The sequence below is a fragment of the Collinsella sp. CM84Y_54 genome (assembly GCF_036317945.1).
GTDB lineage: Bacteria > Actinomycetota > Coriobacteriia > Coriobacteriales > Coriobacteriaceae > Collinsella.
The window spans coordinates 173,015-230,685 of record NZ_JAWQCX010000003.1 but is presented as its reverse complement, the minus strand read 5'-3'; the positions used below and the strand labels follow the sequence as shown (position 1 = coordinate 230,685).

The window sequence follows — 57,671 nt, the reverse complement described above, 5'->3', positions numbered from 1 at the left end:
AAAGAGCGGTAAAGCACAGACCGACAAGGATGGAGATGGCGTACTGCAGACCGTGTGCGGCCCAAAGGGGCAGCCAGTCCCACGAGAGCATCGAGATGATGCCGCCGTCGAAGATACCCACGACGCCAAGGAGGTTTTGAGCCATGCAGCCGAGCGCTCCGAGCACGCAGTGGACGACGAACAGGCCGGGCGCGATGAACAGGAAGGTGAAGTCAAGCGGCTCGGTAATACCACAAAGCATAGCGGTAAGGGTGACCGGGATCAGCAGAGCCTTGACGCGCTGCTTGCGCTCGGGTTTGGCGGTCATATAAAACGCAATGGCGACGCCAAGCGAGCCGAAGACTTTAGTCCAACCAGGGCAGGTATAGGCAGCCCAGGGTGCGGCATCCTTAAGAGCAATGCTCGGATCGGCAGCCAGTTGGGGCAGGATGTTGGCCCAAGCAGCAAAGATGCCGCCGTTGACCGCCGCGTTGTCATAATAGAACGGCGTATAGATAAAGTGGTGCAGGCCCGTAGGAATCAGCACGCGCTCGAAGAAAGCAAAGACGCCCACGCCAAACGTACCGGCGGAAAGGATGAATCCCTGGAAGGCGGCGATAGCAGCCTGAACATGCGGCCATACCAGGCAGGCGATAAGAGCGACCGGAACCATAACGAAGAAACCGATCATATAGATGAACACGGAGCCCGAGAACACGCCCAGCCACTCAGGAAGTTCGGTGTCGAAGTACTTGTTGTGAAGCATCGTGGCGATACCCGAAATGATAAGCGCGCCCATGATGCCCATATCAAGCGTTTTGATGCTTGCGATAGTGGCAAGACCAGTACCGCTGCCCGCCTCGACAGAGTAGTCGACCCCAAAGACAGGGCCCCACTGCCCCAAGATTGTGCTTACAAAGTAGTTGAAGGTAAGGTAGATGGCCAAAGCCTCCATGCAGCAGCGAGCATTCTGCTTGTTCGCGAGCGAGATTGGCAACGCTACGCAAAACAGCAACGGCATCTGGTTAAAGAGCGTCCAACCACCCTGGAGCAGCACATTCCAGCAATCAAACCAAAGATGACCCGCAGTGGCCATCTCGCCAAAGATCGCCTCGGTGGTAAACAACGTACCCAGGCCGACGACGATTCCGGAAAATGCGAAAAGAATTGCAGGCGTGTACATTGCACCGCCGAAACGTTGTATCTTTTGCATCATGACGGGGAATCCCCCTCTCTTCATTCGGAGCGGCTGCGGTTTTGGCTTCACTCGAGACCGCAGACGCGCCGTTTGCGTGTACCTCGTGCAATAGGACGGGTGGGCCCGCTTCCCCGACTTCTTGCGCTTCTTTTTTATCATATCACTTATCTAGACAAGTTAATACGGTTTCTATGTTCGGTCAGCGATCGATAATTGGCCGTAAACGGTATAAGTTCAGTATTTTGCCTGCTAAATCTGACATAGCTGATGGCTGCAATTAATATTTCTATTCGACTTGTCTAGATGTGCTTGTCTATACCTGTAGACATGCCTATACTTCATTACAATATTCACCGCCACGTTAAGGAGTCACCATGAAAAGCGCGGTCTTCTATGGAAAGCACGACCTCAGAGTCGAGGAATCGGCAAAGCCGGCCGTGGGCAAGCGCGACGTTCTGATCAACGTCAAAGCTTGCGGCGTCTGCGGTACCGACGTTCATATCTATGAAGGCGACAAGGGTGCAGCCGACGTTACCCCGCCCACGATCCTTGGCCATGAGTTTGCGGGCGTTGTCGAGGCCGTGGGCAGCGACGTCGCTGGCTTTAAACCGGGCGATCGCGTGTGCATCGACCCAAACCATCCCTGCGGCTGCTGCGAACCCTGCCGCGACGGAATCAACCACTACTGCGAGCATATGACCGGTTACGGCACCACCGTCAACGGCGGCTTTGCCGAGTACTGCTCCGTCGATATGCAGCAAGTCTACAAGTTGGGCGATCACACCAGCTTTGAGCAGGGTGCTATGACCGAGCCCGTCGCCTGCTGCCTGCACGGCATCGATATGTGCAACATCAAGCCCGGCAGCACAGTTGTCGTTATCGGCGGCGGCATGATCGGTCTGCTCATGATGCAGCTTGCAAAAAACGCCGGCGCCACCAAGGTTGTCTTGCTCGAGCCTGTCGAAGGCAAGCGCGAGGTTGCGCTCAAACTCGGCGCCGACCTGGCAATTGATTCCATCCACGAGGACGTCCCGGCCTGCCTGAAGCAGGAGGGCGTCGGCAACGTCGATGTCGTTATCGAGTGTGTTGGCAAGCCCGTCACCATCGAGCAGGCCATCCAGATCGCCGGCCACAAGGCTACGGTCATGATGTTCGGCCTCACCAAGCCCGATGAGACAATCACCGTCAAGCCCTTCGAGGTCTTCCAGAAGGAGCTTGTGCTTACCTCGTCCTACATCAACCCTTATACGCAGCGTCGCGCGCTCGAGCTCATCGACTCAGGCAGGATCGACGTATCCTCGATGGTCGCCAAGGTGGCTTCCCTCGACGAACTCGGCGCCATCCTGTCAGACCCAGCTCTGCGCGCCATGGGTAAATATATAATCGACCCCAGCAAGTAAATCGATCGACACCTGCGCGAGCAGTCCTCATCCACCGCTCGCGCACTCAGCTCTAGGAGACCGTCATGGCGCGAGCCATCTTCCAAACCATTTATGACAACGTGAAGCAGTCGATTGACGACGGCACATACGCCTATCTAAGCTATCTGCCTTCGGAGACTGAACTCACTCAGCTGTTTGGCTGTTCGCGCATGACGGTCCGTCGCGCCATCTCGATGCTTGCGGCAGATGGCTACGTGCTCCCCCAGCAAGGCAAAGGCATGCGCGTCATTCGCAACATCAGTGACGAGACGAATCGTGGCGGCGGCGGACTCGAGACCTTTAAGGAAATCGCAGCCAGCCGAGGCTTTGAGCTCAAAACGGTTACCACTGTCTTTGAGCTCCTCGTCTGTAACAAGGCGATCTCCAAGATTACCGGGTTTCCTGAAGGCTGTGAGCTCACGCGTGCCAAACGCATCCGTTATGCAGACGGACGGGCCGTGTGCTCCGACGACTCCTATTACCTAAGCTCACAGGTACCGGGGTTGACACCCGAGATTGTCAACGACTCGATCTATCGTTACCTCGAAGAAGACCTTGGCATTAAGATTGCCACGGGCAAACGCGATGTAACAATTGAGCATCCCACGCCCGAAGATGCGCGCGTGCTCGATCTCGACGACTTTAACGCACTCGCCGTTATACGCGGGCAGACCTACAACGCCGACGGCATCCTTATGGAATACACCGAGACCAAACAGGTCCCCGGGTTCTTTTTGCTCCATGAAACCGTGACGCGCAACGGTACCGGTCGAACCGGCCACCAAAGCAGCATGAACTAACCATTTATTAGTTGCGGTGGGACAGTTCCTAGAATGGCCAGCTTAAGGGCAAAACAGGAACTATTCCACCGCAACTTTTTTGGCCGGCGGGGCAGTATCTGTCCCACCGGCCATCATTTACGCTCTTTTAGCTAGTCCGCGAGCTTCTCCACCTGATCGAGCATCTTGTCGAGCTTGGCCTTTGCCTCAGCCTTGACCTTCTCAGCTTCTTCGTGAGCCTTGGCCTTCTGAGCAGCCTTTTCCTCGGCTTCGGGGTCGACGACGACCAGATTGGACGCGTCGTGCTCAACAAGCTTGAGCGCATGCTCGGGACACACCTTGACACAGGCGCCGCAGCCCAAACAATACGTGGACTCCAACGCAAAGCGACCGCTTCCCACCAAATCGCAGGCAAACGTGGGGCACACGTTGACGCACTCGCCGCACGACGTGCACTTGTCAAAATCGCATTCCGGCGTGCTCACCTGCATGTTCTGGGCAAGCTCGGGGTGGTTTTGCAACGTCGAGAGCACCAGTTGGCGCCCGTGCGTAAGCGTACGGCGACGCTTGGTCGTCGTGGTGCCGCACATGGTGTTGAGCGTGCGCTCGAGCTGGGTAATCTGATGGCGATGGGCCTTGAGCTTTTGCGTCACCGAGGCCAGCGCCGCCGTCGCCGGATTGAGCTTGGTCACCGTCAGGCCTGTGGTGCGGGCAATCTTTTCCATGTACTCCTTGCGCTCGTACTCGCGACGCTTATGGCATTTGAGGCTCTTGGGGTCGACCTCCAGGCCCATACCCGTGCCGGACCACTCCTCGGCCTTCGCAATCGCCTCGCCCAGAATGTCCTCACCGCCGGTGTTGCGGCATTTATCGCACACGCCCAACGGCAGGTACACACTCACGTTGGGATAGTCCGCCAGTACCGAGAACCAGGTCTCAGCCGTAATATCGCCCACGCAGGCAACGACGACCTCGTTTTCGCGCGGCATGCGCTTGAGGGCGCGCGTGCAGGTGACGTAGGCGGTCTCGTGGCTCGTAGCCGCCGAGACAATATCGTCATACAGGTTTTTGGGCGCCAGGCGCGGCGAGATGATCGCCTCGGTCGGACAGACAGCGGCGCACAGGCCGCACTTGCGACAGGAGTCGAGGATCTCGATGGAGTCTTCCTCGACCTCGATAGCGTTGACCGGGCACACATCCATGCACGCGGTGCAGCCGCTCTTTTCGTTTTTGCAGGTCAGACACGGAATGGTGTTGCCGCGCGGGCGCTCCTTGTAGTCGGCAGGATTCCACTGCGGCGCCGATGGATCGAGTGCATCGGTCACACCGCCAAGCGGGTTTTTAAGAAAGTCGAAACCCTTGCTGATCTCGATAATGTCATCAAACAGATCGTGTTCCTGCGCCATGCGCGGCCCCTCCCTGAGCAGTGCAAACAAGCAAGAGATAATGATACGCCATCGGCCCACGCCTCGGGCAAATTACACGCGGCGCATCTTTGCGGCAAATAGCCCATGGCCTATCGCCGCCCCGATTGCACAAGGTCGATCAAGCGTCAAGCTATGCCTCGCACATGAGCTGCACGAGCTTTTGTTCGGTCACCTTGACCTGCTCGTTGGCCATATTACGCTCGTTTCTAAAGACCGCATTTGCAACACCCTGCAGGTCGCCATCGGAAATCGCGCTACACGGACCGTCATAAATCTTAAAGAACGGCTCGCTGAGACCTTCGCCCAGAAATCCATCGACGATCTGCTTGCACAGTCGATCCTCGGTGCCTTGGTCAAACAGGACATAGGCGGAGCACCCCAACCATGACAGATACCTGCCCTGACGCGAAGGTTCGCCCGGCCCCTGAACATACCGGCCGGGACCGCCATAAACCATGGGAAGCGCCATGCGAGAATCCGCCCTTCATCAAACAACGATTGGTGCAAAGTAACCTGCCCCCCTGCACCAACTTGTGCATTGGGGACAGGTCCCTTTGCACCATAGCAAAAGGGGCAAAGCCATCTGTCGGCTTTGCCCCTTCCTTACCTTAGTTTACTCATCCATAAGGTAATAATGACCCAGTGCGTCGGCACCCAGGATGGCGTTGGCGACCATCTCGGGCGTCACCTCAAACGGCATGTTGCACATGGTATCATCGGGCGCGCAGGCGGCCTCGGCAACAATCATGGCCTGCTCGCGCGTAAGCTCGGCAACGCCAAGTTCCTTCATCGTGACCGGCAGGCCCAGCTCAATGCAGAAGCCCAAGACTTCCTCGAGCTTCTCGGTCGGAGCATCCTCGAGTACCAGCTGGACGATGGTGCCAAAGGCGACCTTCTCGCCGTGATACATGCCGTGGCACTCGGGCAGCATCGTCAGGCCATTGTGGATGGCATGAGCAGCAGCAAGGCCCGAGCTCTCAAAGCCAATACCGGAGAGCAGCGTATTGGCCTCGATGATATGCTCGACGGCAGGCGTAAGCGCACCCTTCTCCAGCGCAACCTTGGCCTTGACGCCATCGGCCATAAGCGTCTCGTAGCAGAGCTTGGCGAGCGCCAGGCCGGCCATTCCGCCCTTACCGCCGGCGCAAGTGCCGCCGTCGGCATCGTGCGTCGCTTGGGCCTCAAAGTAGGTTGCGAGCGCATCGCCCATACCGGAAACCGTCAGGCGCACCGGGCTCGCTGCGATAACCGTCGTATCCATAAGGACGATATTGGGGTTTGCCTTAAGGAAGAGATATTTATCGAACTGGCCGTCGTCGGTGTAGAGCACCGAAAGTGCCGAGCACGGTGCATCGGTCGAGGCGATGGTGGGGCAAATGATAACCGGGGACTCCAGGTAATAGGCGACGGCCTTAGCGGTATCGAGGATCTTGCCGCCACCGACGCCTACGATGATGTCGCAACCGTTGTCGCGAGCGAGCGCAACCAGGCGATCGACCTCGCCCTTGGAGCACTCGCCGTTAAAGTCCTCAAACAGCAGCTCGGCCTTAGCCTCGGCAAAGCCGCCCTCGATCTTGGCACCGACGCGCTTCTTGCCCGAAGGCGTCACGATAACGAGGGCCTTAGCGCCGAGCGGCTCGACATAGGAGCCGAGCTTGGCCAGCTCGTCCGGGCCCTGGATGTACTTGCTGGGGCTATTGAAGATTGCAGCCATAACTATCCCATTCTCTAATAATTAAAAAGAAAGGGGCTCCGTACGGATACGTGCGGAGCCCCTCATTACGATAACAAGAGTCGATTAGAAATCGATGTCGGTGTCGTAGTAGCAGGCCTTGAGGATCTTCTCGAAGTCGGCAGCCTTGGTCTCACGCGGGTTCTCGGGCGTGCAGGCGTCCTGCTCGGCGTTCGCGGCGATCTCGGGCAGCTTGGCGAGGAACTCCTCCTCGGAAACCATCTGCGGGTTCTCGGCGTCGACCTTCACGCCACCATTCGCGTAATCCTTGATGGACTGCGGAATGTTGAGCTGATCGTTGAGGTCGCGAATCTTCTGGACGAGCGCGGCGATGAGCTCCTCGTTGGTCTCGCCGGGAAGGTGCAGAATCTCCTTGGCCACGTAAGCGTAACGCTCGGCAGCACGGGGATCCTTGGAGTTCCACTGGATGACCTTGCCCAGGTACATAGCGTTAGCAGCACCATGGATGATGTGGCCGTTCTCGAAGGCAGCACCGGTCTTGTGAGCCATGGAGTGAACGATGCCGAGCAGGCCCGAGGAGAAGGCGATACCGGCGATGCACTGAGCCTCGTGCATGTGCTGACGGGCCTCATGGTCGCCAGCATAGGATTTGGGCAGCCACTCGACGATCTCGCGGATGCCGTGCAGAGCGTTGGCGTCGGTGAACATGGAAGCGCAGGTGGAAACGTAAGCCTCCATGCAGTGGGTCAGAGCGTCCATGCCGGTATGAGCGCACAGCTTGGAGGGCATGGTGTAGGTGAGCTCGGGGTCGACGATGGCGACATCAGGGGTGATGTTGAAGTCGGCCAGCGGGTACTTGATGCCCTTGGCGTAGTCGGTAATGACGGAGAAGGCAGTGACCTCGGTAGCGGTACCGGAGGTAGAGGAGATGGCGCAGAAGTGAGCCTTCTGACGCAGCTCAGGGAAGCTGAACGGCTGGATGATGTTATCGAAGGACTCCTCGGGATACTCGTAGAAGACCCACATGGCCTTAGCGGCATCGATGGGCGAGCCGCCGCCGATGGCGATAATCCAGTCGGGCTCGAACTCGCGCATGGCCTCGGCGCCCTTCATGACCGTCTCGATGGACGGATCGGACTCGACGCCCTCGAACAGCTTGACCTCGAAGCCGCCCTCTTTGAGGTCAGCCTCAACGTCCTGCAGGAACCCGCCGCGGCGCATAGAGCTGCCGCCAGAAACGATGATGGCCTTCTTGCCCTTGAGGTTCTTCACCTCGTGGCGAGCGCCCTCACCAAAGTACAGATCGCGAGGATTGGTAAAACGTCCCATACTGTGCCTCCTAAACAAGCCCCTCTTAGACTTGCGTATATAACGGAGCACCCGATTGGCTCCGTTAGGACCGTTTTGCGCGTTGCCGGCGATGACAATGCGCGATGTCTAAACGTCTCAATGCTCAGACAAACACTATTTTACCGTTCTGGTTGGTCAGTTATTCACCTAAAGCCAACAATGATGAAACGTTTTTTCTATCCCTGAAGACCCTTATGGGGCATTCATACTCCCAAGCTGGGCAAACGTTTTATCAAGGTTGACCACATATCCCGGGCAGGACGGTGCCCCTCCAAAATGTGCCCCGTTCGCCGCCAAAAATCGACCGTTTGCGGCACCGTGATACCACTCGGCCGTCCAAGGTGCCGACATTTGTGCGACATCCGTCTGACATCCGTCTTCGTGGTGCAAAGGTGCATGTCCAAGTGCGGCACCCCCGGTGTGCCACATGCGGGTAAACTAGAACCTTATATAGAGAGATTTGAACCCTAACCGCAGCAAAGGAGGCCCCATGGCATTCGATCCCATTCAAGAGGATTGCCATCGCCTCGTTCTTGAGGCCTTGCGCCGCGACAATATCCCGCTCACCGACGGTGCCGCCGTAGAGCGTCTGATGGAACAATTCACCCGCAACCCCGCACCGCTCATCGTGCACGACCGCGACCGCGCCGGGCACCTCATTGCCAAGGTGGTCGAGGCTGTCGACTACCGCATTCCCTTTATCCCTGACGATACCCAGGCAGAGCAGGAAGAGGCAGCTGCCGAGAACATGCTCCGCGAGGCTGCCGCACTCGATCCGACCAACTGGGATGCCCAGCGTATGCTGACGGCGCTCACCGCCGAATCCAACGAGGAATACGTACAGTACTTGGTATCCAAGCGCGATGAAGTCGAGCACGACTTGGCGCTCAAGATCGCCTCGGCGCAGGACCCCTACGAGCGCGAGGCCGCGGGCGACCTTATGCGCCGCCCCTACCTGCGCTGGCTTGCCGCCCTTGCGTCGCGCGCCCTCATTAGCGGCCGCTACCGTATGTCACTCGAAGCCGCAAACCGCAGCCTGGACTTTGCCCCCAACGATCCGGCTGGTGTCCGCCACACCGCGATGCTCGCCATGGCAAAGCTCGAATACCCCGCCGAGGAACTCAAGCGCTTTCGCTCTGCCCACTCCGTACCCTATCTCGCCAACACGCCACTGCGCCGTCGTCCCAAGGACGCGGAGCGCGACTTGGACCCGTGGACGCTCATCGCGCTGATGAGCGCTGCCTGGCGCGAGCTGGACTACGAGGGCGCCGAGCACTACTTGCGCATCCTTGCACGCTCGTGCCCGCACGCAGCCGAGGCGCTCTACTTCCAAACCGAGTTTCCCGATGGCGTCTATGCCCGCGTCAACGTGGGTGCAGGCTCCACCGACGAGCTCGTCCTTGCACTGTCCGAAGCGACGCCGGTACTGCAGGAGGGCCTGGGCGCTCCCGACAACGCCAGCTTTGCCGCCTGGGTCGCCACCAACGACATCGTGCGTTCCCAGATCGACGAGCGCATCCTGCGCGCAGCCGAGCAGGGGCTTCCATTTAAGGGAGGGGACCTCTAATGGATCCGAGCGTCTACATCCCCGCCTACTTGGAGCGCACCTATCTGGCATCGCACCCCGAGCTCACCGATGCAGCACGCGAGCTTGTCCATAACGACATTAGTACGAATCCCCAAAAGTATGCGCAGTCCGAGCATGCCCAGGCGCTGCTGTCCTATGCCGGTGTTCATCGCCACCTGCTCGACGAGCTCCATCGCATCGAGGACATGGGCAGTGACGAGGAGTTCGAGCAGACGCGCAATCGCCTGTTCGACGACATGCGCGATGAGCTGCTCAAGATTGTCCGCGTCGATGCACTGGCCGTCGACGCGCAGCTGCTCGCCATCATCCTGGCCGACACGCCCGTTGACGCCTGCCTGGGCGACCTGATGAAGCTCGAGGCAACCACGGCCGATTACCTGCAGCAAAGCGTGCCCGGGTTCGATATGGAGGCCCCACACTACTGGGCCAACAAAGTTTTGACGGACGGCGTGACGGCGGCAGAGCTCACCGTAAGCGAGCCGGCGCTTATCGGGTGGCTTCACACGCTCGAGGCCATCTCGCAGCTGTGCATGGCGAGCGCCCGCTACCGCGCTGCCGCCAACTACGCCCGCCGCGTCCTTAAGGCAGAAGGCTATCCCACCCGTGCCGCCGGCACCGTGCTGCTTGCCCTCGCACGCCTGGAAGACCAGGACGGCTTTTTTGCCCTTGCTCACCAGCTCGAGGAACAGGTGGGAGCCGATGCACTCGAGAACTCCCCTTGGTACCTGCTCGCCCGCACAATCCTATTGTTCAAAACGAACAAGATGCGTCCGGCGGTGCGCGCGCTGCGTGAGTTCGCTAACCGCTGCGAGGGCGGCGCGTTCTTCTTGCTGAATCCCATGTACCAGACGCCGTACCTTCCCTGCCGGCCCGAGCCACGCGATCCCTGGGATCTTTCGCACCAGGCCGTTTGGGAAGCGGACGGCATTATCTCGGACACTCCCGACTTTGCCCCCTGGGCCAATGCCTGCGAAGACGTGTCGCAGCTTGCCCAGGAATTTGCGCGCCGCTACGGATTTTAGTGACGCACTCGACCCGACCATGTCGTTTACGTTAGGAACGGTTTCATGAACCTCCGCTCATCTCTTGCCTGCACCTCGAGCGATATCGCTCGCTGGGGGCTGCGCTCCGTCCTCAAGCGCCAGGGCGGCGTGCTTCCCGGCCGCATCGCCATGAAGATCAACCCCTATCTGCTGAGCGACCTGGCAAGTCTTGTCGACCGCAGCGTGGTGATTACCGGCACCAACGGTAAGACCACCACCTCCAACCTCATCGCCGACGCCGTTGCCGCCAGCGGCGCCACCGTGGTATGCAACCGCGCCGGCAACAACATGGAGCCGGGCGTGGTGGGCGCACTACTCGAGGCGCGCAGCGGCCTCAAGCAAGCCGGCGGCGGCAAGCGCGTGGGCGTTTTTGAATGCGATGAGCTCTACACCGTGCGCGTCCTGCCCAAGCTCAAGCCGACGTACTTCGTGCTGCTCAACCTGTTCCGTGACCAGCTGGATCGCTATGGCGAGATCGATCACACCCAGGAGGTCATCGCCCACGCGTTGGAGCTTTCGCCGGCAACGACGCTCATCTACAACGCCGACGACCCGCTGTGCGCCTCGATTGCCGCGCGCGTTCCCAACGCGAGTATTGCCTTTGGCATCGATGGCGCCACCAACACCGAGTCTGACCGCATCAGCGACTCGCGTTTTTGCTCGCAGTGCAACGCCCCGTTGGAGTACGACTACGTACAGTATGGTCAACTCGGCGCCTACCATTGCCCCTCGTGCGGTTGGGCACGCCCCGCACTGGTCCGCCGCGTAACGAATGTGGAGCTCAGTCGCGATGGCTATGTTTTTGACCTGGTGTTTGGATCTGATTCCAGCGCGCCAGCCGCGCACATCGCCACGCGCTACAACGGCTTATATATGGTCTATAACGTTGCCGCCGCATTCTTTGCCGCACATGAGTTGGGCGTGGATACGGCGCACCTGCAGCCCACGCTCGATGCCTACGTGCCCGCCGGCGGACGCATGGGCCGCTGGGATATTGCCGGTCGCACTGTCGAGGCAAACCTGGCCAAGAATCCCGTGGGCTTCGATCGACAGATCCAGTCCATTAAGACGGCGGGCGGCAGACTCTGCGCTTTCTTCCTTAACGACAACGACGCTGACGGCCACGATGTCTCCTGGATCTACGACGTCGACTTCGAGCGCATCGCCGATACCCCAGGGCTTGTCGCCTTTGCCGGCGGCACGCGTGCACACGATATGCAGGTGCGCCTCAAGTACGCCGGCATCGACGCCGCCATCATCTCGGACGTCGCGCAGGCAATTGGCGCCGTGGCGGATGAGGCCGCCGGCGACACTTTCTACGCCGTCGCCAACTACACGGCCTTCCCGCCGCTGGTCAAGGAGCTCGACGAGCTTAATGGCACCACCGCCGACGTTGTTGCCGGGCGCGCCGTGGCCCGCGCCGATGGCAACGCCATCCCTTCCGCCGTCGCGCCGGTCGAGCTTTCACGCCCGTTGCGTATCGTCTACCTGTATCCCGATGCGCTCAACCTCTACGGCGACGGCGGCAACGTTATCGCGCTCGAGCGCCGCTGCGCCTGGCGCGGCATTCCCGTGCGCGTGGACGAGGTCCACATGGGCGAGGTGCTCGACCTGACCGACGCCGATATTGTCATGATGGGCGGCGGCTCCGACCGCGACCAACTGGCGGTTGCACATGAACTGCTCGCTCAAAAAGACAAGGTCGCGGCCTATGTTGAGGATAGCGGCTCGCTGCTCGCTATCTGCGGCAGCTATCAGCTGCTCGGCCGTTCGTACTATATGGGCGAGGATCGCATCGAGGGCCTGGGCGTCATTGCCGCCGAGACCGTACGCGGCTCCGACCGCCTGATCGGCAACGTCGCCGTCAAGACCGACCTGGCGCCCGAGCCCTTTGTGGGATTCGAGAACCACGGCGGCCGCACGCTTTTGGACGCCGATGCCACGCCGCTCGGAACGTCCGTCGTCGTGGGCACCGGCAACAACGGCGACGATGGCTTTGAGGGTCTCATCTACAAGGGCGTCATCGGCACGTACCTGCATGGCCCGGCGCTGCCCAAGAACCCCGAGCTCGCCGACTGGCTGATCGCGCACGCCCTCGAGCGCCGCGGCGATGCACAGGCCAACGCTCTGCTGCCGCTCAAGCCCCTCGACGACACCTACGAGCACGCCGCCCACGACGCCGCCATGAAGCTCCTCCCCTAGCACCTCACCACCACAAAGGGGACAGGCACCTTTGTGGTGGTTTTGACCCGTCCCAGCGGTTTGTCTCAATCTGTAACATCTAGACCGATAAAAGTCGTCTTACTGTTACAGAATGAGATGTTCGTCCCGACGTCTGCCTTTTGTCTCGATCTGTAACAGGTAGAGCCGATTTGCCTGCCCAGATGTTACAGATTGAGATATTTGAAGATCGGAATAGAAGCCTACTCCTGTGTGGTGGTTTTCCAGTTTGCCAACGATATACGCGCCGGCAAAAAAGTCTGCTATACTCTTTCCCGCTGTCCCCATCGTCTAGCGGCCAAGGACGCCACCCTTTCAAGGTGGATATCGCGGGTTCGAATCCCGCTGGGGGCACCACAGCATTTGAGCAGGTCAAGGCGTGTTTTTCGTCTTGACCTGTTTTCGTTTTTAGGGGCTTGCCGCAAAATGCGCCGCAAAATCGCCGCAAAACTTCGCCGCAAACGTGCCGCCAAATCTCGGGCGGTATCGCCTCGGCACTACGCCGAATCTCCTTTTTAGGGCTTCGCATTGTTCGCATTGAACGCCCCGCCCCGCTCTTTTTTGGGGCGTGACATTCTTGACATTGAACGCACCGCCCCGCCTTTTTTTAGGCTTATGAAAGTTATGATTAACGGCATGAAAAGGCCCCGCCGTGGCGGGGCCTGCTGTTGTCTAGGGGACGGGAACCTCTTTAGCCTCCCCCATTTCAAGCTCGATAGCAGACGGTCTCTCGCCTCTAAGGAAAAATGGAATCGGGAAGAAGTCGATCCTCCCCGTTTCTTTGTCGATAGCATACGGAGTGTCGCCCGGGGCCATCTTTCCATCGAAACCGAACCCGACGAACCAATGGTATTTGCCCTCGTATGCGCACACCGGGTCGTATCCGTCTACGGCCCCCTCTTCCAGAATCGGCTTTATGGCCTCTTCCAATGTGAGCATAACCGCCAACCTCCCCAATCGCCCGCACTCGGCACGGCACGCCCGAAACGTCCCGCAGGTAGTGAACGGAGAACCTGCGGAGAGACGTGCCGCCTCGGGAACGGGCGCAATTGAGCGCCCAAACCCCTATTCCTCTGGTAGGGCTTTGAGGTTCACGCCCCTCACGGGTTCGTACACCTCCACCAGCGTACCCATGAACATTATACCGCCCTCGCCTGCCCGCTTCTTTCCTAGGGGCCTCAAATCGTCTTTATAGGCCCTATTGTCGTGCGTTAGCAGTACTCGCCCGCCATCAACGTCAACCGCCCTAATTCGGGCTAATTGTTGCGTCCTCGGGCCATATGGCGGCGACCTGTAAAGCCCTATCTCCCCGACCTCGGGTATGCGAGGAACCCAAACGCCCATCATCCCCGCCCGTAGCGTCGGCTCCATGCAGTCGCCCGTGAGCCACGTTGAGAACGCCCCCGCGCCCTCGTCGTGCGGGGATAGATCGCCCTGAGCACCCCCCCCCGCATCGTTCGGCGTTTCCCGTTCTCGTCCATGTCGGCCTCTTTCCTCTCGTGGGCTTGTCTCCGTTTCGCCCGTATCGAGGTTAGAGCAGGGAACGCGCCCGTTCCCCCTCCCCGCCGGGAACGCCCGAACCTACCGAACCCCTGCATATGCCGCGCCGCGCGGGTTGATACACCGCCCCCCGTTGTTGATCGAGACGAAAAGCGGGGCGCACCCGTTCCCACAGTGCGCCCCGCCTCACATCTCGGGCATTTTCCAATCGTCGAGCTTTTCCAGCTCACCCGTAAAATCGAACTCGCCCATAGCGGCCTCACCTCCTAGCTTTCCTCTGCCTCGTGGCCTGAGCCTCGCCCAATAGGTCGTTGACCCGCTCCATGCCCTCACGCGCCTCGGCTATGAGGCGTTGACGCTTTCCCGTGGCCTCGGCCTCCGCCGCCTCGATCTCTTTGAGGGTGTGCGTAGCGCTCCACCGTGAACGGCTTAGGGCATCGGGCACCCATTCGGCATGGATAGCGGCTCTAGCCCTCTCCATGCTCCCCGCTTTCCCTGAGCACGTATGAGCTTCGACCGTTCTCCCTCACGGCCTCCAGACCTGATGGTGGCAGGCCGACGGTTTTCATGCCGTGCCTGCCGCAGCTCGAAACGATTAGCCCGCTGCCGTCTATCCATGCCTTCACCGCCTCATGGCATACGGGGCACGGGGCATGAAAGAACGTCTCGCCCGTCTCGAAAACGCCGGGGCCTCGCTCATAGTCGGTAGCCTCCTCGCTACTAGCCATTGGGCTTATAGGCCCATGGCTAGTAGCGGATAGGTCATAGCTAGTAGGTAGTAGTTTATAGCTATGCTGTGCGCACACCCCGTCTGACACGGGGTCTGACACGGAGTGTGATACCCCCTCTCCAGCTGGGGGAACGTTGCCGTTCCCGCCCTCCAGCCACCCGGTGAGGTCTATGTCCCGCAGCATGTTGGCCTTTCGCCACGAGTCCTCGCGGGCGTCGCTGAGGCGGTCGGCGTTTGCGTCGAAATAGGCGCGGGGCACGCCGTCCAGATGATCGGGGCACACGCCCGTGAACCAATAGTCGATGAGCGCGGCAAGGTAGGCGCACCGCTCGCCCTCGTCCTCTATCCTGAGCGACGCGAGGTAGTCCCGCAGTTGGATCTTGTCGTATGCGCACGGGGGCTTGCCGCTCGCAATGCCCCGGTCCTTCCTCATGCGCCTGAGCGCCGCCGCCCGCCGCTCGACCTCTCGGCGGTACTCTGCCCGCTTTTCGCTATCCATCGTCCACCCCCACGAGTGCGAGTGCCGACTTGCGGGTTACGTAGACGCGCCGCCCTATGCGCACCTCGTCGAGCGCCCCTTGCCGGATGAGGCGGCGAACGTCCCTCTCGCTGAGATCGAGCACCGCGCCCGCCTGAGCCGACGTTATGAGCCTCCCCATGTTCACGGGCACGGGCCTAATGTCCTCGTTCCACATCGCCGCCACCTCCTAGGCGCTTGCGGCGCACCAGCTCGCGCCCTATAGCGTGGAACCTGCCCATAGCCCAGCGGCGATAAGGGGCGCCCTCGCCCATGCCGCACGTTCTGAACGCCAACCTGTCGCACTCCGCTGAGATTTCGGCTTGGCTCATGCCCTGAACGTCTAGGTTGGCTGCATGCCTGATAGCGGCAAGCGCCGCCTTTAGTGGCCTCATGTCCGCCACCTAGATAAGCGCCGCATATGCAAGCAGCGAATCACGGTTGATCTTCCAGCGCATACCCGTATTAACGGCTTTGAGCCTGCCCGACTTGCACGCCCTCGTGATAGTTGGCTTTGAACAACGGGCAATCGCCGCTGCCTCGGGCGCTGATAGCGGGTTGGGCAGTTCCTCAAAACGCCCCTCTTGCGCAATAGCCGCCAACCTGTCTAGCTGTTCCTGAGTACACATTGCAACCCCTCCGTAGGTAGTTACCGAATCGTTCGCGCGCGTTTGGTTCAGTTTGTACCGCGCGTAACGCAAACAGTCCACAACGCCGTTTACCTGCGAAAATGCTGAAACGTTCATTTTGCTATTCATTTTTCGGCGCATAAAACGAACCGTAGGCGCGGATAGTGCGTCTACGGTTCGTTTTATAGCTATTTCGTTCGGTTTAGTGCCCTCGGATTAGGCTCCAAACTGAATCGATTTCATCACCTCGTGAGAACAAAACATCAGTATCTTCACCGTTTGCCAACAACATTGAGCGCACCACCTCGGTTAGGGCTGATAGCTGGGTATCGGTGAGATACCAACACGCGTCGGCTATTCCTGCTATATCCTCGGCCCTGTCCTCGTTGGCGGTAAGCTCCCCGCTTGCCCTGCTGGGCACATCGAGCAACCCAGCTACAAACTCGTTGAACGTCTGAGCGCTTTCGCCACCACGCCCCAACCGCTCCGCGAGGTCGATTATCTCGCGCACGTGTCGGGGCTTAGCCTTGTGCGGCTCCTTGGCCCATGCTGAGACGGTGGACGGCCCTACGCCGCACGCCCCCGCCACAGCCGCCTGCTTTAGGCCATATCTCTCGCATATGCGCCTAATGGCGTCCGAATCGTCAGCGAACTTGGGGCGGCTCTGCATATCGAGGCCATGCGACATGAGCCACTTGACCGCATCATCTGGGAACGCCGCGCGGTACCCGTCCACCTCGCGCCCCCATTCGACCGCACGCATAGCCCTAGTGTGGAACTCGTCCAGCACCTCGGCGCCCGCCCCCATCACTCGCCGCCCCCCACGGTAAGCGCGTTCTCAACGGCTAGGGCGGCGCGGCGCTTGCCCTCGCGCGTTGCGTCGGCGTAGGTGTTGAGCGTCATAGCCGCGTTCGAGTGCCCAAGCATGGCGGAAACGGCCTTTACGTCAACGCCGCTCTCAATGGCGATGGTTGCGAACGTGTGGCGTAGATCGTGGAACGTGGGGCGCGTGCCCTGAGTGCCCTTTATCTCGATGGCGCCTGCTAGCTCGCGCCACTTGTTGCCCAGATACTGGGGCCTGAGGAACCCACCGCGAATGTCCCCGAGAACGAAAAACCTTTCATCGAACGGAACCCCAGCGGCGCGGCAATCGGCCTCCACCCGCTCGCGCCTCGCCCTCAAATCGTCGGCAAGGGCACCGCCAAACGTGACGTATCGGGCACTATCCGTTGTCTTTGCGTCTTTGAGGTAGTAGGCCGCGCCGTCCCTGCCCAACGCCTCGTCAACGTAGAGCGTGCCGCGCTCAATGTCCACGTTCGACCATCTGAGGGCGCATATCTCCGCCTCTCGCATCCCAGTGAACAGGGCAATTTTGATACCGAGCAGCTGGGGCGTGAGGTCGAGCGCGTCGAGCACCGCGAGGACGGTGTGCACGCCCTCGACCGTGAGCGCGTTCGGCTTGGGCCTCGTGCCCTTGGGCGCTTTCACGCCGCGCGTTGGGTCTTTAATGAGCAGATCCGAGTTAATAGCCTCGTTCATGGCAGACCTGAGCAGGGTGAGCGACTTGCGAACGGTAACGGCACTGTAACCCTCGGATAGCTTCGCTACCCACGCCCTCACCGTATCGGGGTTGAGCTTGGATAGCTCCACATCACCCAGTGTCGGGGTTATCTGCTTATCGAGGTAGCGCGTATACCCGTTGAAGGTGGACGGCTCTATCTCGTGGCGCTTTCCGTCCAGATAGCGGCGAACGTAGGCGCTCACCGTGAGCGGCGCGTCGGCATCCAGCCCGAGCGCGGTAAGGGCGCTCGCCTCCTGCTGTTTCCTCTGCCACTCGGCTTCAATCTCACTTAGCCACGCCTCGGCCTCTTTCTGGGCCGCACGCTTGCCCGTGGCCTCCAAACCAGTTGAGACTTTGCGCCACTTTCCCGTTGCCTCGTCCTTGTATGAGGCCTCCGCAATCAGTCCGCGCCCCTTGCGCTCCCTGATCCGTACGCTCGTATAGTGCATCGCGGTATCTCCGTTCACTCGCCGCGCCGCAAAATGCGCCGCAAAACCGCCGCAAAATGAAGTGTACTACTTTGCGGCGCTTTGTACCGCGTTGTATCAAAACCCCAGTTGAGACGTTCGCCTTTGAACCGCCATTATCTGCTTGCACTTTAGCGTGCAGCTCTTTCAAGGTGGATATCGCGGGTTCGAATCCCGCTGGGGGCACCATTTAAATCGAGAAGCCCGTTACCCCCGCGGTGACGGGCTTTTTTCTTCTCCAACACCGGGATTCGAACTCGCCAGGGTGCGGATCCCGGCATCTCCCGATGGACCGTGTGCAAAAAATGGCAAATATGAGTACTGTTACCGATTTAGTAACAGCGAATTCGGCCTTTTTGATGGTGAATCAGATGTCAAATCAACAACCTGATGCCCAAATTGAGCCCAATCTCAGCTATGTACCTGGACATATGTGGTCTAACTCGGCATAAACTGCCATTTCGAGATGGCACTAGCTTAGTGACAGTACTCATATTTGACGTTTTTTGCCCACGACCCTTTATTACGTGGGCGAATCAGTTGCAAAACGGACTCCTAAGCGTCCTTCGCAATCAAAAAGCCGGGGCCCGCGCGATGCGGACCCCGGCTCAATACCGTGACGATATGTCAGCTACGTTCTACACGTAGAACAGGATGTCGTCGTAGGTCGGGACCGGCCAGTAGTCGGCGGCCACGATCTCCTCCATGGCATCCACGGCGGCGCGCAGCGTATCCATAGCGGGAACGACCTCGTGTGCATACACGTTGGCCTGCTCCTGGCCATCGAGAGCCTCGGCCTTCTGATGCACGGCGTCGAGCGCCTTGATGGAGTCGTTGATGGTGGTGATGCCGTTGCAGAGCTTGTTGAGCGTGTTCTGCTCGCACTGCATGGCGGCCTCAGCACCGGCGGCACGAATAGTCTCAAGGCCCTTAGCGACCTTGGTGGCATAGGCGGTAATGACCGGGCGATAGGTACGACGCGCCTCGCGAACCATCGTTGTGGCCTCGATGTTCATGAGCTTGTTGTACTTCTCGAGCTTGCAGTCGTAGCGGCACTGGGCCTCGGCCTTGGTCAGGACACCCGTCTCCTCAAAGAGCGCAATGGCCTTATCGGAAACAAAGGCGGGCAGGGCGTCGGCCGTGGTCTTGTTGTTGGCAAGACCGCGCTTCTCGGCCTCGATGGGCCACTCGTCGGAGTAGCCATCGCCGGAGAAGAGGATACGCTGGTGGTCGGTCAGGACCTTCTTGCAGTACTCGAGCGCGGCGTCCTGGAACTCATCCTCGGGCGTACCCTCGAGTGCGTCGGCGAAGGACTTGAGCGACTTGGCCACGGCGGCATCGAGCACCAGGTTGGAGTCGGAAACGTTCTGCTCGGAACCGCAGGCACGGAACTCGAACTTGTTGCCGGTGAAGGCAAACGGGGAGGTGCGGTTGCGGTCGGTGTTATCCTGCATCAGCTTGGGCAGGGTATCGGCGCCCAGGTCGAGCACGCCGCGCGTGGCATGGACGGAAGCCTTGCCATCGATGATCTTCTCGACGACCTCGGTAAGCTGGTCGCCCAGGAAGATGGACATAATCGCCGGAGGAGCCTCGTTGGCGCCCAGACGATGGTCGTTGCCGGCCGAGGCAACGGAGGCACGCAGGAGCTCCTGATAGTTATCGACGGCCTCGATCACCGCGGTGAGGAAGACGATGAACTGCAGGTTGTCGAGCGGGGTGTCGCCCGGATCGAGCAGGTTCTCGGACTCGGTGCCAAGCGACCAGTTGTTGTGCTTGCCCGAACCGTTGATGCCCTCAAAGGGCTTCTCGTGCAGCAGGCAGACCAAGTCGTGGCGGGAGGCGATGAGCTTCATCTTCTCCATCATGACCAGATTCTGGTCGATGGCCTCGTTGACCTCGCCATAGACCGGTGCAAGCTCATGCTGGCAGGGAGCAACCTCGTTGTGCTTGGTCTTGGCGGGAATGCCAAGCGCCCACAGCTCATCGTCCAGATCCTTCATATAGGCCGAGACGGTGGGGCGGATAGCGCCAAAGTAGTGCTCCTCGAGCTCCTGGCCCTTGCAGGGAGCGGCACCAAAGAGGGTTCGGCCGGTGATGACCAGGTCCTTGCGCTTGCGATAGGCGTCCTTCTTGATCAGGAAGTACTCCTGCTCGTCGCCCACGGAAGGAACGACCTTCTTGGGGGTCTTGCCAAACAGCGCCAAAACGCGCTTAGACTCACGCGAGAGCGCGGTCATGGAGCGCAGCAGAGGGGTCTTCTTGTCCAGGGCCTCGCCCGTGTAGGAGCAGAAAGCCGTGGGGATGCACAGGACATCGTCCTTGATAAAGGCGGGGCTAGTGGGGTCCCAAGCGGTGTAGCCACGGGCCTCGAAGGTAGCACGCAGGCCGCCGTTGGGGAAGCTCGAGGCATCGGGCTCGCCCTGGATGAGGTTCTTGCCCGTAAACTTGGTAATGGCGGTGCCGTCGTGGTTGGGCTCCAGGAAGCTGTCGTGCTTCTCGGAAGTAATGCCCGAAAGCGGCTGAAACCAGTGCGCGTAGTGCGTCGCGCCCTTGGAGATGGCCCAGACCTTCATGGCATGGGCGACGGCGTTGGCCACATCCAGGTCGAGCGGCTCACCGCCCTCGAGGGTTGCAGCAAGGCGCTTCCAAATGTCCTTGGGGAGGTAGTCCTTCATGACTTCCTCAGAGAACACCATGGTCCCGAAGCGGTCAGTAAGTTCGGCCATACGGAACTCCCTTCGTATCGGCACCGCGTGAGAAGCGGTGTTGATTACTAACGAACGAGTCATAGCTTAGACTCGCCGTGTTTCCGCGACATTACCGTTATGTTGCTGTCGCGAAACCAATCATTGAGGTTACCCTATCGAGGCGGCGTTGCCACCCTCAACAGCCAATCAACTGCATAAATTGCAGACCTCTCCCCATGGTTTAAGGGTAGTCAATGTAGAATGGGGCTTTATTAACTGGTATTTCGCATCAGATACCATTCAATATAGCCCCATCCTACATTGACCGCCCTGTTATAGGAAATGCCGATAGCGAAGCATTTTCGATTGGTATCACCAAATAGCGAGTGAAACTCCACCGTGGCACAGTGGTGCTGTAGAATCCTTACAACACATCACACTATTACGTATCTAGAGGAGCACGATATGCGCGTCGACGAGGTTTTTAAGCAGGCAGCATCCCAGGGCACCGCGCCCATTTCGTTTGAGATGTTCCCGCCCAAGGGCGAGCTGACCCTCGACACGGCTCGCGAGGTGGCAGGCAATCTGTGCAAGCTTTCGCCGAGCTTTGTCTCGGTCACCTGCTCGGCCGGCGGCTCGGGCAACGGTGCCACCACCGCCCCCATCGCGCATATGATTACGAGCGAATTCGATACACCCTCGGTGGCACACCTTACCTGCGTGGGCCGCTCGCACGCCGATATCGCCGCCAAGATCGACGAGTATCGCACCGCCGGCGTTGAAAACATCCTGGCCCTGCGTGGTGATCTTCCCGCTGGCGCGACCGAGGACGACAAGCCCGCCTCGGACTATGCCTACGCCCGCGACCTCATCCCCGAGCTCGTCGACGCCGGCTTTTGTGTGGGCGCCGCAGCCTACCCCGAGGGCCACATTGCCTGTGAGGACCTCAACACTTCGGTCGAATACCTCAAGCAAAAACAGGACGCCGGCGCGAGCTTCTTTGTGACGCAGCTCTTTTTTGATAACGAGTGCTTCTACCGTTTTCGCGAGCTTGCCGACAAGGCCGGTATCACCGTGCCCATTACCGCAGGCATCATGCCGTTTATGGGCAAGTCGCAGATCAGCCGCATGGTCTTTATGTGCGGCGCATCGCTGCCCTCCCCCGTCATCAAGATTCTCGCCAAGTACGAGAACGACCCCGAGAGCCTGCAGGCAGCCGGTGTAGATTATGCTGCCCGTCAGCTTTGCGACCTTAAGGAGCACGGCGCCGCCGGTCTGCACCTGTACACTATGAATCGTCCTGCAATCGCCGCAACCATTATGGAGCGCCTGGGGTAATGGAAAAACCGCACATCGATACAGCTTTTGGTGAAGTGCCGGCCGACCTTGCGTCGCCGGCGCTTTATCGTATCGATGCCGCCCATCGCCCCCGCGTCGATCGTGCCGAGATGTTGCGCTATCTGGGCTACGGTGGTCAGCAGATTGAACCCGAGCTAGCGCAGCGTATTGAGCTTGTCGTTGAGCGTCTGGAACTGGACATTGAGCCCCGTGGCGTGCGCCGCGTGTTTGCCGTCGATGCCACGGGCGTCGATGAGCAGGGAGAGCCCAGCATCCGTCTGGTCGGCACCAACGTTGAGCTGCGTGGTCGCGACATCTATCGCCATCTCAAAGACGCCCGCTTTGCCGCGCTCATGGCATGCACCCTCGGCATGGACGCCGAGCGTCGTCTGCGCACCACGGGAGCCCAGCAGCCCCTAGAGGGAGCCGTGCTCGACGCCGCATGCTCTGCCTATGTAGAAGCCGCCGTCGAGCAGATGGACCAGCAGGTCAAGGCTGCGGCCACCGCACACGGACTCGCCGGTAACTGGCGCTTTAGCCCCGGCTACGGCGACTGCCCGCTTACGGCACAGCGCTCGATCGTGGCCGCACTCAACACCACGCGGCTCATCGGGCTTACCGTCACCCCCACCAGCCTGCTCATGCCCACCAAGAGCGTGACCGCGGTGATCGGCCTGTTTGATGGCGAGGTCCACGACGCCCAGAGCCGCCCTACCTGCAATATCTGCCGCATGCGCGAGCACTGCCGCTTCCGCGCCGCCCACACCACCTGCTATTCCAGCCATTAGGAGCCATCGATGTTTACCCCGCTTATCACTCATGATCTGGACGGTGCCGCGCTGGCGGCGCCTGTTGATGCCGCACGCCGTAATGGCGCTGCATACAAGACGCGCACGTTTGAAGACCTTCGCATTAAGGACGATCGTCTGCGCGCCGCCATCGAGGGCACGGGGCACCTGCTGTTCGACGGCGGCATGGGCACCATGCTGCAGGCTGCCGGCATGAAGGCCGGCGCCCTGCCCGAGTTGCTCAACTTTGAGGAGCCCCAGGTCATTACCGATATTCAGCGTCAGTACGTCGAGGCCGGCTGTGACGTGATCACCGCCAACACCTTTGGCGCCAACGCGCACAAGCTCGATGGCGCCGCCACCGTGGCAGATGTCTTTGCCGCGGCCGTCACCTGCGCCCGAGCGGCCGGTGCCCACTATGTCGCCGGCGACATCGGCCCCATCGGCGCGCTGCTTCGCCCCTTGGGTACCCTCAGCTTCGACGAGGCCTATGACCTCTTTGCCGAGGAGGTGCGCGCTGGCGTCGCCGCGGGTGTGGACCTCTTTATCATCGAGACCATGACCGACCTGGCCGAGATCAAGGCTGCCGTCCTCGCCTGCCGCGAAAACTCCGACCTGCCCGTCTTTGCCACCATGACCTTTGAGGAAGACGGTCGCACGTTCCTGGGCACAAGCCCCGAGGTGGCCGCCATCACGCTCGATGCCATCGGCGCCGACGTCCTGGGCATTAACTGCAGCCAGGGACCGGCCGAGCTCCGAGGGCTTGCCGCACGTATGCTCACCGTTACCGACAAGCCCGTTATGGTGCAGGCTAATGCGGGACTCCCCCACGTGGACGACGACGGTAACACCGTCTTTGATATCCAGGCCCCCGAGTACGCCGAGGCTGTCGCCGGCATGATCGAGGACGGCGTGAGCGTTGTGGGCGGCTGCTGTGGAACCACGCCGGCGCACATGGCCGCCCTGCGCACGCTTATCGACAATCACACGCCCAGCCCGCGCCACCGCAAGCCCAGCATGTCGGTCACGAGCGCCCAGACGGTCGTGGACCTTCCCTGCGACGGCCACAAGATCGCCGTCATCGGCGAGCGCATCAATCCCACCGGCAAAAAGCGCCTGCAGCAGGCCCTGCGCGACGGCGACCTGGACTACGTTGTGAGCCAGGGCATCAGCCAGCAGGAACAGGGCGCCGACATCCTGGACGTCAACGTGGGCCTGCCCGAGATTGACGAGGTCAAGATCATCCAACAGGCGACTGAACAGCTCCAGGGCTCCACGCTCCTGCCGCTGCAGATCGACTCCACCGATCCCGCAGCCGTCGAGGCCGCTGTGCGCCGCTACGCAGGCAAGCCCATCATCAACTCGGTCAATGGCAAACAGCAGATCATGGATGAGATCTTTCCGCTGGTCGCCCATTACGGCACCAACGTCGTCGGCCTCACGCTCGATGAAGGCGGCATCCCCGATACCGCCGAAGCTCGCTTCGCCATCGCCGAGCGCATCGTGGCCGAGGCCGCCCGCTACGGTATCGGCCCGGACCGCATCCTCATCGACTGTCTGGTCATGACTGCCTCGACCAATCAACGCCAGGCCGAACAGATCCTGCGCGCCATGTCCCTGTGCAAGGAGCGCCTGGGCGTCAAATGCGCACTCGGCGTGTCGAACATCAGCTTTGGCCTGCCCGCCCGCCCGCTGCTGGGCTCGGTCTTTTTGGCCGCCGCCTTTGGTGCAGGTCTGGACGCCCCCATCATGAACCCGGGTTCCAAGCGCTTTATGGATACCGTCTACAGCTATCGCGTCTTGAGCGTTGAGGACGAGGGCTCGACCGGATACATCGAGCGCTACGCCGGCTGGACCGATCCGTACAAGATCGCCGCTAACCCGGCGGCGGCCCAGGCGGTATCGACCGACGCCGCGCCCGCTGCTGGCACCGCCGGCACCGACGGAAACGACGACCCGATCCGTCGCATGGTCGTCTCGGGCCGCAAAGGCGAGATCGCGGCCGAGACCGAGCGTCTGCTGGCAGATCACGACGCCATGGACCTCATCAACAATCACTTTATCCCCGCCCTCGACGAGGTTGGCGTCCTCTTTGACCAGGGCAAGTTCTTCTTGCCGCAGCTCATGGCCTCGGCCGAGGCCGCACGCGTGGGCTTTGACACCATCAAGCGCCTGATGCCCGCCGGCGAGATTGCCGACAAGGGCAAGATCTGCGTGGCCACCGTCAAGGGCGACATCCACGACATCGGTAAGAACATCGTCAAGATGCTGCTCGACAACTACGGCTACACCGTCTTTGACCTAGGCCGCGACGTCGACCCACAAGAGGTACTCAAGACCGTACAGGAGCGTGACATCAAGCTCGTCGGTCTCTCGGCGCTTATGACTACCACGGTCGTCGCCATGGAGGAGACCATCAAGCTGCTTCATGCCGAGGTGCCAGGCGTCAAGATCATCGTAGGCGGCGCCGTACTCACCCCCGAATACGCCAAGCAGATCGGCGCGGACTACTACGCCAAGGATGCCGCCGAGAGCGCGCGCATCGCCGAAGAGGTCTTTGGGCAGTAACACAACGGAAACAACCCCGCACCAAAACGTGCCGCACGCGCCACGAGACGTGTGCGGCACGTTAGAATAAAAGGGACTATGCTCGTTTTGGCAGATAGGAGCGCAAGGATGGCGATCACGCCTGCAGAAATCGCGGAAACCCGCGGCATGGTTGAGGAGCAGAACCTCGACATCAGGACCATCACCATGGGTGTTTCGCTCATGGGTTGCGGTGACGAGAACCTCGACCGCATGTGCACGAAGATCTACGACCACGTGACGCACACGGCTGAGCACTTGGTCGAGACCGCCGAGAACCTCGAGCGCGAGTACGGTATCCCCATCGTCAACAAGCGCGTCTCCGTCACCCCGGTGGCGCAGATCGCCGCTTGCTGCAAGGATGAGGACCTCACCCCCATCGCGCATGCCCTCGACCGCGCGGCCGAGACCCTCGGCATCGACTACCTGGGTGGCTTCTCCGCACTCGTCCAGAAGGGCATCGGCGACGCCGACCGCCGCGTCATCCAGTCCATCCCGCAGGCGCTCGCCACCACGAGTCGCGTCTGCTCCAGCGTCAACGTCGCCAGCCTGCGTGCCGGCATCAACATGGACGCCGTACTCATGGCTGCGCAGACCATCATCGATGCTGCTAAACTCACGGCCGACCAGGATTCCGTCGGCGCCTCCAAGTTTGTCTGCTTTGCCAATATGGTCGAGGACTCCCCGTTTATGGCGGGCGCCGTCCACGGCGGTGGCGAGGCCGACGCCGTCATCAACGTAGGCGTCTCGGGCCCCGGCGTTATGGCCGCAGCCCTGGAGACGCTGCCCGATTCCGCCTCGATGATGGAAGTCGCCGAGAAGATTAAACAGACCGCCTTTAAGATCACCCGCGCCGGCGAACTCATGAGCCGCGAGGCCGCCCATCGCCTGGGTGTCGAGAAGGGCATTGTCGACCTGTCGCTGGCCCCCACGCCCGCCATCGGCGACTCCGTCGCGCGCATCCTCGAGATCATCGGCGTGGGCACCTGCGGTGGCCCCGGCACGACCTGCGCGCTCGCCATGCTCAACGATGCCGTCAAGAAGGGCGGCGTCATGGCCAGTTCCAGCGTCGGTGGCCTCTCGGGCGCCTTTATCCCCGTGTCCGAGGATGCTGGCATGATCGCCGCCGTCGAGGCCGGCGCGCTTTCGCTCGAGAAACTCGAGGCCATGACCTGCGTGTGCTCCGTCGGCCTGGACATGATCGCCATCCCCGGCGACACCCCGGTCGAGACCATCGCCGGCATCATCGCCGACGAGATGGCCATCGGCGTCATCAACAACAAGACCACGGCCGTGCGCGTGATTCCCGCCATCGGCAAGGGCGTGGGCGACTGCGTCGAGTACGGTGGCCTGTTTGGCCGTGCACCCATCATGCCGGTGAACCCCAACGCCGGCACCGTGCTTGCCCACCGCGGTGGACGTTTCCCAGCGCCGCTGAACTCGCTGAAGAACTAGCTGAGGGGTTCGGGCGAGGAGCCCCGTCGCCGGGCGGCAGACATATAAGGTCGCCTGCTCGGACAGTCCTGACTCGCACGGAGAGCACATTTAGTGCTCTCCGGCTCGTGCGGAACTCGCGATCGACCTTATATGTCTGCCGCCCGGCGACGGGGCTCCCGCACAACGGGACCTCGGTTGAGTTCTATCCCTTTGGCATTCGCTTCGCTTCTGCCCTACTTTGCTGGTATGGCAGTTTGGCGTTGGATCGGTTCTTTTTCTGATATATGCTTGTTGCGGCTCTTCTTTTGGGGGAGTCGCTTTTTTGTTGCTAGGAGGTTGGCCCGTGGCTGATGGGGATGCTCGTTCTGAGTTGCTTTCCGCTGATTGGAATGGCGAATGGATGCGTCTGCAGGCCGCTCGGCATCGGGCTGATGATTCTTTTGAGTGGGATAAGCGCGCTCGACATTTTCGGCCATTGGAGACTGCCCCGTATGCTCGAGATTTTATAAAACTGCTGGCTCTTGAGCCTGGTGAGTCGGTGCTGGATATGGGGTGTGGGGCTGGGTCGATTGCTATCCCGCTTGCTCAGGCTGGACATTCCGTGATTGCTGCCGACTTCTCTCCTGCCATGTTGGGCACCCTTGATGCCGGCATTGAGTATTACGGGCTCGAGGATCTTATTACGCCCCTTGAGCTTGCCTGGGATGATGATTGGGATCTGGTTGGGCCGGTTGCCAAGGCTGTTGATGTTGCCTTTGCGAGTCGCTCGGTTACTACGAACGACCTGAAGGGGGCACTTGCCAAGCTTGATCGAACGGCTCGTCGGCGTTGTGCCGTTACGATGGTCGCCAACTCGAGCCCGCGTTGTGACCTGCACTTGATGAATGCCATCGGCGCCTCGATTACCTGCAGCAATGGTTTTGTGTACGCCTTTAACATCCTTATTCAGATGGGTGCACTGCCACAGGTCACGTATTTTGAATCGCCCCGCCGCGACACCTTCGATAGTCTTGAGGCGGGCGTAGCGGACTATTCTCGCATGCTCGAGCATGGCAACGAAGACAAGATCGACCGCCTGCGCGACTATATCGCCCACCACATGATCGAGAACCCCCATGCCGGCGAGCCGGGATCCAAGGGCGTACCGCAGGGACGCTACATGCTCGACCACATCCGCAAAGTCCGATGGGCGTTTATCGCCTGGGAGCCGGTCTCCGTACCCCGCCCGTAGCCCATCTAAAGCCCGCATCGTCTACCCGTCCAGCATCCGCATTCTTTGCGAACTGGGCAAACGCGCTCCACACCACGCCGTTCCTGCGCTATCGTGGGACAGCTCACGTAGATTAAGGCCCCATTGCGGGGCGCCCCATACATAGAAAGCGAGAACCCATGGCACTGACAGGAGCCCAGGTCAAGCAGCTTCGCAGCATGGCCCATCACCTCAACCCCGCCATCATCATCGGTAAGTCCGATGTCAACGAGGGCACCGTCGAGCAGACGGTTGCCTACCTGGAGAAACACGAGCTCGTTAAGTGCTCCGTGCTGGACGGCTCCAGCCTTTCTGCCCGCGAGGCCGCCGAGGAGCTCGCTGAGCGCTGCCACGCCGACGTCGTTCAGGTTATCGGCCGCAAGTTCTCGCTGTATCGCGAGTCCTCGCGCAAGGATATCGAGAAGATCAAGCTCGTCTAAAACCGACTGGCCATACCGAGTAGCCTGCGGGCGTCCGATTGATTCGGACGCCCGTTTTTTATCGCTCGACAAGCACGCGCTTGAGTCTGCCTTCGACCAGGCGCTCATACAGACGCCTTGTCTCGGGCTCGGGCACGCCTTGAACCTGTTCTCTCAGGTGGTGCATATGGCCGCTGTACAGCTCAACAACATCGCGGCGTCGTCCAGCCGCGCCGTAAACGCGCATGGCGCAGCGAACCATGTCCTCGCGCGCCGTCTCTTGGCGAAGCCCCGATTCCACGAGCCAAATTGCCGATTGCAGGTCATTTTCCTCGAGAGCGGCATTCGCTCCCCTAATCATGCAGTCGATGTACTTGGATTGCATAATGCGGCGCATGCGCGTAAAGAACGTGGGGTTGCAACCGGTGGGAACATATAGCGGGCCCGCGTAGAGTTGCTCAACCTTAAGACATAGCTCAACCAGGTGAGGGCCTCTCGCACCCATACGGTTTCCCAAGATCTCACGGCTCAGCTGGTCAAAGAGCCTTACATCGGTCTTAACGTAGTCGCCGTTGAGCCCAATGCACTCGTTTTGGATGACCACGCACGACTTTCCATCTGGCGTTGGACCCAAAGCCGAGCGCAAGCGCGATACCGTCGAATACAGATTGTTGCGCGCGGCGTTAAACTCGGCATGGGGCCACAACTCCATGGCGATTGTCTCGCGGTCGACCATGGCATCCATACCCAGCGCAAGACGTTCGGCAAGTGTTGCCGCCTTTTTGCGACGCCACATCTTATCCGTGATGGGGAAACCGTCGCGCTCGGCGCGAAACGCGCCAAACATGCGCATCTCAATATGGCCGATGGTATCGACAGCCTCAACCTCGCCCGCCTGGAACAGGTGCTCGCTTTCGCCCTCAAAGTCATCGCGTAGTGAATACCGCGACAGCTCACGCACCGGAAGCTTCTTGCGAATCCTGACGGCAGGCTCGCCCAGGCAATGCATCGCAAGACGCGCAAAAAGCCGATACGATGGGTCTAAAATCCCCGAGCGATTCATAGACATCCAGGCAGCAAGATCGCTATCGCGGCCCGCAGCGGCCAGATGCAGCGCCACGATCCAGGCTTCTGAGCCACCGACCTGCGTCTTACTAATGTCGAGCAGCTCTGCCTCTTCGCGAACCGATACCAGCGACGTATTGCGCAGATACGCCACACGTTCCAGCAACAATGCGTTTTCGCGCATGTACGCAATCGATTCATCAGCGAGCTTGAGCACCTGGACCGCGCGGAACTTCGCGTTGACCGGCCGTCCCTCCGCCAGCGATTGCCAACCCTCCAGCAATAGCCCAAACAGTTGAATTTGATTGTCGCGAACACGCACCGCAAAGCGGTCGAGCTCGCCAAACGCCACATCGTCGGTCACGGGCAAGCCCGCGAGCAGACGCCGCGCCGCCAGCACCATACGCAGCCATATGGATGGCGCCTTAAGCCCGCGGATATCGAGCGCCTCGAGTATCTGCGTCATCTTGTCATCGCGCTCGTCGGGTTTAGCAAACGAGCCGTCGAACAACTCCAGCAGCATATGGTCGGCCTGTATGAGAATCCCCGCGATGTCGAGCTCGCAATCATAGGCTTTGCACGCCTTGAGCTTCGCGAGAACATCGCCGTCTCCCGCTCGCTCGGTTAGGTGGCGCTTGACCTCGATATGCGCGGACAGCATGTCGAGCACCTCGCAGGATGTCTGTTCTTGCACAACAGGGTTGGCGGGAAGCCCCAAGTCATTGTCGCCGTAAAAGGCGATAGTGAGCGCCTGGGCTATTTTCCAGGTAGCGGGGTCGAGCTCGCGCGCCGCCTGATCACCCGCACGTTCGATAACGGACGCCATATACCTTGCCAGCTTTGTATTGCACACGCTGACAGCCGCCAGATACACGCCGAGCGCCTCGGCGGCTGTCGGCTCTTGCTCCTGCTTATCTGCCTTGATCATCGCCGATGCTGCACGGCAAATGTCCCCTCCATGCCCGGTCAGGGCAAGATCGGCCCCATACTGCCCGGCTAGCTCCAACACCACACGGCGGTCCAAGAACGCGTCGGCCAGGTCCATAGCCAAATCGCATCGGCTCGCCTTGATCAAAATGCGAGCAGCCCGCGATACAAGTTCGGGACGGATCTCGGCAACAAGCTTTCGCAGCCTCAGGCGCGCATTGTCCTTAGCGCCCAAACACCTAAAGGTGCGATCAGACGAATCCACGCCAAAAATCGGATAATCGCGCACAAAGATGGACTGGTCGACCATCGAAAGCCTCACACCGCACGCCTCTAGCTCCGCTATGCGGCCCTCGCCCATCAGTACCATCAAGCAGGCAACGGTAAACAACAGGTTGTTCTCGAGCGATGCGAGATCGACCAGCGCCGCACCGTACACGTTGACGATTTCGTTCTCGAGCAACCCGGCAACATCGCCCTGTCCATACATTCCCGTCTGCAAGGCAGATACCAGCTCTGGCACACCCTGCGTGAGCCGATAGAAATCGAGCGATGTGCTGATCGAGAACGCCGTGGCCCATGACGAATACTCATAGGCGTGCACCTTAAGCATCTGCGCATTGACTTTTACCGAATCGCCCAGCCCGTGGATAAGCAATCGGTTGGAGGGGCGGCAGGCAATAAAGACCCCCGTCCCCGTAGCACGTAAGCTGCGGATTCGATCGATGAGATCCTCGGTTTCGCGCTGCTCGAGATTGGGCACGTTGTCGATCGCAACGAGCGAATGAGGTTTGTCCTTAAGCTCATCGGCGACAACCTCGAGCTGCATAAAGAGCTCGCGTCCAATCGCGCGGTCAGCCTCGATAATCCGAACCGGCCCTCGCGTGGGATCCGATTTAACCTCCTGCACGTATTGCAGCAGCACCGACGTCTTACCAAACCCGTCGGGCGCGTAGAGCAAAACGATTCCCGCCTTGCGCCCTTTAACGATGAGCTCGTTCATCAAGCGATCGCGCCGCACCATATAGCCGCCGCCCGTCGGCATCAACTCGAGGTCGTCTGTATTGCCCAGATCGTTTACCATGCTTGCTCCTCAACTCGACCATATGGACACCGTAGCTGCAGGACCATATGAGTCACCCCGTGAATAGCGCGACTTAGAGTTTTTGGTTGTCTGCCGGTACGTGTTTGGCAAGTTTTTGTACAGCGAGGCCCGATGGTAATTTATCCCCCGACCAATAGGTCTTTGCGCAGGTCAATGCGCTTGCCAGCATGTCCCATCCAATTTGCAGTGTAGCGCAGTCGGCTGTTTTTATTTGAGTTGCGCAACTCGCCTATTCCTCGCTACCGCCCGCGACTCTATAGTGGCAAATGTGCATAGAATCTGCTATAGAATGAATTGCAAAATTTCAAACCGTCCAGTCAAGCATGCGGCAAGGTTTCCGTCATGCATGTGCCAAGGCCTATGTCCACTAAAAAGGCCCCCGCAAAGCGAGGGCCTTTTGAAAAGCTATGTAAGATCGCTTGGTCGCGTTACTCGCAGAGCGAAAGAGCGGCCTCGTCAGCAACGACGACGCAGTTGGTGTGCAGCTGCAGGATCGAAGCCGGGCACTTGGGCGTAACCGGGCCATAGCACATATCGTGCACAGCCTGAGCCTTGGCCTCGCCGTTGGCGACAACCAGGATCATGCGGGCATACATGATGGTCTGGGTGCCCATGGTGTAAGCCTGACGGGGCACATCATCGATGCTGTCGAACAGGCGGCTGTTGGCCTGAATGGTGCTCTCGGTCAGGTCGACACAGTGCGTACCCTTGGAGAAGTGGTCATCGGGCTCGTTGAAGCCAATGTGACCGTTGTTGCCAATGCCGAGCAGCTGCAGATCCGGGTAACCGGCAGCAGCGACGATCTTGTCGTACTCAGAGCAGGCCGCAGCGGCGTCGGGGTTGGAGCCATCGGGCACGTGCGTCTTGTTCAAATCGATGTTGATGTGATCGAAGAAGTTCTCGCGCATGAAGTAGTGATAGCTCTGAGGATCGTCGTGTGAAAGGCCACGATACTCGTCGAGGTTGTAGGTGCTGACCTCGGCAAAGTCGACGTCACCCTTCTCGTACCAAGCGGCGAGCTGCTTGTAGGCGCCAATCGGGGTGGAGCCGGTGGCAAGACCCAGCACGCAATCGGGCTTGAGGATAACCTGGGCCGAGATGATATTAGCGGCCTTGCGGCTCATATCCTCGTAGTCTTTAGCTTTAATGATCTTCATTACGCGTCCTTTCTCGTACAAGAGAGGCAAGGCTCCCCTTACAAGCGCTTGCCCGCGGCCCGCGTCGGCCGCAACCAACGTGTGCGGCCACCAGGGCGAGGTCGCGTAATGTATGCGTCTCGTGTCTACCCGCGTCGAGGCCCCTGCCCGTCCACGGTGACCCAAAGCTGTTTAGCCTCGGACATTTCCCATCTTGCCACGGAGGGCGTCCTCTTTCAAGGGCGCCCTCCGCAAACGTGTTTGAATTGTAGGCTAAAGGCCAAAAGCACCAACTAACGCTCGCGAGCGACGATAAGCTGGTCCATCTCCTCGACGTGCTCTCCGACGGAACCCTTGATGCTCGAAAACTCAACGGAGTTGCACACCAAGATGGGAACCGTCACATCGTAGCCCTCGGCAGCAATTGCCTCGCGATCGAACTCGATGAGTACATCGCCCTTATGGACGATGTCGCCCACTTGCGCATGCACGGTAAAGTGCTTGCCCTCGAGCTGAACGGTGTCCAGGCCAACGTGAATCAGAACGTCCAGGCCATCAACCGTGTTAAGCGCAACGGCATGACCCGTGGGAAAAATCGCCTCGACCTTAGCGTCAGCCGGCGCGATTACACGCGTGCCCGTGGGCTGAATCGCCACGCCCTGACCCAAAAGGCCGGTGGCAAACGTCTGATCGTTTACCTCGGAAAGCGGAATGACGTCGCCCGAGATGGGAGCATCCAGCGTAAGGACTCGACCACGCATACCAAAAGACCTTAGGACTTTAGTGAACATGCTCCCCCTTGGACATACCAATAATCAAATACAGTCTTGCTAGTTTACCACTTGGCACTGGTTTTTGACCATTAAGGAAGTTCGCGCTTGACAACCTCGACGATGTCGTCAACCACACGCTGGGTCAGCTCGTGCGTCTCGGCCTCGGCCATAACGCGAACCAGCGGCTCGGTGCCACTCGGGCGCACCAAGATGCGGCCGCGACCGTCGAGCTCCTTCTCGGCAGCAGCGACAGCGTCCCAAATGGGCTGACAATCGTCCAGGCCGGCCTTGTTGTCCGAATGCACGTTGACGAGCACCTGCGGGTACTTCTTCATGATGCCGGCAAGGTCGGTGAGGGTGCGGCCGGTGCGCTTGAGCACGGCCAGAAGCTGCAGGGCCGTCACCAAACCGTCACCGGTGGTGTTGTGCTCCAGGAAGATGATGTGGCCGGACTGCTCGCCGCCGATGACGGCACCGTCCTCGAGCATACGCTCAAGAACATAGCGGTCGCCCACGGCGGTCTGGACCATCTCAAAGCCCTGCTCCTTCATGGCGATGGAGAAGCCCAGGTTGCACATAACGGTCGAGACAATCTCGGAGTTGGCGAGCTTGCCGCGAGCGGCCAGGTCGGAGCCGCAGATGGCCAGGATGTAGTCGCCATCGATCTCGTTGCCCTCGCTGTCCACGAACAGCACGCGATCGGCATCGCCATCGTGGGCCAGGCCGATATCGGCGTGAGTGCGCAGCACGAGCTCGCGCAGGGGCTCAAGGTGAGTGGAGCCGCACTCGACGTTAATGTCGGTGCCGCAGTAATCGGTGTTGATGGCATGCACCGTAGCCCCCAGGCGCTGCAGCGCTGCGGGCGTGGTCTGGCAAGAAGCGCCGTGGCCGCAGTCGACGGCAACAACCAGGCCGTCGAGTTTAAGGCCGTCGAGGGTGCTGATAGCGTGGTCGACATATGCCTTGCGAGCGTCCTTCATCTTGATGATGTGACCCACGCCGGCACCGGTCGGCAGCGTATCGGCAGCCATGGCCTCCTCGGACATGACCCAAGCGCTGATCTCTTCCTCGACAGCATCGGGGAGCTTCATGCCCTTGCGGCTAAAGAACTTGATGCCGTTGAACTCCGGCGGATTGTGCGAAGCTGAGATGACGATGCCGCCGTCGAGCTCGTTCTGGACGGTGAGCAGCGCCACGGCCGGCGTAGGGATAACGCCGCAGCAGTGCGGGCGGCCGCCCTCGGCCATAATGCCGGCGGTCAGAGCACTCTCGAGCATGGTGCCCGAAAGACGTGTGTCACGGCCGATGCAAATGTCCGGACCAAGAAACTTGGTCGCCGCACGGCCAAGGCGAAACGCGAGGTCGCACGAGAGGTCGGCGTTGGCGACGCCACGGACGCCGTCGGTTCCGAAGATGTTCTGGGGCATAGGATCGCTCCTTCCCAAGTGGGCAAAACGCAGTCGCCCACCCTAGTCGAAAAAGAAAAGCGGGACCCGCCGAGCAATCGGCAGGCCCCGCTTGTACATTGTATCTCGTAAGGAGATAAAACCTTAGCGCTTGGAGAACTGGGGAGCGCGGCGAGCCTTCTTGAGGCCGTACTTCTTGCGCTCGACCACGCGAGCATCGCGCGTAAGGAAACCGGCCTTCTTGAGGTCAGCACGGTAGTCGCCAGCGTTCAGAAGAGCGCGAGCGATGCCCAGGCGCAGAGCGCCGGACTGACCGGAGATGCCGCCGCCATCGCACAGAGCGATAACGTCGAACTGACCGGCGGTGTCGGTCACCTTGAAGGGAGCAAGGGCGTTCTCAACGAGCTGATGACGGCCGAAATACTGCTCGGCGTCACGCTTGTTGATGGTCACCTTGCCGGTGCCGGGGACGAGACGGACGCGGGCGACGGCGTTCTTACGACGGCCGGTACCCTGGTAGACGACGGTGTTCTCAGCCATCTTTAAGCCTCCAGCTCAATCTTCGTGGGGTTCTGGGCAGCGTGCGGATGCTCGGCACCAGCGTAGACCTTAAGCTTGGTCATCTGGGCACGGCCGAGGGTGGTCTTGGGCAGCATGCCGCGAACGGCGCGCTCGATGACCTTCTCCGGGTGCTTCTCCATAGCCTGGCGGAAGCTCTCAGCCTTGAGGCCGCCGTTGTAGCCGCTGTGGCGATAATAGGTCTTCGTGTCGGCCTTGTTACCGGTAAGCTGGACCTTATCGGCGTTGATGACGACAACGAAGTCGCCGCAGTCGCTGTTGGGCGTGAACTGGGGCTTGTTCTTACCGCGCAGAATCATTGCGATCTGGGTGGCAAGACGGCCCAGGACAGCACCATCGGCGTCGACGAGAACCCAGTTGCGCTGGACCTCGCCCTGCTTGGCGTAGTGAGTCGATTTCGAAATCACTTAGACTCCTCCATGTACAGTACGTGTTGTTACAGAGATTCACGGGGCTCTGCAAGTAACCCGTCCATATTACCCCGCTCGCCGCCCGAGTCAACAGGTATTTTGGTTCTGACCAGACTTTCTGCACATGTCGTCCATGGGTCATGACGTCGCGACACTAGCGCTCGACAAATGCCTCGATATCTCCCAGCAAGCGCTTTGCCTCCTGGCGGCCCTGAATATACAGGTCGAGGAGCTTTGCTGGATCGTGCTCAACGTGGCCGACCTCGACCGGCTTTTGCGGAGCAACGACCAGTGCGCGGCCCTCGCGTTCATACTTCCACAGATGCATGCGCTGGATGTTATAGCGGTCGTGGCGCGTCTCGATAGCCTCGAGCAGGTAGGGGTAGTCGGCATAGCGGGCGCGCGCGGCGGGCATAAACTCGTAGGGCTTTTTCTCGTACGAGCGGTCCTGCGTGACAATGACAACCGCGCGATCGAAGCCCGCCTCCTCCAGCACGTGCTCGATGGGAACCGAATCGGCTACGCCACCGTCGACGTATTTGTGCCCGTCAATCTCGACCGGCGGCGTCACCAGCGGCAGCGACGTCGAGGCGCGCACGGCATCGAGGTCGAGCACGGCGCTTTTGACCGGCAGGTACGCGGCAGTTCCAAAGAGCATGTCCGTCGCGACGGCGTACATCTCGATGGGGCTCGCATCAAACGTCACGTTGTCAAAGGGATCCAGGCGGTCCTGGACATCATTGAAGATAAAGTCGTAGCCCACAATAGAACCCGTGGACGCAAACGATGCGGCACCCATGAAGCGGTTGTCGTTGCAGAAAGCCAGGTTGATGCGGTTGGCACGGCCGATCTGGTGCGACTTGTAGTTCACGCCGTTGAGGGCGCCGGCCGATACGCCATATACCGCCGGAATCTCGACGCCGGCCTCCATGAGGACGTCGAGCACGCCTGCGGTAAACTGCCCGCGAAAACTACCGCCCTCCAAAACGAGCGCGACCTTGCCGGCGTTCTTTGCCTTATCTTCTGCAGTCATGTTGACCTCCTGCTGTTTCGTTTTGGCCTTCTTCTACCCAGTTTTACGGAGGAGAGCGCACGGGTTTTGGAGATGAGGAAGAAGGGGCGGTCGGCGGGAAAGCGCATCCCACCCTGCGTTGCTGCGGCGTTTTCTTTACGCTCGCGCCCTGCACAGAGTTCGATTCTCCGCGGTACGGGGGATCCGTTGATGCGGGGTTTGGCCAGCTGAAATTCAATAAACATCGCATCCGTTTTGAATCGAGGCTTTGCGCGGAGAATCCGCGTATTTGCTTCGCAAATCCGCACCGGCTTCGGCCGCCTGTCGGCGTCCTCGCCCGCTCGCTACAAACGCTTCGCGTTTGCTTAACGCTCGCGCCCTGCATAGAGTTCGATTCTCCGCGGTATCTGTAAGTAATAAAAAAGCAGGTAGGTGCGTTTACCTACCTGCTTGTAACTATTGGTGGAGGCGCGGAGAATCGAACTCCGGTCCACGAAAGCCCCCTGATTGGCATCTCCAAGCTCAGTCGCTGGTTTTGTCTCGGACGCTTTGCGCGCAGCGACACGCTCGCGGCGTCCTAACCGGTTCGGTCTTAGCCTGCGCCATACCGATTACGTGCGCAGGAGCATTCCCCTAAAATGACGTCGCGCCGGCGTCGGGGAAATCACCGGGTTGACGCGCCGCTATAAACTAAGCAGCGAGAGCCATAGGCTCAAAAGAAGAGTTGTTGTCAATTCAATTTGACGGTACCCCTGTTTAACGAGGCGAGGAGACCTCGGCTTGCTTCCTCTCTCAGAGCTATCGTGTCGAAACCAGTCGCCCCCGAATGTTGGGAAAGTCTGGATGGTATCGGACCTGCAAACACCCGATAACCGTCGACTTTTCAAGGAACACGCGGGGTGAACCCCGCTCGTGGATAGCTATCTTACCACGTTCTAAAGGCAGACAGCTGCTCTATGCACGAGCTGTGAAGACCCTAATGTGCACCATACTTCGCACTTTTGCCACCGAACGCGTCACGTATATTTTCGCCAAGCAAAATTGACCCGTCGAAAGGACCGTTATGGATACCAAGCAGCAACTCGTCAATGCCCTCGTGGGCCTGGGCTCAACCATTACCGAAGCTATGGATGTCATCGAGGGCTTTGTCCCCTGCGGACATCCCGCCCTCACGGTATCGAACGCACTCGTCGCGCTGGACGCTGACGATGATGCAGCTCTCGCCCAGCAGCTTGAGACCGTCGAGGGCTTTATCGACCACGTGAGTGAGAACCGCGGCGTGTCCGCCTACCACGGCATCGAGGTCGAGCTCGCGGGTCCCAAAGCCGATCTGCTCACAGCAATCCGCGAGGTAGGCGCCCTTATGCAGACCGCAGGCGTCAAGAACACCCAGGTCAACGAGTGGGTCTACCGCAGTCTGGCAGCACTCGACAGCTCCGACGAAAAGGCAGCCGAGCAGCTCGCAGAAAGTCCCGCCATTAAGGCCGAGCTTTTGTAAATAGCAGACGCGGGCCCCTTGGCGCATCGTCGTCCAAGAGGCCCGCAAACAGTTCGCGTCAACCGATAGCCGCGCCGCCACGTTCGGCCAGAGCAAGAATCGGCATCATTTGGCGCGGGGTCTTTGCTGCAAGATCGGCATGTTCGAGCAGCTTACGATCGTTGGTCACCAAGTAATCGACCTGCGCGCGCTTGCACGCGGCGAGCACCAAGTTGTCCTCGTAATCGCGATGGAGCGCTAAGTATTTGTCGGCCAGCCAAAGGTCCGACGCATCTGCGCCCACGGCCGTGGCGTTTTCGGTCATGTTCCGAACAAACGCCAACGCCGCATCGCCAATTGCACGGGCAGATGCCTCGTCGAACGCTCCCCCGCTGGCAAGAACGCTGCGCTTCAGTTCGTGTTGGACAACGTACAGCACGTCCTTGGCGATATGCACCGGAAAGAACAGCAATGCCCCCGCCTCCGTCGCCTGCCCAATAAACGCGCGTGCGGCAAGCGACTCGGCATGGTCGGCGCAAAACGAATCGACCCATACATTGGCATCCACCATTATTTTGAGGGGAGCCCCGCTCACAGGATCATCCCCTTTTGGCGATAGCGCTCGTCCATGGCTTCGGAATAGATTGTGTCCCAATCGCGATCGTCGGATACAGGCGACGCAGCGATGCCCATATCTGCATAAAGCCGGTCTGCCGCTGCCCACGACGCGGCGAACGGAGTATCGGGCGCGACGGCCTGCTGCCGGTCGTCGACGGCCGCAAGCACTTCCTCGCACTGCCCGCCACCCTGCGCGACCTTGGCCACCACCTTTTTGATGAGCTCGGGCAGCGACCCGCCCGAAAGCCGCAGCGCCTCCTCGGCACGGTTCTTGACCTGGCGATCCACGCGAACGTTCACCTGCGCCATGCCGCTAACAGCACCCATCTCAACCTCACCTTCGACTTTTGCTATCTAAGCTAGCACAACTATATATTTCTGCTAGCACATGGTCAAACGCAAAAGGCCTGCATTCTGGCGGCTGCAACACCGCCCAAATGCAGGCCAAAAACTTAAGTAAAAGCGCTAGCGCAGGTACGCCTTCGCGTTGCCCAGGCTGTAGGCGATCGTCGAGCCGTTGTGCAGCAGTGACGACGTCTGCGGAGTGATCATGCCGGTAATGCCCAATGCCAACAGCGCCGAGTTGGTGAGCATCACCTTGGAATACGAACTCGTCAGACGGTCGATAAGCCCCTGACTCATGCGGCGCAGGCGCACGATCGCGGCCAGATCCGTATCGGTCAGGATGATATCGGCGACCTCCTTGGCGATGTCGCTTCCGCCGCCCATGGCCAGCCCCACGTCGGCCAAACCGAGCGCCGGCGAATCGTTGACGCCGTCGCCCACCATGGCAACGTGGCGCCCCTCGCCCTTAACGCGCTCAACATACGCGTACTTGTCCTCGGGCAGCAGCTCGGCCTTAAACTCGTCGACACCTGCCTCGCGAGCAATACGCTCGGCTGTGCGCTCCGAGTCGCCCGTGAGCATGACCACGTGCTTAACGCCCAACGCATGCAGGTCGGCGATAGCCTCGCGGACCCCGGGCTTGAGCGGATCCTCGATACCGAGCACGCCCACAACGGTGCCGTCGACCGCCAGATACAGCGGCGACAGGCCCTGCATCTGGGACTCGATTTGCTCCTTAATGTCGGACTCGAGCTGCGCGCTCTCATCCTCAAACACAAAGTGTGCCGAGCCGATAATCGCGCGACGTCCCTCGATGGACGAGGCAATGCCGTGTGCCACAATGTACTCGACCGCAGCATGGCGCTCGCGGTGCTCGAGCCCACGCTCGCGAGCAGCGTTGACGACGGCGCGTGCCACCGGATGCGGGAAATGCTCCTCCAAGCAAGCGGAAAGGCGCAGGACCTCGTCCTCGCTCCAGCCGTCGGTCGTCAGCACGCAGGCAAGGCGCGGCTGTGCCTCGGTGAGCGTGCCGGTCTTATCAAACACAATGGTGTCGGCCTTGGCAAACGACTCAAAGTACTTGGCACCCTTGACCATGACGCCCATCTTGGCAGCATCGCTCATAGCGGTCATGACGGCGACGGAGCCCGTGAGTTTGAGTGCGCACGAGTAGTCGACCATCAGTGCCGCCGAGGTCTTGATGAGGCTGCGGGTGGTAAGCGCAACCAGGCCCGCGAGCAGGAAGTTCCACGGGACGATCTTGTTGGCAAGGTCCTCCATATGCGACTGGCCCTCGGACTTGAGCGAATCGGCCGTCTGCACGAGTGAGACGATCGAGCGCAGTTTGGTCTGCGCCGTGTTGGCGCGCACGCGCACCAAGATGCTGCCGTCTTCCACGACAGTGCCGGCGAACACGTCGTCGCCTGCGCTGCGCTCGACGGCAAGCGGCTCGCCGGTCAGGGTCGCCTGGTTGACCATAGCGCTCCCCTGCTCGACAACACCGTCGATGCAAATGGACATGCCAGTTCGCACGGCGACCAAGTCGCCGGGCTCAAGCTCGGTCGCGGCAACGCTTACCTCGGTGTCGCCGACGACCTTTTGCGCCTTGTCGGGCACATCGAGCAGCGAGTTGATGAGCTCGTTTTCGCTCATGGCGCGGGTGTAGTCCTCGAGCAGCTCGCCCACGTTGAGCAGGAACATCGTCTGGCCCGCGGTGTCGACATCACGCTTGACGAACGAAATGCCAATGGCCGAAGCGTCGAGCACGGGAACGGTCAGGCGCGGCTGCGCCAGCTCACGGAGGGCGGCGCGCAAAAATGCCATGTAACCGGCCACGACAAACACCGCGCGCAGGGGCGTGGGCAAGAACCAGCGACGTGCGTAATGGGCACCGACGAGTGTCGCCAGGTCCATAACGAGTTTGTGCTTGCGCGGCTCGAGTTGCATCACGTAGCCCGACTTGGCATCGGCGATAGCTTGAGCATCGAGTGCGCCTAGGGCGTCGAGCACGCTTGCGCGGCGCGGCTCGTCGTACTCCAGCGCCATCTGGCCAATGCGGCCATACACGCGCACTTTGCGCACGCCGTCAATGTCGCCGCCAAGCTTAAGAAGTGCATCGAGATCGCTCTCTGGCACAGGACCCGCCAATTGAAGACGGGTCCTGCCGGGGATCTCGCTGATAATCGAGAATCTCATAGTTTGTGCCTGGGAGCGTTACTCGGTTGCCTCGTCAGCAGCGGCCTCGCTCTGGGTGATGTAGGCAGCCTCGGCAACCATGTCGTCGACATTAGCCTTGGCCTGCTCGACCATGTCCTGGTAGCCGTTCTTGATGCGCATGCCGCACGCGATACCCTGTACGCAGGCATTCTTGACCGGAGCGCTGGTAAGCAGCTTGATGCCGGCCGTGCCAAGCAGAAAACCGCCACCGACAAGCAGGGTGTTAAACGTCGACTTCTTCATGTTGCTTCTCCCTTTTGCCGCATTGGACGCGGCACGGTGCCTCAGCACCCGAGTAAACAAGTTTGCTCGAGCACGCTTTTGAAATATCTCAATTTTATCTAACTATCTAGGTCAGCCATGGCTAACCTTTTGAAAATTAACGATGCGGAGTAACCGATTGTCAATGTGACAAAGGGACTGTCCCTTTGCCCCTTCTTACAACTGCCAGGTTGCTGCTTTCTTTTGCAGCGCCACCATGCGGGCGAATTCTCCGCCTGCCGCTTTGAGTCGTGCCGGAGTGCCTTGCTCGGCTACCACACCATCCTTGAGCACAACGATCTTATCGGCATTTTCTACCGTGCGCATACGGTGGGCGATCACGATAACTGTCTTGCCTGCGAGCAGGCGGGAGAGCGCCTGCTGCACCACGGTCTCGTTCTCCACATCCAAACTCGCCGTCGCCTCGTCCAGCAACACGATCGGCGCGTCTTTGAGCAGCGCGCGGGCGATGGAGATGCGCTGGCGCTCGCCGCCGGACAGCTTGGAGCCGTTCTCGCCGATCATGGTGTCATAGCCCTGCGGCATGCGGCTCACAAACTCGTCGCAGTTGGCGGCACGCGCGGCAGCAAGCACTTCCTCATCGGTGGCATCGCGACGACCAAGACGGATGTTTCCCATCACCGTGTCGTCAAAGAGCAGCACGTCTTGGAACACAATGCCGTAGTCGCGCAGCAGCACCTCGGGATCCACGCTCGCAACATCCACGCCGCCCACGGTGACCGTGCCTTCGGTGGCGTCCCAAAAGCGCGCGGCCAGGCGGCTCACCGTGGACTTACCGGAGCCCGAAGGACCGACCAGGGCCGTGACCTCGCCTTCCTTGGCGGTAAAGCTCACATCGGTAAGAACTTTCTCGCCGGCGCGGCCGTCCTCGCCCGCACCATAGCCAAATGCCACGTGATCGAACACCACATCGTGGCCCACGGGCTCAAATTTCTCGCTGCCCCGCGCCACGGGCTCCTCCATGATGGAGCGCATGCGCTTGGCCGACGACTCGGCGGCAAACAGCTCGGACATCAGCATCAGTGCCTGATCGAAGGGCGCATAGATGCGGCTCACCATGAGCAGGAAGGCAAACATCACCAAAAAGTCGACCTGGCCGGAGGCGACCATCGCAGCGCCCGTGACCAACGTGGTGGCAATCCCCAGGCGCAGGATGGCAAAGGCGGAGTTGACCAAAAGCCCGTTAGCGAGCTCGCCTTTGGTGGTCTCGCGCTCCTCGGCATCGATCACGGCGTTGAGCCCCTCAAGATAATGAGCCTCCTGGTTGGTGGCGCGGATCTCGCGCACGCAGTCAAGCGTCTCCTGGATCGCCTCGGTGACCATGACCTTCTCGGCGCGCACGCGGTCGAACACCGGGGTCATGGGCCCGCGTGTCAGATACAGCACGGCAAAGGCCACGGGCACGCTCCAAAACGCCGCAATCGCCAGCTGCCAGCAAAAGAACAGCGACGCCACGAACACGATGGCGCTTGCGATGATGGCGCCCCAGAGTTCTCCCAGCACATGGCTGTAGGCATGCTCCATAGTCTGAACGTCGCCCATGATGGTTTCGGTTAGATCGGCCAGATCACGACGGCCGAAAAACGACAACGGCAGTTTGCGCAAGCGCTCGGCAATCCCCATGCGCTGCTTGCCGCACTCCTCGTAAAAGATGCAGTAGGTGTAGTAATACTGCTGCCAGTTAGAGGCAAAGAGCAACACAAAAAAGACCAGGAGGCCGCCCACGATCGGCAGGGCATCCGGCAGGTCGGCACCGGTGACGAGATGCTCGACAAAGCCGGCCATGACCAGGAACAAAAAGCCCATGCCGGCCATGGTCACAAGATTGGTGAGCGTGGTCCAGAAAATGCCGCGTTTTACGCCGGCGACGCCTTTATCGGATAGGAAATACTTCTTTTGGAATGAGGCGAACATTTAGGCCTCGCCTCCCTTCGCCACCGCGACATCCGCGGCAGCAGTGATCTTCCAGCTCGCGGCCTGTTCGTATTCGGCCCACATCTTGGCATACAGACCCTCTTGGGACAGCAACTCGGCATGGGTACCCGACTCCTGCACGCTGCCCTGGTTGAGCACCACGATTTGGTCTGCGCCCACTACAGTCGAGAGTCGGTGCGCAATCATAATGACCGTGCGGCCCGCCGCCAGTTTGCTAAAGGCGCGCTGGATGAGCGCCTCGTTCTCGGGATCGGCAAACGCCGTGGCCTCATCGAGCACCACGATAGGCGCGTCTTTAAGGATCGCGCGGGCGAGTGCCACGCGCTGGACCTCGCCGCCCGAAAGATACGCCCCGCCGGCGCCGAGCATGGTATTGATGCCCTGTGGGAGCTTGGCCACAATGTCGTCGCACTGAGCTGCGGAGAGAGCTGCACGCACTTCGTCGTCAGTGGCCGTAGGCTTGGAGGCGCGCACGTTATCGGCAAGTGTTTGCCGGAACAGCTGGTTGGTCTGGAACACGAAGGCGACCTGGTCCATAAGCTCGTGCGGATCCATATCGCGAACGTCCACACCGCCTACGAGCACTCGACCCGAGGAAACATCCCAAAAACGCGGGATCAGGCTTGCACAGGTTGATTTACCGCCACCCGAGGGACCCACCAGGGCGAGGGTGCTACCCGCGGAAACGCTAAAACTCGCATGGTTGACGGCAGGTGCTTTGGCACCCTCGTAGGTAAAGCTCACGTCCTCAAATCGTACGTCGCTGCCGGCAGGGTACTTGGGTTGGGCGGGCACGGAGAGCTGCTTGGAATCCATGATGCTTCGGATGCGAGCCAGCGAATCGGCACTCATCTGAGAGGCCTCGCCCACAAACATGAGCTTGGTCATGGCCGTCGGTACCACGGCCGAAAATATCGCGTAAAACGTGAAGTTTGCCATAAAATGCGCGAAGTCCGTCTCGCCCGGCGCCAACAGCAACGCCACGGGCAGCAGGAATGCCACAAGGCCATTGAGCGCGGTAAGGTTGAGTACCTGCGGACCTCGGCAGAACGTGCCCGCATAGCTTTGTGCCATGTCGGCGTATTCGGCGATCGCATCGTGGAAAGCCTTAAAGGAGTAGACCGTCTGCTGAAACACCTTGACCACGGGGATGCCGCGTACGTATTCGGTGCCGGTCTTGTTCATCTTGACCAGCGCTCCCATGTAGGCCTTCATGAACTCGGCGCCTTTGCCGCTCATCATGGTGGCCATGGCGCCAAGCGAAACGACGACCGAGATAAGGCATGCCACCCCCAAACGCCAATCGAGGGCGAAAAGCAGCACGAGCAGGCCTGCGACCATGGCGGTGGCGCCGGCGATATCGGGCAGCATGTGCGCGAGCAGGGTCTCGGTGGAGGCGGCGCATCCGTCTACAATACGGCGCAGCTCACCGGTGGAGTGCGTGTCAAAGTAGCCAAGCGGCAGCTTAAGCAGGTGCTCGCTCGTAGTCTTGCGGATATTGGACGCGCAGCGAAACGCAGACAGGTGCGTGCACATGAGCCCCACGAAATAAACTACGATGCTTGCCAGGGCAAACCCCACGGCCCACCAGCCATACATCGCGATATCGGTGGCTTCGCTCCAGTTAGGCGCCACAGCGATAAGGTCTCGCGCGACAAACCAGATGCACACGTACGGGCCAAAGCTCAGCAGCTGCGAGAGCGCCGAGAGCGCCATGCCCAAATAAGTTAGGAATTTACGGTCGCCGGCATATGCAAGCAGCTCGCCGATACCGCCGCCTTCCCTTTTTGATCCCTTTGCCATGAGGTTCCTTTCTAACGGCTTGAGAGTTAACCTTAATCAACTTATCATTGATATGTTGGCCAAGGCACACAATCGAGCCAGGCGTGGACGTTTCCGCAAAGGAAGGGGACGCTTTTGAAAATGCATCGGGCCGCGACCGACATAACCGAGCTCTATGCACCACAGTTTGAGCAGTTTGGCCTGGAGCTTTCCGGCAAGGGCGCCGTCTTTACCGGCGAGGTGGCAAACGATCGGGCACACGGCCGCGCATGGATCATGCCCCTCTCCCCTGCCTGCATCGTCATGGAGCATTTCATCACCCCGACGCACGATATGTACCTGGCCGAATACACACCCGAACCGTACGCGTGTGTGAGCGAAGTCAGCATGCCCACGCTCATGTGCATGCCCGAGGCTGGCATAACGCCCGCGAACCTTAAACCCTTGCATGGACCGTGGCCAAACAATGCCGTTTGCAGCTTTATCCAAGATAGCTGTGGCGAGGAATTAAGCCCGCTGTTTGCGGGGGAGCTCTATCACTCGTGCTCGGTGCTCTTTTTGCCTGGATATTTTGACGAACTGGAGCACCGCTATCCCACCGAGTTCACGGGAATCTTTGAGGCGTTTGCCGAGCCATGGCACGAGGAAGCGACGTCTGCCATCTGCCACACGCTGCGCCGGATTAACGAGGAACGCGCCCGCACCGTAGGCGGACACGTCTATATGCAGGGCATCGTGGAGACCATGGTCGCGGAGCTCGCCTGTTCGCGCGCGGCCCACAAGCAGGCGCGGCAGGCGGCAGACACACGCGCCAGCATAACCATTGCCGAAGAAGCAACGGCAATGATTGAGCGTGCGCTCGACAAAGGCAGACGTGTGGGTGTCAACGAAGTGGCCGAGAGGCTCTACACAAGCCGCTCCAAACTATGCGCCACCTTTAAGGCCCAAACTGGCGAGTCCCTGGGCGCCTACATTCGCAGACGCCGCATGGAGCGAGCACAGGACCTTTTGGCCGATAGCGCGCTCACGATAGCGCAGGTGGCAGAGCGTCTAGGCTACCCTCAGCAGGCCGCCTTCGCCCAAGCCTTCAAGCAACACACCGGCACCACCCCCACCACTTGGCGAAGCAAGCATCGCTAAGGCCCAAGCTCCCTGGCCGTAACGGAGCGATTAATTAGCCGCCGCCCGTCAGCTCACCCAGGATCTAAACGTCAAGATGCGCACAATCAAGCGCCTTTTTGATAAGAGGGACAGATCGATCAGCCAAATACAACGGAATGTTGAGCACCCCGTCGTCGAGCTTTAGGTTCTTAAGTGAGTAGCGGACCCTCAATGGAGTCGTCTCCGCATGCTTGTCGGCATAGTACTTAAGGCTCTTGGAATGAACGACCTCTCCCGATTTGACCTCGACGGGAACGATTTCGTTTCCGACTTGAATCAAAAAATCGACTTCGTGCTTCGGCTTCTCGTTTGTCCAATAACGCGGAGCAGCATCTAACTGTGAAAGTAATGCCTGAAGCACATAGTTCTCGGCGAACGAACCTTTGAACTCCGAAAATAGCGCATCCGAGATGGCAAAAGCGGACGCATCCAGCCTTGCCATGCGACGCAGCAAGCCGACATCAAGACAGTAGACTTTAAATGCCTTGAGGTCATCGTACGCAGAGAGCGGCACACCACCGGCAGCATTAAGGCGAACCGCCGTGATGAGCCCAGCATCGGCAAGCCATTCCAGAGCATCCTCGTATTCTCGAGCACGAGCCCCCTCGCGCACCGCACCCCAAACGAACTTTTTGTTCTCGCGCGCCAACTGAGCTGGAATCGAGTTCCATATTTGCGAAAGCTTGGCGAACTGCGCACGGCCACCATGCTTGGCAAAATCGCGCTCGTAGGAATCCAAGAGATCAGACAACACCTTATCGACCTGAACGATATCGCCCGTCTCCACCCACCGGCCAAGAGCCTCTGGCATGCCGCCGCATGCAAAATAACGACGAAGATGCTCGACGAGACGGACATGGAAGAAATCGGGCACTGTCTCGATCTGATCCAGGCCGCCAAGGTATTCGTCGTAGTTTGCAGCGCCCTCGGCTTTCAGAAACTCGGAAAAGCTCATGGGGCGCATCTCCATGAACTCGACCTTTCCCACCGGAAAAGCGCTGGTCTCACGGGACAAGCGAACGCCCAACAAAGACCCTGCGCATGCGACGTGATACTCGGGGGCCTCGTCACAGAAGTATTTAAGGGCGCCGACTGCAGAAGGACAATCCTGGATCTCATCAATAATAAGCAGCGTTTCGCCGGGCTCGATAGGCTGTCCAAGTGCCAGGGAAAGATTTGAGATGATCCGTCGAGGATCGCGCGTGCCTTCGAAAAACTGAGCGTACTCGCTCTGTACCCCAGGTGACGGCTCCTCGAGCGTCAGATACACAAAATTGAGGTACGAGGTTCGGCCGAACTCCTTAAGCGCCCACGTCTTTCCAACCTGGCGCGCCCCCTTAAGGATAAGCGGCTTACGATATTCTGACGCTTTCCAAGCGTTAAGCTTGGCAATGATATCTCGCTGCATGACCGAACCTCCCGCAAAGAAACTTCCGTAAACGTGATATTTCCCACATTTTACCCTAGGTAAAACGTGACATTTATCACATTTACGGAAGTTTTAAGCTCATTTCGCCACACTTTCATCACATTTATTGCAATGTGACAAAGGGACAGTCCCTTTGTCACCCGCACAAAAATGGACGCGCCAACGGCGCGCCCATTCACTCTATTCCATTCAGCCCACCTGACCCGAACGGCCAAGTCGTCACGGAACCCGGGAGCCCCGGCAGGGCGGGTGCTTGCTCAAAATGAGTTCCGCACGCAAAGAAGGCCACTTAATGTGGCCTTCGTCTTGCGCAGGACTGTTCGAAATTTTGAGGAAGCACCCGCCCTGCCGGGGCTCCCGGGTTCCCGTTTACGAGAGCGACGTTCTCAGCAACTCGTTGAAGAGCTTCGGGTTGCCCTTGCCGCGGCTCGCCTTCATGCACTGGCCCACGAAAAAGCCGATGACCTTCTGGTTGCCGTCTCGATACTGCTGCGCCTGATCGGCACAGTTTGCCAGCACCTCGTCCACGATCGGCTGCAGCGCGCCGGCATCGCTTACCTGACGCATACCGCGCTCGTCGACGATCTTATTGGGGTCGTCGCCGGTCTGGGCCATGGCCTCAAAGACCTCGTGCGCTTGGTTGGAGCTGATGGCATCGGTCGCCAGCAGCTTGGCAAGGGCTGCCACCTGAGCCGGTGCAATACCGGACTCTGTCAGCGAGACACCCGCGCCCTTAAGGTAGGCGATCATCTCGTTGACCAGCAGGTTTGCGACCGTCTGAGCCTCCTTGCCAGCCATACCGGCAGCGGCGGCCTCAAAGAACTCGGCAAACTCGGGGTCGCCGGCAATCTGCTCGGCGTCCGCCGCCTTAATACCAAAGTCGGCCTCAAAACGGACGCGCTTGGCATCGGGCAGCTCGGGAATCTCGCTACGGCAGCGGTCGATGAACTCGTCGTCCAGATCGAACGGCGCCAGGTCGGGATCGGGGAACAGGCGATAGTCGTCGGCCGTTTCCTTCACACGCATGACTACGGTGCGCTTGCGACTGGGCTCCCAGTGGCGGGTCTCCTGATAGATGATGCCGCCCTCCTCGAGCACCTCGGCCTGACGGCAGATCTCGTAGGCAAGGCCATCATGCAGGCTCTTAAACGAGTTGAGGTTCTTAAGCTCGGTCTTGGTGCCCAGCTTGGTCTCGCCGCGGCGACGCAGCGACACGTTGCCGTCGCAGCGCATGGAACCCTTCTCCATGGAGCAGTCCGAAATGCCCAGCGTCACAAAGATGCGACGGAGCTTCTCCATAAACAGGCGCGCTTCCTCAGGCGTACGCAAGTCGGGCTCAGTCACGAGTTCAATCAAAGGCGTGCCGCAGCGGTTGTAGTCGACGAGCGACTCGGCCGCGGCGGTAATGCGGCCCTCGGCGCCGCCCACGTGGACCATCTTGGCGGCGTCCTCCTCCATGTGGATGCGCAGGATGCGGATGGGCACCGTGTAGGAACCGTCCTCGCGACGCTCGGGCATCTGCAGGTTGGACGCGTCATAGCTGGCCAGGTGGCCGGCGCGCTGGGCGCCCTCGCGCATGGTCGACGTCATGGACGTGGACAGGCCCTCGGCGTTGGCCGAAGCGCTCGCCAGGCTCTGGGCCTCGGCCTCGCCAAATGCGCAGTCGGGGCGCTCGGCGGCACCGCGACCGGTCACATCCAGATCCAGATGGCCGTACATGGCAAAGGCGACCGGACCCTGCGTGGTCTGGAAGTTCTTGGCCATGTCGGGATAGAAGTAGTGCTTGCGGTAGAACATCGAGTGACGCTGGATCTCGCAGTTGGTGGCGAGACCCGCTTTGACGATGCTCTCGATGGCGCGCTTGTTGGGCACCGGCAGGGCGCCGGGCAGGCCCAGGCACACCGGGCAGACGTTGGCGTTGGGCTCGTCATCGTGGCTGAGCTTGCAGTTGCAGAACATCTTGGTATCGAGTGCGGTGAGCTCGGTATGGATCTCCAGACCGATCACGGCCTCCCAATCCTGCAGGACCTCGGAAAGCTCCTTCATTACAGCTCGCCTCCCTTCCCGGCAAAATCGGGCGCGACGGAAAGCGCGGGCACACCCGTAGCGGCATCGGCAAAGCCGCGCTCCAGGGCGCGGGCAAACGTGAGCAGCTGACGGTCCTTAAAGGCCGGACCCACCAGCTGAGCAGAAACGGGCAACTGAGTATCCTCGCCCAGGCCCAGCGGCACCGAGATACCACCGTTGCCGCAAATGTTGAGCGAGATGGTGTACAGGTCCGAAAGGTACATCTGCGTGGGGTCGCTGATCTCGCCAAACTTAAAGGCCGTGCGCGGCGAGGCGGGCATGAGGATGGTGTCCACCTTGGCATACGCGGCGTCGTAGTCCTGCGTGATGAGCGTGCGGGCCTTTTGCGCAGCGTAGTAGTACTTGTCGTACACGCCCGAGCTCAGCAGGTAGGCGCCGAGCATCTGACGGCGCTTGGCCTCGGCGCCAAAGCCGTGGGCGCGCGAAAGCGAGCTCTGGTCGGACAGGTTGGCGCAGCCCTCCTCCTGATAGCCGTAGCGAATGCCATCGAAACGGGCCAGGTTGGAGAACGCCTCGGCCGGGCCGATGACGTAGTAGGCAGCGATGGCGGCATCCAGGTGCGGCAGGTCGACCTCGACCAGCTCGGCGCCCTGATTCTGCAGCTCCTGGGCGGCGCGCTGAACAGCGGCCTTGACCTCGGGCGTCAGGCCCTCGGTCTCCATGAACGCAGGGATGATGCCCACGCGCTTGCCCTCGATGCTGTCGTTGAGATGCTCAGTAAAGTCGACGGCGCAATCCTGACTGGTGCAGTCGTACGGATCGTGGCCCGCACCGGTAAGCGCGTTCATAGCCAGCGCGACGTCCTCGACCGTGCGGCCAAAGGGGCCCACCTGGTCGAGCGACGAGCCAAAGGCAACCACGCCGTAACGGCTCACGGCGCCATACGTGGGCTTAAAGCCCACCACGCCGCACAACGACGCCGGCTGGCGAATGGAGCCGCCGGTGTCCGAGCCCAGCGAGAGCGCGACCTCGCCCGCGGCGACGGCGGCAGCGGAGCCGCCCGAGGAGCCGCCGGGCACGCGCTCGGTATCCCAGGGGTTGTTGGTGCGGTGGAACGCCGAGCTCTCGGTAGAGCTGCCAAAGGCAAACTCGTCCATGTTGGCCTTGCCCATGGGCAGGCAGCCGGCATCGAGCATGCGCTGGACGCAGGTGGCGGTGTAGACGCTCTGGTAGTCCCCGAGCATGCGGGAGGCGCAGGTGGTGCGCGTGCCCACAAGGTTCATGTTGTCCTTGATGGCCAGCGGCACGCCCGCGAGCGGGGGCAGCGGCTTTCCTGCGGCACGGTCGGCATCCACGCGCGCGGCGGCCTCGAGCGCCAGCTCGGGCGCCACCTGCAGGAATGCCTGGACCCCGCCCTCACGTGCCTCGATGGCGGCAAGGGAGGCCTGGGCCACCTCGGTAGCGGTAAAGTCGCCGGCGGCAACGCCCGCGGCGATCTGGGCAGCGGTAAGGGAATCGAAGCTCTGTGCCATTACTCGCTCTCCCCCTCTCCCAAAATGGACGGCACACGGAAGTAGCGGTCGCGCGCGCTGTCAGCGTTTTCCAGCGCGACGTCGAGCGGCAGGTCGCGCTCGGGTTCGCGCAGGTCATCGCCCATCACGTTGGACAGGCTTCCGATAGGATGGAACGTGGGCTCCACGTCGGGTAAGTCATATTGCAAGACGGGCTCGAGCATCTGGACGGCGTCGTTCATGTAGGACGTCATCTGGGCGAGCTCGTCATCGGTCAGTGCGATCTTTGCGTACTCGGCGATGCCGCGCACGTCTTTCTCGCTGAGTGCCATAGGCGCTCCCTTCCGCATAACAGTTAAACCGCTCTAGTATACAGGGCAGCGCCGGCTTGGAGCAGGCGCTTTACCCAAATGCAGCGAAAACGTAACGAGGGTGGCGGTTGGAACGGCTTAGAAACCCCGACCACCACAAAGGTGCCTGTCCCCTTTGTGGCGGTTCTGAACGATGTCTTATGCCGAGGCCTTTGCCTTGCGGCGCTTGCGGACCGCGTGGATCACGAAGTCCAGCAGCAACAGCACAATGGCTACGACCACGATGAGCACGGCAAACTCGCGCTTGCCCCAGTGGCGGCTGGCCAGCGACTTTTGCTTGTCGACGTCCTTCTTGCTGTACTTGGTGCGCACGCAATGCACCAGCAGACGATGGTCGTTCACGCCGTAGGGCGTACAGGTGACGAGCGTCACCTTGTCGGCGCCGGGCTCGATGGTCAGCGACTCCATCTCCTCGGGCAGCACCACCTCGGAGTCCACCATCTTATAGGCGAGCGTCTTGTTCATGGTGTGCAGCAGCACCAGGTCGCCGGGCTCCAGCGAGTGGATGTCGTCGAACATGCTCAGGTTGCGCATGCCCGAGTGCGCGGTGAGCACGCAATGCGTCGAGGTACCGCCCACCGGTAGGCTCGTGCCCTCCAGGTGGCCGACGCCCGCCATGAGGACTTCTTCGCTCGTGCCGTGGTAGATGGGCATGCTCACGTCGATGGAGGGGATCTCGACCCAGCTCATCATGGGGTCGCGGTCAAAGATGAGCTGCTGGTCGTAGGGCTCGATCTGGTCGGCGGGGAGCTCGGCAGCCTCGCCCGCCAGCTGCTCGTTAAAGGAGCGCGCCTGGAGCAGGATGCGCTCGCGCTCCTCGGCAGACAGCGCGTCCACGGTGCTGGACACCGTGCTGATCTGGTTGAACACGCCCGAGGCCTCGAGCCGGTCCAAGATCCACGGCCAGGTCATAAGGCCCACGCCGATAAGGATGATGACGATGGTGATAAGCCGGTCGGCCCAGCGCGGCAGTCGCTTGCGGCGACGCTTAGATTTTGGTTGAAGCTTGGGCTGGGGGCTTGAGCCGCCGTTGTCCGCGGCGTTATTGCTCTTCATATGTTTGGCGCCCTGCACCATCGCCGGTCACTCCTCTACAACTCAAGTTGTCTAAACAAATAATAGCCGATTAGCGAGCTTCCGCGTCGAACAACGCAGCTTGACTGCACCGTCCGATCGAGGATGGACCAGCATTTGCGTTTTCAAAATGTCCCGAATCGGAGGAGCGATTCGGGATACAATGTCAATAGGAAACAACGCGCCCCGCGTAAGTACTTAGGAGCGCGGGCGACCAGTTTCCGACGTTGTTAAATGCCCGGGCTCCGAACCCCGGGCATTCTTATTTGCGCTTGTTGCGGCGCAAATGCCTTCTACCGTCCGCACCGCGCGTGCGCCTACGGACCTTAAACCGAACCTCATACGAGTCAAGAAACGCGATGACGAACGTGCCCACCGCCGCGAGGGCAGCGAGCGCGTTAAGGAATTTCAGCATTTGGGGACCTCCGATCGAGTCGTCGGCCGCCCGCGCACGGAATGCATCGCAAAGCCATTTTACTGCGAGTGTATGCACCCACAGCTGGTAAACGCAATAATTGCAAACATCTGTTCGCTAACCATACGCTCGATCCGGCAAGCAACGGCGCCCCGGCTGCTATGTCCAAAAAAACGGGACAAACTCCAGCACGGAGTCTGCCCCGAAAAGAGAACGGCAAAGCAAGAACGTGGATGGACGAGAAGAGTGTCCGCAAGTCTCATGGCCATCACATCCCACCTGCCAAAGGGATGGGTGAGCGAGCGTTACTCCTGCTCGGACTCCTCAGCCTGCTTACGGCTGCGGATGAGGTGCGCCACGCCGATGCACAGCACCGCGCCGCCAGCGATCCAAGTGAAGGTCACGCCGTTGAGACCGGTCAGCGGGAGGCCGACATGCTTGGTATCGCCAACGGTGATGTTGAAGGTGCCGTCGTCGTTTGTAGCTGTGTTAGTCTTGGCTTCGAGCTTGTTGTCGCCCTTCTTATCATCCGGCTTACCGATGATAACCTGATCACTGGGAGCGGTTAGTTCATACTTATCCGCGCTCGAGCTTTCACCTGTTGTCCCGCTTTCATTCTTCGGCTTAATCGTGAAATCGAAAGATACGACCTTATCGTAATTTTCGGGAGCGTCAGTCTCCTCTACCGTATAGGTTCCCGCACCGAGGCCCTTGACAGCAAAGGCGCCATCGTCGCCAGTCGTGAACTTATACGCATCATCTCCAAGAGTTCCATCGAGATGAACGTATTTCCCCTTTAGGCTTGAATCCGCCGCCGCCTTCACCTTGATGGTAAATTGTGCATTCGGGAGTGCCTTCTCAGTGCCAAGGTCAACCTTATTCAGTTTAAGGCCATAGGTGTAGGTCTTGACCTCATCGGGCACCGTCGTGCCGGTGTCGGTGGTCATTGGATTGTTTGAATACTTAAGTTTGACAGTGTTGGTGTTACCCGCATTGTATCCAACGGTAGCCTCGCTGTTAATCTTTGCCGTATAGGAGACGACGATGCAGGAGCCCGCAGTAACGCCTTTCACACTCTTAAGATTGTCGCAGGTCCAAGTCGTTGTCTTATTTCCAGTTGCAGGGTCTACAGATTCCGCACTTTGAGTAAAGCTGCTCGTCACATCAGTACCATTCGCGTGGTTAATATCAGCCTGAGCGAGGTTCTTATTCGCATATAGAGTTGCTGTGAAGCCGGTCTCCAACGTCAAGCCCTTGGAAAGTTGATCGGAGAACTGATAGAAGTACGTGCCGTACGTATCGTAGTTATCGGCGACAGTGCCATAGAGGTTGTACGTAACCTCCTGCCCAACATGGGAGTCGCTGGCATCGAGCTCTTTATCGCCCCTGGCACTCACGATTTTCTTATCGACGGTAGGTACGCTCTTTTTGGGAGTCACCACTTTATCAGTCACACCATCAACGACCGCATATACGGGCGAAGTGAAAACGTCCTTCGAGCTGTTATTTGAACCTTCTGCCACGCTATTGGTCAGGAAGAGCCAGTAGCCGGCGGCAAGACCGGAAAGGGATTTATTGTCCTGATTAGTCGCCTTCCATGCACCGGAAAAAGCAGCGGTATTCAGTTTTTTCGCAATTACATTCAGAACATTGTCGCTCGCAACCTTTGTAGCTTCATTAGTTTCAGCATGTTCATTCAGCCATTCGGCAGCATCCTGTGCGTTTTTGCTGCTGTAGCTTTTGGTGGAATCTTCTGCCTTCACGGCTTCATCAATTGCACTGACAACAACATCCCGAATTGCATCCTTCTCGGCCTGGGAAGAGCCGGCCCACTGAATGTTGGTGACAGCAGAATCGCTCACATTAGCCGCAAAGATCTGGATGCCCTTATAGGTCGTAGTCTCTTGATAAGTAGGGTCATTGAAAGTTACGGTCGAACCCGCGCCGCCCTCAGCCGCAAACGCCATCGTAACCGGGGCCATCACGCCGCCGAAGCTCAGCGCTGCCGTGAGGCCGGCGGTTACTGCCAGGCGTGCGATGTTCTTGCTCATGCTCATCTTCTTTTCCTCTGCTTTCTACTTCGTAACTCATTCGATCGGTCATCATCTGTCTGTGTCTTAGCATCTGCTTCGCTATGTCTCGCCCCGCTCTCTGTGGGGCTGCCAGCTACTCTTTATGGCTGCCACCTCCCCGCTTGACCAGGAGCGCGACCACGATGAGCGCGGCTCCGGCGACCGCTGCGGCGGCCGCGGCGTACATTGCCATATCGCCAGTCGAGGGCATAAAGCCTCCGGTGAAGATGCTAGGGGGCGTGCCGGTGGGCGTGTTGATGAGCGACGCCTCCAGGCTGCCCGTCGACCCGTCCGCGCTGTCGGCGCGCAGGGGCGACTCGGCCGTGATGGTGAGCTTGGGCTTGGCGGCGGCCACCTGGTCGACGTCCAGGCCCTCGGCCTTGACCGTCACGGAGCGCGTGCCCTCAAAGGCGGCGTAGCCCTTGGGCGCCTTGAGCTCGCGGACCTCCAGCTTGCCCGAGTCCACGCCCGAGACGGTCACGCGGCCGTCCTCGCCCGTGGTGACGGCGGCCTTGCCCTCCGCATCCCACGTGCCGTCGGCCGCCAGTGTGCGACCGCGGTCGTCGGCGATGCTCAGGACCGCCCCGGCAAGCGGCTTGTCGCCGTCGCTGCCGCGCTTGGTGAGCGCGAGATCCCAGGTGTAGGCGCACGCGTCGTCGCTCGGCGTGCGGGCGAAGCCCGCGTCGCCGGACTGGTCGGCAAAGGGAGAGCGCGGGTAGCGCAGGTAGACCTCGTTGGGGTTGCCCTTCGCGATGCCGTGGTTGCACGCGCCGTTGAGCGGCGCATTGTACACGGCGACCACGCGGGCGCCGGCGGTGAAGGCGTCGGCCCCGCCGAGCGCGGCGATCAGGTCGCCGGTGCGCACGGTGAAGGTCTTACCGTCGACCGAGACCTTGCACTGTGCCGTGATGTCGGTCCAGCCCTGCGCGGGCTTGGTGCCGGCGCGGCCGTCCTTGCCGGTCGAGACGGCATCGAACCCACCGTCCGCACCCGCCGCCACGTACACGCGCACGCTCGCGGCCACCTTGGAGGGGTCGAGTCCCGCGCTCATGGTGTCGACGAACTGCACCGCGTAGGTGTCGTAGGCGGCAAGGCCTGCCGGGACCGTGGCAGAGAGGCGCCAGTACAGGTCGTCGCCGACCGTGGCGTCGGCGGCCTTCTGCCAGGCGACGGCACTGTCCTCCAGCACATGCTTGGACACCTTGGGGGTCGCGGCCTTGGGCTTGACGGTGACGGCGCTGCCGCCGACCAGTGCCATGATCGGCGCGGTGCCGGCCTCGTTCTGGGCGATGGCGTCGTCGTCGGCGACGATGAGCCAGTAGCCACAGGGCAGCTCGGCCGTCGTGCCCGCATTAAGGGCCACGGACTTGGCGCCAGAGCTCTGGAGGGAACGAGCGAGCTGTGCGCTCAGCGCGCTCGTAAGGTGGGAATCGGTGTTGAGCCACTCGGCAGCTTCCTGCGCGGTGGTCTGGGAATTGGGCATGCCGGCGCTGCGCAGCACGGGCAGTGCGGCGTCGCGCACGGCGTCGCTTGCCCAGGCGAGGTCGGTGGCGATCTTGGCGTCGCTGTCGCCGTCGACGACGTTGGCGCTAAAGATCTGGTAGGCGTCGTAGCTGCGCGCCACGGTGCCGCTCACCGTGATGGAACCGGTCGAGGTCGGCACGGCCTGCGCGGATGCGGGGAACACAACCGCGCAGGTGCCGATCAGGAGGGCAAGCAGTGCAAACAAGATCGGGAAGGAGCAAACTTTCTTATTCACGATGCTCACCTCCCTTCGCATTCGCCTTGCGACGAATGTGCATCCAGGCCGCAGCAGCGCAAAGCACCGCCGCGCCGGCAAGGTACGTCAGAGTGACGCCCGACATACCAGAAAGGGGCAAAGAGGTGGAGTAGGTGTTGGTGAAGGTGGGGGTAGTGTCGGGAAACTCGTGGCCC

The 57,671-nt window shown here is 60.3% G+C and carries 47 protein-coding genes, 1 tRNA gene and 1 other RNA gene (2 of these 49 running past the window's edge); 14 read left to right on the top strand and 35 right to left on the bottom strand.

The window, feature by feature from the left end; all coding sequences use genetic code 11:
* A protein-coding gene (locus V2391_RS06180) for an alpha-glucoside-specific PTS transporter subunit IIBC (protein WP_329738612.1) crosses the window boundary here: on the bottom strand, nucleotides 1–1,195 show its 5' portion. 398 nt of this gene lie to the left of the window's left edge; only the first 1,195 of its 1,593 coding nucleotides appear in the window; it begins with the start codon at nucleotides 1,193–1,195; its stop codon lies beyond the left edge, outside the window.
* 356 nt (nucleotides 1,196–1,551) lie between these two features.
* On the opposite strand from V2391_RS06180, the gene V2391_RS06175 reads away from it, so the two are divergent.
* On the top strand, nucleotides 1,552–2,577 hold the full coding sequence (locus V2391_RS06175; RefSeq protein ID WP_329738611.1) for a zinc-dependent alcohol dehydrogenase family protein: 1,026 nt from the start codon (nucleotides 1,552–1,554) through the stop codon (nucleotides 2,575–2,577).
* Between the two features lie 65 nt (nucleotides 2,578–2,642).
* Nucleotides 2,643–3,398, top strand: a complete 756-nt coding sequence (locus V2391_RS06170) for a GntR family transcriptional regulator (RefSeq protein WP_329738610.1) — start codon at nucleotides 2,643–2,645, stop codon at nucleotides 3,396–3,398.
* Nucleotides 3,399–3,529: 131 nt separating this feature from the next.
* Here the strand turns inward: V2391_RS06170 and V2391_RS06165 are convergent, their stop codons facing one another.
* The 4 genes from V2391_RS06165 to V2391_RS06150 form a co-directional block, all read right to left on the bottom strand.
* On the bottom strand, nucleotides 3,530–4,783 hold the full coding sequence (locus V2391_RS06165; protein ID WP_329738609.1) for a 4Fe-4S binding protein: 1,254 nt from the start codon (nucleotides 4,781–4,783) through the stop codon (nucleotides 3,530–3,532).
* Nucleotides 4,784–4,934: 151 nt separating this feature from the next.
* Complete coding sequence (locus tag V2391_RS06160) at nucleotides 4,935–5,273, bottom strand: hypothetical protein (protein WP_329738608.1); 339 nt, start codon at nucleotides 5,271–5,273, stop codon at nucleotides 4,935–4,937.
* A 144-nt stretch (nucleotides 5,274–5,417) separates the two neighbouring features.
* Entirely contained in the window at nucleotides 5,418–6,518 is a 1,101-nt protein-coding gene (locus V2391_RS06155; RefSeq protein ID WP_117563611.1) for a glycerol dehydrogenase, read from the bottom strand.
* Between the two features lie 84 nt (nucleotides 6,519–6,602).
* Complete coding sequence (locus V2391_RS06150; RefSeq protein WP_329738607.1) at nucleotides 6,603–7,826, bottom strand: iron-containing alcohol dehydrogenase; 1,224 nt, start codon at nucleotides 7,824–7,826, stop codon at nucleotides 6,603–6,605.
* A gap of 511 nt (nucleotides 7,827–8,337) precedes the next feature.
* Here V2391_RS06150 and V2391_RS06145 point away from each other — a divergent pair.
* The 4 genes from V2391_RS06145 (at nucleotide 8,338) to V2391_RS06130 (ending at nucleotide 13,055) form a co-directional block, all read left to right on the top strand.
* Complete coding sequence (locus V2391_RS06145; RefSeq protein ID WP_329738606.1) at nucleotides 8,338–9,414, top strand: hypothetical protein; 1,077 nt, start codon at nucleotides 8,338–8,340, stop codon at nucleotides 9,412–9,414.
* Nucleotides 9,414–10,457, top strand: a complete 1,044-nt coding sequence (locus tag V2391_RS06140; RefSeq protein ID WP_329738605.1) for a hypothetical protein — start codon at nucleotides 9,414–9,416, stop codon at nucleotides 10,455–10,457. The genes V2391_RS06145 and V2391_RS06140 overlap by 1 nt, the downstream gene beginning before the upstream one ends.
* A gap of 45 nt (nucleotides 10,458–10,502) precedes the next feature.
* Nucleotides 10,503–12,680: a MurT ligase domain-containing protein gene (locus V2391_RS06135; protein WP_329738604.1), complete on the top strand. Its 2,178-nt coding sequence runs from the start codon at nucleotides 10,503–10,505 to the stop codon at nucleotides 12,678–12,680.
* Nucleotides 12,681–12,978: 298 nt separating this feature from the next.
* Nucleotides 12,979–13,055, top strand: a tRNA-Glu gene (locus V2391_RS06130).
* Nucleotides 13,056–13,370: 315 nt separating this feature from the next.
* On the opposite strand, the gene V2391_RS06125 is transcribed toward V2391_RS06130, so the two are convergent.
* The 8 genes from V2391_RS06125 to V2391_RS06090 all read right to left on the bottom strand — a co-directional run bounded on the left by V2391_RS06125 (nucleotide 13,371) and on the right by V2391_RS06090 (nucleotide 20,828).
* Nucleotides 13,371–13,637 (bottom strand): hypothetical protein, encoded by a 267-nt coding sequence (locus V2391_RS06125; protein WP_329738603.1) that lies wholly within the window; start codon nucleotides 13,635–13,637, stop codon nucleotides 13,371–13,373.
* 1,028 nt (nucleotides 13,638–14,665) lie between these two features.
* A complete protein-coding gene (locus tag V2391_RS06120; RefSeq protein WP_329738602.1) occupies nucleotides 14,666–15,427 on the bottom strand; it encodes a hypothetical protein in 762 nt (253 codons plus the stop codon).
* Nucleotides 15,420–15,623, bottom strand: a complete 204-nt coding sequence (locus V2391_RS06115) for a helix-turn-helix domain-containing protein (protein ID WP_329738601.1) — start codon at nucleotides 15,621–15,623, stop codon at nucleotides 15,420–15,422. Before V2391_RS06115 ends, V2391_RS06120 begins: the two co-directional genes overlap by 8 nt.
* Nucleotides 15,604–15,840, bottom strand: a complete 237-nt coding sequence (locus tag V2391_RS06110) for a hypothetical protein (protein WP_329738600.1) — start codon at nucleotides 15,838–15,840, stop codon at nucleotides 15,604–15,606. The genes V2391_RS06115 and V2391_RS06110 overlap by 20 nt, the downstream gene beginning before the upstream one ends.
* Before the next feature lie 9 nt (nucleotides 15,841–15,849).
* Nucleotides 15,850–16,074, bottom strand: coding sequence for a helix-turn-helix domain-containing protein (locus V2391_RS06105; RefSeq protein WP_161115989.1), 225 nt, complete (start codon nucleotides 16,072–16,074; stop codon nucleotides 15,850–15,852).
* A 202-nt stretch (nucleotides 16,075–16,276) separates the two neighbouring features.
* Entirely contained in the window at nucleotides 16,277–16,864 is a 588-nt protein-coding gene (locus V2391_RS06100) for a helix-turn-helix domain-containing protein (RefSeq protein WP_329738599.1), read from the bottom strand.
* Nucleotides 16,865–16,881: 17 nt separating this feature from the next.
* The gene (locus V2391_RS06095) at nucleotides 16,882–18,084 is read right to left on the bottom strand and encodes a tyrosine-type recombinase/integrase (RefSeq protein WP_329738598.1); all 1,203 of its coding nucleotides are present in this window, start codon (nucleotides 18,082–18,084) and stop codon (nucleotides 16,882–16,884) included.
* Nucleotides 18,085–18,740: 656 nt separating this feature from the next.
* Nucleotides 18,741–20,828 (bottom strand): glutamine synthetase III family protein, encoded by a 2,088-nt coding sequence (locus tag V2391_RS06090; protein WP_152068617.1) that lies wholly within the window; start codon nucleotides 20,826–20,828, stop codon nucleotides 18,741–18,743.
* Between the two features lie 426 nt (nucleotides 20,829–21,254).
* Here V2391_RS06090 and V2391_RS06085 point away from each other — a divergent pair, with 426 nt between their 5' ends.
* The 6 genes from V2391_RS06085 to V2391_RS06060 all read left to right on the top strand — a co-directional run bounded on the left by V2391_RS06085 (nucleotide 21,255) and on the right by V2391_RS06060 (nucleotide 28,627).
* Nucleotides 21,255–22,127 (top strand): methylenetetrahydrofolate reductase, encoded by an 873-nt coding sequence (locus tag V2391_RS06085; RefSeq protein WP_329738597.1) that lies wholly within the window; start codon nucleotides 21,255–21,257, stop codon nucleotides 22,125–22,127.
* Entirely contained in the window at nucleotides 22,127–22,915 is a 789-nt protein-coding gene (locus V2391_RS06080) for a hypothetical protein (protein ID WP_329738596.1), read from the top strand. Before V2391_RS06085 ends, V2391_RS06080 begins: the two co-directional genes overlap by 1 nt.
* 9 nt (nucleotides 22,916–22,924) lie before the next feature.
* The gene (locus tag V2391_RS06075; RefSeq protein WP_329738595.1) at nucleotides 22,925–25,483 is read left to right on the top strand and encodes a homocysteine S-methyltransferase family protein; all 2,559 of its coding nucleotides are present in this window, start codon (nucleotides 22,925–22,927) and stop codon (nucleotides 25,481–25,483) included.
* Nucleotides 25,484–25,591: 108 nt separating this feature from the next.
* The gene (locus V2391_RS06070; protein WP_035136908.1) at nucleotides 25,592–26,956 is read left to right on the top strand and encodes a PFL family protein; all 1,365 of its coding nucleotides are present in this window, start codon (nucleotides 25,592–25,594) and stop codon (nucleotides 26,954–26,956) included.
* 382 nt (nucleotides 26,957–27,338) lie between these two features.
* Nucleotides 27,339–28,169 (top strand): methyltransferase domain-containing protein, encoded by an 831-nt coding sequence (locus V2391_RS06065; RefSeq protein WP_329738767.1) that lies wholly within the window; start codon nucleotides 27,339–27,341, stop codon nucleotides 28,167–28,169.
* 158 nt (nucleotides 28,170–28,327) lie between these two features.
* Nucleotides 28,328–28,627, top strand: coding sequence for a YhbY family RNA-binding protein (locus V2391_RS06060; RefSeq protein ID WP_117839974.1), 300 nt, complete (start codon nucleotides 28,328–28,330; stop codon nucleotides 28,625–28,627).
* 58 nt (nucleotides 28,628–28,685) lie between these two features.
* Here V2391_RS06060 and V2391_RS06055 read toward each other — a convergent pair whose 3' ends face one another.
* The 8 genes from V2391_RS06055 to ssrA all read right to left on the bottom strand — a co-directional run bounded on the left by V2391_RS06055 (nucleotide 28,686) and on the right by ssrA (nucleotide 37,843).
* Complete coding sequence (locus V2391_RS06055; RefSeq protein WP_329738594.1) at nucleotides 28,686–31,682, bottom strand: AfsR/SARP family transcriptional regulator; 2,997 nt, start codon at nucleotides 31,680–31,682, stop codon at nucleotides 28,686–28,688.
* 449 nt (nucleotides 31,683–32,131) lie between these two features.
* Complete coding sequence (nagB, locus tag V2391_RS06050) at nucleotides 32,132–32,860, bottom strand: glucosamine-6-phosphate deaminase (protein WP_329738593.1); 729 nt, start codon at nucleotides 32,858–32,860, stop codon at nucleotides 32,132–32,134.
* A gap of 272 nt (nucleotides 32,861–33,132) precedes the next feature.
* Nucleotides 33,133–33,630, bottom strand: coding sequence for a PTS sugar transporter subunit IIA (locus V2391_RS06045; RefSeq protein ID WP_035136902.1), 498 nt, complete (start codon nucleotides 33,628–33,630; stop codon nucleotides 33,133–33,135).
* 71 nt (nucleotides 33,631–33,701) lie between these two features.
* Complete coding sequence (gene glmM / locus V2391_RS06040; protein WP_329738592.1) at nucleotides 33,702–35,039, bottom strand: phosphoglucosamine mutase; 1,338 nt, start codon at nucleotides 35,037–35,039, stop codon at nucleotides 33,702–33,704.
* A 123-nt stretch (nucleotides 35,040–35,162) separates the two neighbouring features.
* Nucleotides 35,163–35,558 (bottom strand): 30S ribosomal protein S9, encoded by a 396-nt coding sequence (gene rpsI / locus V2391_RS06035; RefSeq protein ID WP_022094634.1) that lies wholly within the window; start codon nucleotides 35,556–35,558, stop codon nucleotides 35,163–35,165.
* Nucleotides 35,559–35,560: 2 nt separating this feature from the next.
* Entirely contained in the window at nucleotides 35,561–36,004 is a 444-nt protein-coding gene (gene rplM, locus V2391_RS06030) for a 50S ribosomal protein L13 (RefSeq protein ID WP_022094635.1), read from the bottom strand.
* A 157-nt stretch (nucleotides 36,005–36,161) separates the two neighbouring features.
* Nucleotides 36,162–37,040 (bottom strand): patatin-like phospholipase family protein, encoded by an 879-nt coding sequence (locus tag V2391_RS06025; protein WP_118080924.1) that lies wholly within the window; start codon nucleotides 37,038–37,040, stop codon nucleotides 36,162–36,164.
* A gap of 439 nt (nucleotides 37,041–37,479) precedes the next feature.
* Nucleotides 37,480–37,843, bottom strand: a transfer-messenger RNA (tmRNA) gene (gene ssrA / locus V2391_RS06020).
* Nucleotides 37,844–38,082: 239 nt separating this feature from the next.
* On the opposite strand from ssrA, the gene V2391_RS06015 reads away from it, so the two are divergent.
* Entirely contained in the window at nucleotides 38,083–38,517 is a 435-nt protein-coding gene (locus V2391_RS06015) for a hypothetical protein (RefSeq protein WP_329738591.1), read from the top strand.
* A 58-nt stretch (nucleotides 38,518–38,575) separates the two neighbouring features.
* On the opposite strand, the gene V2391_RS06010 is transcribed toward V2391_RS06015, so the two are convergent.
* From V2391_RS06010 to V2391_RS05985, 6 genes are all read right to left on the bottom strand, one after another.
* A complete protein-coding gene (locus tag V2391_RS06010; RefSeq protein WP_329738590.1) occupies nucleotides 38,576–39,091 on the bottom strand; it encodes a type II toxin-antitoxin system VapC family toxin in 516 nt (171 codons plus the stop codon).
* Nucleotides 39,088–39,441 carry a hypothetical protein gene (locus V2391_RS06005; protein WP_329738589.1) on the bottom strand — a complete coding sequence of 118 codons (354 nt, stop codon included), beginning with the start codon at nucleotides 39,439–39,441 and terminating at the stop codon, nucleotides 39,088–39,090. Before V2391_RS06005 ends, V2391_RS06010 begins: the two co-directional genes overlap by 4 nt.
* A 138-nt stretch (nucleotides 39,442–39,579) precedes the next feature.
* Entirely contained in the window at nucleotides 39,580–41,595 is a 2,016-nt protein-coding gene (locus V2391_RS06000) for a heavy metal translocating P-type ATPase (protein ID WP_329738588.1), read from the bottom strand.
* A 78-nt stretch (nucleotides 41,596–41,673) separates the two neighbouring features.
* Nucleotides 41,674–41,919 (bottom strand): DUF6110 family protein, encoded by a 246-nt coding sequence (locus V2391_RS05995; RefSeq protein WP_329738587.1) that lies wholly within the window; start codon nucleotides 41,917–41,919, stop codon nucleotides 41,674–41,676.
* A 195-nt stretch (nucleotides 41,920–42,114) separates the two neighbouring features.
* Nucleotides 42,115–43,872, bottom strand: coding sequence for an ABC transporter ATP-binding protein (locus V2391_RS05990; protein WP_329738586.1), 1,758 nt, complete (start codon nucleotides 43,870–43,872; stop codon nucleotides 42,115–42,117).
* A complete protein-coding gene (locus tag V2391_RS05985; RefSeq protein ID WP_329738585.1) occupies nucleotides 43,873–45,696 on the bottom strand; it encodes an ABC transporter ATP-binding protein in 1,824 nt (607 codons plus the stop codon).
* Nucleotides 45,697–45,816: 120 nt separating this feature from the next.
* Between V2391_RS05985 and V2391_RS05980 the strand changes: the two genes are divergently transcribed.
* Nucleotides 45,817–46,815, top strand: coding sequence for a helix-turn-helix domain-containing protein (locus V2391_RS05980; protein ID WP_329738766.1), 999 nt, complete (start codon nucleotides 45,817–45,819; stop codon nucleotides 46,813–46,815).
* 64 nt (nucleotides 46,816–46,879) lie between these two features.
* Here V2391_RS05980 and V2391_RS05975 read toward each other — a convergent pair whose 3' ends face one another.
* The 8 genes from V2391_RS05975 to V2391_RS05940 all read right to left on the bottom strand — a co-directional run.
* Entirely contained in the window at nucleotides 46,880–48,244 is a 1,365-nt protein-coding gene (locus V2391_RS05975; RefSeq protein ID WP_195233721.1) for an ATP-binding protein, read from the bottom strand.
* 390 nt (nucleotides 48,245–48,634) lie between these two features.
* Nucleotides 48,635–50,311 carry an Asp-tRNA(Asn)/Glu-tRNA(Gln) amidotransferase subunit GatB gene (gatB, locus tag V2391_RS05970; RefSeq protein WP_329738584.1) on the bottom strand — a complete coding sequence of 559 codons (1,677 nt, stop codon included), beginning with the start codon at nucleotides 50,309–50,311 and terminating at the stop codon, nucleotides 48,635–48,637.
* Nucleotides 50,311–51,825 carry an Asp-tRNA(Asn)/Glu-tRNA(Gln) amidotransferase subunit GatA gene (gatA, locus tag V2391_RS05965; RefSeq protein WP_148346534.1) on the bottom strand — a complete coding sequence of 505 codons (1,515 nt, stop codon included), beginning with the start codon at nucleotides 51,823–51,825 and terminating at the stop codon, nucleotides 50,311–50,313. The genes gatB and gatA overlap by 1 nt, the downstream gene beginning before the upstream one ends.
* Nucleotides 51,825–52,136, bottom strand: a complete 312-nt coding sequence (gene gatC, locus V2391_RS05960) for an Asp-tRNA(Asn)/Glu-tRNA(Gln) amidotransferase subunit GatC (RefSeq protein ID WP_148346535.1) — start codon at nucleotides 52,134–52,136, stop codon at nucleotides 51,825–51,827. Before gatC ends, gatA begins: the two co-directional genes overlap by 1 nt.
* A gap of 177 nt (nucleotides 52,137–52,313) precedes the next feature.
* The gene (locus tag V2391_RS05955; protein WP_329738583.1) at nucleotides 52,314–53,231 is read right to left on the bottom strand and encodes a class C sortase; all 918 of its coding nucleotides are present in this window, start codon (nucleotides 53,229–53,231) and stop codon (nucleotides 52,314–52,316) included.
* Between the two features lie 738 nt (nucleotides 53,232–53,969).
* Entirely contained in the window at nucleotides 53,970–55,715 is a 1,746-nt protein-coding gene (locus V2391_RS05950) for an isopeptide-forming domain-containing fimbrial protein (RefSeq protein ID WP_329738582.1), read from the bottom strand.
* Between the two features lie 115 nt (nucleotides 55,716–55,830).
* A complete protein-coding gene (locus tag V2391_RS05945; protein WP_329738581.1) occupies nucleotides 55,831–57,495 on the bottom strand; it encodes an isopeptide-forming domain-containing fimbrial protein in 1,665 nt (554 codons plus the stop codon).
* A protein-coding gene (locus tag V2391_RS05940; RefSeq protein ID WP_329738580.1) for a hypothetical protein crosses the window boundary here: on the bottom strand, nucleotides 57,488–57,671 show its 3' portion. The gene runs 3,203 nt beyond the window's last position; 184 of the gene's 3,387 nt are visible here — the last part of the coding sequence; its start codon lies beyond the right edge, outside the window — the gene reads right to left on this strand; its stop codon occupies nucleotides 57,488–57,490. Before V2391_RS05940 ends, V2391_RS05945 begins: the two co-directional genes overlap by 8 nt.

Bases quoted from the DNA above. Each gene is read 5' to 3' on its own strand.
- V2391_RS06155 (WP_117563611.1), bottom strand. From the start codon at position 6,518: ATGGCTGCAATCTTCAATAGCCCCAGCAAGTACATCCAGGGCCCGGAC.
- V2391_RS05975 (WP_195233721.1), bottom strand. From the start codon at position 48,244: ATGCAGCGAGATATCATTGCCAAGCTTAACGCTTGGAAAGCGTCAGAA.
- V2391_RS06080 (WP_329738596.1), top strand. From the start codon at position 22,127: ATGGAAAAACCGCACATCGATACAGCTTTTGGTGAAGTGCCGGCCGAC.
- V2391_RS06090 (WP_152068617.1), bottom strand. From the start codon at position 20,828: ATGGCCGAACTTACTGACCGCTTCGGGACCATGGTGTTCTCTGAGGAA.
- V2391_RS06055 (WP_329738594.1), bottom strand. From the start codon at position 31,682: ATGGTAAACGATCTGGGCAATACAGACGACCTCGAGTTGATGCCGACG.
- V2391_RS06145 (WP_329738606.1), top strand. From the start codon at position 8,338: ATGGCATTCGATCCCATTCAAGAGGATTGCCATCGCCTCGTTCTTGAG.
- V2391_RS06125 (WP_329738603.1), bottom strand. From the start codon at position 13,637: ATGCTCACATTGGAAGAGGCCATAAAGCCGATTCTGGAAGAGGGGGCC.
- V2391_RS06140 (WP_329738605.1), top strand. From the start codon at position 9,414: ATGGATCCGAGCGTCTACATCCCCGCCTACTTGGAGCGCACCTATCTG.
- V2391_RS06060 (WP_117839974.1), top strand. From the start codon at position 28,328: ATGGCACTGACAGGAGCCCAGGTCAAGCAGCTTCGCAGCATGGCCCAT.
- V2391_RS05990 (WP_329738586.1), bottom strand. From the start codon at position 43,872: ATGTTCGCCTCATTCCAAAAGAAGTATTTCCTATCCGATAAAGGCGTC.
- gatC (WP_148346535.1), bottom strand. From the start codon at position 52,136: ATGGCACTCAGCGAGAAAGACGTGCGCGGCATCGCCGAGTACGCAAAG.
- V2391_RS06115 (WP_329738601.1), bottom strand. From the start codon at position 15,623: ATGTGGAACGAGGACATTAGGCCCGTGCCCGTGAACATGGGGAGGCTC.
- nagB (WP_329738593.1), bottom strand. From the start codon at position 32,860: ATGAAGATCATTAAAGCTAAAGACTACGAGGATATGAGCCGCAAGGCC.
- gatA (WP_148346534.1), bottom strand. From the start codon at position 51,825: ATGGCACAGAGCTTCGATTCCCTTACCGCTGCCCAGATCGCCGCGGGC.
- V2391_RS06025 (WP_118080924.1), bottom strand. From the start codon at position 37,040: ATGACTGCAGAAGATAAGGCAAAGAACGCCGGCAAGGTCGCGCTCGTT.
- glmM (WP_329738592.1), bottom strand. From the start codon at position 35,039: ATGCCCCAGAACATCTTCGGAACCGACGGCGTCCGTGGCGTCGCCAAC.
- V2391_RS05985 (WP_329738585.1), bottom strand. From the start codon at position 45,696: ATGGCAAAGGGATCAAAAAGGGAAGGCGGCGGTATCGGCGAGCTGCTT.
- V2391_RS06160 (WP_329738608.1), bottom strand. From the start codon at position 5,273: ATGGCGCTTCCCATGGTTTATGGCGGTCCCGGCCGGTATGTTCAGGGG.
- V2391_RS06085 (WP_329738597.1), top strand. From the start codon at position 21,255: ATGCGCGTCGACGAGGTTTTTAAGCAGGCAGCATCCCAGGGCACCGCG.
- rpsI (WP_022094634.1), bottom strand. From the start codon at position 35,558: ATGGCTGAGAACACCGTCGTCTACCAGGGTACCGGCCGTCGTAAGAAC.
- V2391_RS06110 (WP_329738600.1), bottom strand. From the start codon at position 15,840: ATGAGGCCACTAAAGGCGGCGCTTGCCGCTATCAGGCATGCAGCCAAC.
- gatB (WP_329738584.1), bottom strand. From the start codon at position 50,311: ATGAAGGAGCTTTCCGAGGTCCTGCAGGATTGGGAGGCCGTGATCGGT.
- V2391_RS06070 (WP_035136908.1), top strand. From the start codon at position 25,592: ATGGCGATCACGCCTGCAGAAATCGCGGAAACCCGCGGCATGGTTGAG.
- V2391_RS06150 (WP_329738607.1), bottom strand. From the start codon at position 7,826: ATGGGACGTTTTACCAATCCTCGCGATCTGTACTTTGGTGAGGGCGCT.
- V2391_RS05980 (WP_329738766.1), top strand. From the start codon at position 45,817: ATGCATCGGGCCGCGACCGACATAACCGAGCTCTATGCACCACAGTTT.
- V2391_RS06075 (WP_329738595.1), top strand. From the start codon at position 22,925: ATGTTTACCCCGCTTATCACTCATGATCTGGACGGTGCCGCGCTGGCG.
- V2391_RS06065 (WP_329738767.1), top strand. From the start codon at position 27,339: ATGCGTCTGCAGGCCGCTCGGCATCGGGCTGATGATTCTTTTGAGTGG.
- V2391_RS06015 (WP_329738591.1), top strand. From the start codon at position 38,083: ATGGATACCAAGCAGCAACTCGTCAATGCCCTCGTGGGCCTGGGCTCA.
- V2391_RS06165 (WP_329738609.1), bottom strand. From the start codon at position 4,783: ATGGCGCAGGAACACGATCTGTTTGATGACATTATCGAGATCAGCAAG.
- V2391_RS05950 (WP_329738582.1), bottom strand. From the start codon at position 55,715: ATGAGCAAGAACATCGCACGCCTGGCAGTAACCGCCGGCCTCACGGCA.
- V2391_RS06005 (WP_329738589.1), bottom strand. From the start codon at position 39,441: ATGGGTGCTGTTAGCGGCATGGCGCAGGTGAACGTTCGCGTGGATCGC.
- V2391_RS06175 (WP_329738611.1), top strand. From the start codon at position 1,552: ATGAAAAGCGCGGTCTTCTATGGAAAGCACGACCTCAGAGTCGAGGAA.
- V2391_RS06105 (WP_161115989.1), bottom strand. From the start codon at position 16,074: ATGTGTACTCAGGAACAGCTAGACAGGTTGGCGGCTATTGCGCAAGAG.
- V2391_RS06095 (WP_329738598.1), bottom strand. From the start codon at position 18,084: ATGCACTATACGAGCGTACGGATCAGGGAGCGCAAGGGGCGCGGACTG.
- V2391_RS06135 (WP_329738604.1), top strand. From the start codon at position 10,503: ATGAACCTCCGCTCATCTCTTGCCTGCACCTCGAGCGATATCGCTCGC.
- V2391_RS05995 (WP_329738587.1), bottom strand. From the start codon at position 41,919: ATGAAGAAGTCGACGTTTAACACCCTGCTTGTCGGTGGCGGTTTTCTG.
- V2391_RS06045 (WP_035136902.1), bottom strand. From the start codon at position 33,630: ATGTTCACTAAAGTCCTAAGGTCTTTTGGTATGCGTGGTCGAGTCCTT.
- V2391_RS06170 (WP_329738610.1), top strand. From the start codon at position 2,643: ATGGCGCGAGCCATCTTCCAAACCATTTATGACAACGTGAAGCAGTCG.
- V2391_RS06120 (WP_329738602.1), bottom strand. From the start codon at position 15,427: ATGGATAGCGAAAAGCGGGCAGAGTACCGCCGAGAGGTCGAGCGGCGG.
- V2391_RS05955 (WP_329738583.1), bottom strand. From the start codon at position 53,231: ATGAAGAGCAATAACGCCGCGGACAACGGCGGCTCAAGCCCCCAGCCC.